Origin of the sequence: uncultured Litoreibacter sp. (assembly GCF_947501785.1) — a bacterium.
In the GTDB taxonomy this organism is placed as follows: Bacteria; Pseudomonadota; Alphaproteobacteria; order Rhodobacterales; family Rhodobacteraceae; genus Litoreibacter.
Genome location: NZ_CANMXB010000001.1, coordinates 3216752 through 3272353, shown reverse-complemented (window position 1 = coordinate 3272353; position 55602 = coordinate 3216752). Strand labels below are relative to the sequence as shown.

General features: G+C 60.8%; 56 protein-coding genes and 1 riboswitch (2 of these 57 only partly in view). Of the genes, 32 read left to right on the top strand and 24 right to left on the bottom strand.

The window, feature by feature from the left end:
• Nucleotides 1-26 carry the beginning of a sirohydrochlorin chelatase gene (locus Q0899_RS16255; protein ID WP_299194165.1) on the bottom strand. 1180 nt of this gene lie to the left of the window's left edge, so only the first 26 of its 1206 coding nucleotides appear in the window; its start codon is at nt 24-26; its stop codon lies off the left edge, out of view.
• On the bottom strand, nt 23-256 hold the full coding sequence (locus Q0899_RS16250) for a DUF6732 family protein (protein WP_299194163.1): 234 nt from the start codon (nt 254-256) through the stop codon (nt 23-25). Before Q0899_RS16250 ends, Q0899_RS16255 begins: the two co-directional genes overlap by 4 nt.
• Before the next feature lie 292 nt (nt 257-548).
• On the opposite strand from Q0899_RS16250, the gene Q0899_RS16245 reads away from it, so the two are divergent.
• Together Q0899_RS16245 and Q0899_RS16240 are read left to right on the top strand one after the other, a co-directional pair.
• Nucleotides 549-1523, top strand: a complete 975-nt coding sequence (locus Q0899_RS16245; protein ID WP_299194161.1) for a glutathione S-transferase family protein — start codon at nt 549-551, stop codon at nt 1521-1523.
• A gap of 107 nt (nt 1524-1630) precedes the next feature.
• Nucleotides 1631-2734: an acetoin utilization protein AcuC gene (locus Q0899_RS16240; RefSeq protein ID WP_299194159.1), complete on the top strand. Its 1104-nt coding sequence runs from the start codon at nt 1631-1633 to the stop codon at nt 2732-2734.
• Nucleotides 2735-2755: 21 nt separating this feature from the next.
• On the opposite strand, the gene Q0899_RS16235 is transcribed toward Q0899_RS16240, so the two are convergent.
• Nucleotides 2756-3112: a response regulator gene (locus tag Q0899_RS16235; protein WP_298295712.1), complete on the bottom strand. Its 357-nt coding sequence runs from the start codon at nt 3110-3112 to the stop codon at nt 2756-2758.
• A 188-nt stretch (nt 3113-3300) separates the two neighbouring features.
• On the opposite strand from Q0899_RS16235, the gene Q0899_RS16230 reads away from it, so the two are divergent.
• The 5 genes from Q0899_RS16230 to Q0899_RS16210 all read left to right on the top strand — a co-directional run bounded on the left by Q0899_RS16230 (nt 3301) and on the right by Q0899_RS16210 (nt 7171).
• A complete protein-coding gene (locus Q0899_RS16230) occupies nt 3301-3687 on the top strand; it encodes a DUF1636 domain-containing protein (protein WP_299194156.1) in 387 nt (128 codons plus the stop codon).
• A complete protein-coding gene (locus Q0899_RS16225; protein WP_299194154.1) occupies nt 3680-4681 on the top strand; it encodes a threonine-phosphate decarboxylase in 1002 nt (333 codons plus the stop codon). The genes Q0899_RS16230 and Q0899_RS16225 overlap by 8 nt, the downstream gene beginning before the upstream one ends.
• Nucleotides 4678-5580 (top strand): adenosylcobinamide-phosphate synthase CbiB, encoded by a 903-nt coding sequence (gene cbiB / locus Q0899_RS16220; protein ID WP_299194152.1) that lies wholly within the window; start codon nt 4678-4680, stop codon nt 5578-5580. The genes Q0899_RS16225 and cbiB overlap by 4 nt, the downstream gene beginning before the upstream one ends.
• Nucleotides 5581-5597: 17 nt before the next feature.
• Nucleotides 5598-6767, top strand: a complete 1170-nt coding sequence (locus tag Q0899_RS16215) for a lytic murein transglycosylase (protein WP_298295704.1) — start codon at nt 5598-5600, stop codon at nt 6765-6767.
• A 65-nt stretch (nt 6768-6832) separates the two neighbouring features.
• Nucleotides 6833-7171, top strand: coding sequence for an H-NS histone family protein (locus Q0899_RS16210; RefSeq protein WP_298295702.1), 339 nt, complete (start codon nt 6833-6835; stop codon nt 7169-7171).
• Nucleotides 7172-7222: 51 nt separating this feature from the next.
• Here the strand turns inward: Q0899_RS16210 and smc are convergent, their stop codons facing one another.
• Nucleotides 7223-10678, bottom strand: coding sequence for a chromosome segregation protein SMC (gene smc, locus Q0899_RS16205; RefSeq protein ID WP_299194149.1), 3456 nt, complete (start codon nt 10676-10678; stop codon nt 7223-7225).
• Nucleotides 10679-10870: 192 nt separating this feature from the next.
• Between smc and Q0899_RS16200 the strand changes: the two genes are divergently transcribed.
• The 7 genes from Q0899_RS16200 (at nt 10871) to Q0899_RS16170 (ending at nt 18318) form a co-directional block, all read left to right on the top strand.
• Complete coding sequence (locus tag Q0899_RS16200) at nt 10871-11416, top strand: methyltransferase domain-containing protein (RefSeq protein WP_298360431.1); 546 nt, start codon at nt 10871-10873, stop codon at nt 11414-11416.
• Nucleotides 11417-11464: 48 nt separating this feature from the next.
• Nucleotides 11465-11686, top strand: a riboswitch (cobalamin riboswitch).
• Nucleotides 11687-11721: 35 nt separating this feature from the next.
• Entirely contained in the window at nt 11722-11910 is a 189-nt protein-coding gene (locus Q0899_RS16195; RefSeq protein ID WP_298295696.1) for a CbtB domain-containing protein, read from the top strand.
• A gap of 4 nt (nt 11911-11914) precedes the next feature.
• Nucleotides 11915-12601, top strand: a complete 687-nt coding sequence (locus tag Q0899_RS16190; RefSeq protein ID WP_298295694.1) for a CbtA family protein — start codon at nt 11915-11917, stop codon at nt 12599-12601.
• On the top strand, nt 12602-13672 hold the full coding sequence (gene cobW / locus Q0899_RS16185; protein ID WP_298295692.1) for a cobalamin biosynthesis protein CobW: 1071 nt from the start codon (nt 12602-12604) through the stop codon (nt 13670-13672).
• Nucleotides 13669-14115: a GNAT family N-acetyltransferase gene (locus tag Q0899_RS16180; RefSeq protein WP_299194145.1), complete on the top strand. Its 447-nt coding sequence runs from the start codon at nt 13669-13671 to the stop codon at nt 14113-14115. Before cobW ends, Q0899_RS16180 begins: the two co-directional genes overlap by 4 nt.
• Nucleotides 14116-14156: 41 nt before the next feature.
• On the top strand, nt 14157-17849 hold the full coding sequence (cobN, locus tag Q0899_RS16175) for a cobaltochelatase subunit CobN (RefSeq protein WP_299194143.1): 3693 nt from the start codon (nt 14157-14159) through the stop codon (nt 17847-17849).
• Entirely contained in the window at nt 17842-18318 is a 477-nt protein-coding gene (locus Q0899_RS16170; protein WP_298360441.1) for a GNAT family N-acetyltransferase, read from the top strand. Before cobN ends, Q0899_RS16170 begins: the two co-directional genes overlap by 8 nt.
• Here the strand turns inward: Q0899_RS16170 and Q0899_RS16165 are convergent.
• On the bottom strand, nt 18308-18598 hold the full coding sequence (locus Q0899_RS16165; protein ID WP_299194140.1) for a hypothetical protein: 291 nt from the start codon (nt 18596-18598) through the stop codon (nt 18308-18310). The two genes, Q0899_RS16170 and Q0899_RS16165, sit on opposite strands and share 11 nt — an antisense overlap.
• Nucleotides 18599-18718: 120 nt before the next feature.
• Between Q0899_RS16165 and cobO the strand changes: the two genes are divergently transcribed.
• Nucleotides 18719-19336 carry a cob(I)yrinic acid a,c-diamide adenosyltransferase gene (gene cobO, locus Q0899_RS16160; RefSeq protein ID WP_298295682.1) on the top strand — a complete coding sequence of 206 codons (618 nt, stop codon included), beginning with the start codon at nt 18719-18721 and terminating at the stop codon, nt 19334-19336.
• A gap of 301 nt (nt 19337-19637) precedes the next feature.
• Here cobO and Q0899_RS16155 read toward each other — a convergent pair whose 3' ends face one another.
• Complete coding sequence (locus tag Q0899_RS16155) at nt 19638-21302, bottom strand: thiamine pyrophosphate-binding protein (RefSeq protein WP_299194130.1); 1665 nt, start codon at nt 21300-21302, stop codon at nt 19638-19640.
• Between the two features lie 117 nt (nt 21303-21419).
• Here Q0899_RS16155 and Q0899_RS16150 point away from each other — a divergent pair, with 117 nt between their 5' ends.
• Entirely contained in the window at nt 21420-21968 is a 549-nt protein-coding gene (locus tag Q0899_RS16150) for an NAD(P)H-dependent oxidoreductase (protein WP_298360445.1), read from the top strand.
• Here the strand turns inward: Q0899_RS16150 and Q0899_RS16145 are convergent.
• Nucleotides 21965-22369, bottom strand: a complete 405-nt coding sequence (locus tag Q0899_RS16145) for a VOC family protein (protein WP_299194115.1) — start codon at nt 22367-22369, stop codon at nt 21965-21967. The two genes, Q0899_RS16150 and Q0899_RS16145, sit on opposite strands and share 4 nt — an antisense overlap.
• Nucleotides 22366-23409 carry an FAD-dependent oxidoreductase gene (locus Q0899_RS16140; RefSeq protein ID WP_299194104.1) on the bottom strand — a complete coding sequence of 348 codons (1044 nt, stop codon included), beginning with the start codon at nt 23407-23409 and terminating at the stop codon, nt 22366-22368. Before Q0899_RS16140 ends, Q0899_RS16145 begins: the two co-directional genes overlap by 4 nt.
• 50 nt (nt 23410-23459) lie before the next feature.
• Here Q0899_RS16140 and mnmD point away from each other — a divergent pair, with 50 nt between their 5' ends.
• Both mnmD and Q0899_RS16130 read left to right on the top strand, forming a co-directional pair.
• The gene (mnmD, locus tag Q0899_RS16135; protein ID WP_299194096.1) at nt 23460-24131 is read left to right on the top strand and encodes a tRNA (5-methylaminomethyl-2-thiouridine)(34)-methyltransferase MnmD; all 672 of its coding nucleotides are present in this window, start codon (nt 23460-23462) and stop codon (nt 24129-24131) included.
• On the top strand, nt 24128-25006 hold the full coding sequence (locus tag Q0899_RS16130) for a DMT family transporter (RefSeq protein ID WP_298295670.1): 879 nt from the start codon (nt 24128-24130) through the stop codon (nt 25004-25006). Before mnmD ends, Q0899_RS16130 begins: the two co-directional genes overlap by 4 nt.
• Here Q0899_RS16130 and Q0899_RS16125 read toward each other — a convergent pair.
• A complete protein-coding gene (locus tag Q0899_RS16125) occupies nt 24978-26906 on the bottom strand; it encodes a lytic transglycosylase domain-containing protein (RefSeq protein WP_299194093.1) in 1929 nt (642 codons plus the stop codon). The genes Q0899_RS16130 and Q0899_RS16125 overlap by 29 nt on opposite strands.
• A 156-nt stretch (nt 26907-27062) precedes the next feature.
• Here Q0899_RS16125 and dapA point away from each other — a divergent pair, with 156 nt between their 5' ends.
• From dapA to Q0899_RS16100, 5 genes are all read left to right on the top strand, one after another.
• Entirely contained in the window at nt 27063-27935 is an 873-nt protein-coding gene (dapA, locus tag Q0899_RS16120; RefSeq protein WP_299194091.1) for a 4-hydroxy-tetrahydrodipicolinate synthase, read from the top strand.
• Nucleotides 27839-28354, top strand: coding sequence for a GNAT family N-acetyltransferase (locus Q0899_RS16115; protein WP_299194089.1), 516 nt, complete (start codon nt 27839-27841; stop codon nt 28352-28354). The genes dapA and Q0899_RS16115 overlap by 97 nt, the downstream gene beginning before the upstream one ends.
• Nucleotides 28354-28827, top strand: a complete 474-nt coding sequence (gene smpB / locus Q0899_RS16110) for an SsrA-binding protein SmpB (protein WP_298295970.1) — start codon at nt 28354-28356, stop codon at nt 28825-28827. The genes Q0899_RS16115 and smpB overlap by 1 nt, the downstream gene beginning before the upstream one ends.
• Before the next feature lie 305 nt (nt 28828-29132).
• On the top strand, nt 29133-29981 hold the full coding sequence (sseA, locus tag Q0899_RS16105) for a 3-mercaptopyruvate sulfurtransferase (RefSeq protein ID WP_299194087.1): 849 nt from the start codon (nt 29133-29135) through the stop codon (nt 29979-29981).
• A gap of 3 nt (nt 29982-29984) precedes the next feature.
• Entirely contained in the window at nt 29985-31169 is a 1185-nt protein-coding gene (locus Q0899_RS16100; protein ID WP_298360461.1) for an amino acid aminotransferase, read from the top strand.
• Nucleotides 31170-31485: 316 nt separating this feature from the next.
• Here Q0899_RS16100 and Q0899_RS16095 read toward each other — a convergent pair whose 3' ends face one another.
• A complete protein-coding gene (locus Q0899_RS16095) occupies nt 31486-31965 on the bottom strand; it encodes a protein tyrosine phosphatase family protein (protein ID WP_299194085.1) in 480 nt (159 codons plus the stop codon).
• Nucleotides 31966-32220: 255 nt separating this feature from the next.
• Here Q0899_RS16095 and Q0899_RS16090 point away from each other — a divergent pair, with 255 nt between their 5' ends.
• Nucleotides 32221-32847, top strand: coding sequence for a queuosine precursor transporter (locus Q0899_RS16090; RefSeq protein ID WP_299194078.1), 627 nt, complete (start codon nt 32221-32223; stop codon nt 32845-32847).
• Between the two features lie 250 nt (nt 32848-33097).
• On the opposite strand, the gene Q0899_RS16085 is transcribed toward Q0899_RS16090, so the two are convergent.
• Nucleotides 33098-35191 (bottom strand): ATP-binding protein, encoded by a 2094-nt coding sequence (locus tag Q0899_RS16085; protein ID WP_299194076.1) that lies wholly within the window; start codon nt 35189-35191, stop codon nt 33098-33100.
• 117 nt (nt 35192-35308) lie between these two features.
• Between Q0899_RS16085 and arfB the strand changes: the two genes are divergently transcribed.
• The 3 genes from arfB to Q0899_RS16070 are packed head-to-tail and all read left to right on the top strand — an operon-like array spanning nt 35309 to nt 37926.
• Complete coding sequence (gene arfB, locus Q0899_RS16080; RefSeq protein ID WP_298295652.1) at nt 35309-35731, top strand: alternative ribosome rescue aminoacyl-tRNA hydrolase ArfB; 423 nt, start codon at nt 35309-35311, stop codon at nt 35729-35731.
• Nucleotides 35721-36992, top strand: a complete 1272-nt coding sequence (locus Q0899_RS16075) for an aminotransferase class III-fold pyridoxal phosphate-dependent enzyme (protein ID WP_299194073.1) — start codon at nt 35721-35723, stop codon at nt 36990-36992. Before arfB ends, Q0899_RS16075 begins: the two co-directional genes overlap by 11 nt.
• Nucleotides 36985-37926, top strand: coding sequence for a phosphotransferase (locus Q0899_RS16070; protein ID WP_299194071.1), 942 nt, complete (start codon nt 36985-36987; stop codon nt 37924-37926). The genes Q0899_RS16075 and Q0899_RS16070 overlap by 8 nt, the downstream gene beginning before the upstream one ends.
• Nucleotides 37927-38001: 75 nt before the next feature.
• Here Q0899_RS16070 and pncB read toward each other — a convergent pair whose 3' ends face one another.
• A complete protein-coding gene (gene pncB, locus Q0899_RS16065; RefSeq protein ID WP_298295645.1) occupies nt 38002-39294 on the bottom strand; it encodes a nicotinate phosphoribosyltransferase in 1293 nt (430 codons plus the stop codon).
• On the bottom strand, nt 39287-39889 hold the full coding sequence (gene pncA, locus Q0899_RS16060; protein WP_299194069.1) for a bifunctional nicotinamidase/pyrazinamidase: 603 nt from the start codon (nt 39887-39889) through the stop codon (nt 39287-39289). Before pncA ends, pncB begins: the two co-directional genes overlap by 8 nt.
• 81 nt (nt 39890-39970) lie before the next feature.
• Between pncA and Q0899_RS16055 the strand changes: the two genes are divergently transcribed.
• Nucleotides 39971-40870, top strand: a complete 900-nt coding sequence (locus Q0899_RS16055; RefSeq protein WP_299194067.1) for a rhodanese-related sulfurtransferase — start codon at nt 39971-39973, stop codon at nt 40868-40870.
• A gap of 13 nt (nt 40871-40883) precedes the next feature.
• A complete protein-coding gene (gene arsH / locus Q0899_RS16050; protein WP_298360622.1) occupies nt 40884-41552 on the top strand; it encodes an arsenical resistance protein ArsH in 669 nt (222 codons plus the stop codon).
• Here the strand turns inward: arsH and Q0899_RS16045 are convergent.
• From Q0899_RS16045 to Q0899_RS16035, 3 genes are all read right to left on the bottom strand, one after another.
• On the bottom strand, nt 41542-42705 hold the full coding sequence (locus Q0899_RS16045) for an NAD(P)/FAD-dependent oxidoreductase (RefSeq protein ID WP_298360474.1): 1164 nt from the start codon (nt 42703-42705) through the stop codon (nt 41542-41544). The two genes, arsH and Q0899_RS16045, sit on opposite strands and share 11 nt — an antisense overlap.
• 168 nt (nt 42706-42873) lie before the next feature.
• On the bottom strand, nt 42874-45288 hold the full coding sequence (gyrB, locus tag Q0899_RS16040; RefSeq protein ID WP_299194065.1) for a DNA topoisomerase (ATP-hydrolyzing) subunit B: 2415 nt from the start codon (nt 45286-45288) through the stop codon (nt 42874-42876).
• A gap of 117 nt (nt 45289-45405) precedes the next feature.
• Nucleotides 45406-45996 (bottom strand): NAD(P)H-dependent oxidoreductase, encoded by a 591-nt coding sequence (locus Q0899_RS16035; protein WP_298295635.1) that lies wholly within the window; start codon nt 45994-45996, stop codon nt 45406-45408.
• 106 nt (nt 45997-46102) lie between these two features.
• On the opposite strand from Q0899_RS16035, the gene Q0899_RS16030 reads away from it, so the two are divergent.
• Nucleotides 46103-46696 (top strand): TetR/AcrR family transcriptional regulator, encoded by a 594-nt coding sequence (locus tag Q0899_RS16030; RefSeq protein WP_299194063.1) that lies wholly within the window; start codon nt 46103-46105, stop codon nt 46694-46696.
• On the opposite strand, the gene Q0899_RS16025 is transcribed toward Q0899_RS16030, so the two are convergent.
• The 8 genes from Q0899_RS16025 to mutM form a co-directional block, all read right to left on the bottom strand.
• Nucleotides 46693-47313: a LysE family translocator gene (locus Q0899_RS16025; RefSeq protein WP_299194061.1), complete on the bottom strand. Its 621-nt coding sequence runs from the start codon at nt 47311-47313 to the stop codon at nt 46693-46695. The genes Q0899_RS16030 and Q0899_RS16025 overlap by 4 nt on opposite strands.
• Before the next feature lie 63 nt (nt 47314-47376).
• A complete protein-coding gene (recF, locus tag Q0899_RS16020; protein ID WP_298295630.1) occupies nt 47377-48471 on the bottom strand; it encodes a DNA replication/repair protein RecF in 1095 nt (364 codons plus the stop codon).
• A gap of 7 nt (nt 48472-48478) precedes the next feature.
• The gene (dnaN, locus tag Q0899_RS16015; RefSeq protein WP_298295628.1) at nt 48479-49597 is read right to left on the bottom strand and encodes a DNA polymerase III subunit beta; all 1119 of its coding nucleotides are present in this window, start codon (nt 49595-49597) and stop codon (nt 48479-48481) included.
• Between the two features lie 100 nt (nt 49598-49697).
• Nucleotides 49698-51053, bottom strand: a complete 1356-nt coding sequence (gene dnaA, locus Q0899_RS16010) for a chromosomal replication initiator protein DnaA (RefSeq protein WP_298295626.1) — start codon at nt 51051-51053, stop codon at nt 49698-49700.
• Between the two features lie 22 nt (nt 51054-51075).
• Complete coding sequence (locus Q0899_RS16005; RefSeq protein ID WP_298360483.1) at nt 51076-51525, bottom strand: rhodanese-like domain-containing protein; 450 nt, start codon at nt 51523-51525, stop codon at nt 51076-51078.
• Nucleotides 51526-51729: 204 nt separating this feature from the next.
• Nucleotides 51730-51996, bottom strand: coding sequence for a 30S ribosomal protein S20 (gene rpsT / locus Q0899_RS16000; RefSeq protein ID WP_298295622.1), 267 nt, complete (start codon nt 51994-51996; stop codon nt 51730-51732).
• A gap of 154 nt (nt 51997-52150) precedes the next feature.
• Nucleotides 52151-52927: an enoyl-CoA hydratase gene (locus Q0899_RS15995; RefSeq protein ID WP_299194057.1), complete on the bottom strand. Its 777-nt coding sequence runs from the start codon at nt 52925-52927 to the stop codon at nt 52151-52153.
• A gap of 65 nt (nt 52928-52992) precedes the next feature.
• On the bottom strand, nt 52993-53844 hold the full coding sequence (mutM, locus tag Q0899_RS15990; protein ID WP_299194055.1) for a bifunctional DNA-formamidopyrimidine glycosylase/DNA-(apurinic or apyrimidinic site) lyase: 852 nt from the start codon (nt 53842-53844) through the stop codon (nt 52993-52995).
• A 92-nt stretch (nt 53845-53936) separates the two neighbouring features.
• Here mutM and ubiE point away from each other — a divergent pair, with 92 nt between their 5' ends.
• On the top strand, nt 53937-54689 hold the full coding sequence (gene ubiE, locus Q0899_RS15985) for a bifunctional demethylmenaquinone methyltransferase/2-methoxy-6-polyprenyl-1,4-benzoquinol methylase UbiE (protein ID WP_298295616.1): 753 nt from the start codon (nt 53937-53939) through the stop codon (nt 54687-54689).
• Nucleotide 54690: 1 nt separating this feature from the next.
• Nucleotides 54691-55602, top strand: the 5' portion of a protein-coding gene (gene ubiB, locus Q0899_RS15980) for a 2-polyprenylphenol 6-hydroxylase (RefSeq protein ID WP_299194053.1). It continues 621 nt past the right edge of the window; 912 of the gene's 1533 nt are visible here — the first part of the coding sequence; it begins with the start codon at nt 54691-54693; its stop codon lies off the right edge, out of view.

Here is a 55602-nt window from a genome sequence, read left to right as displayed (position 1 = left end):
CAGATCATGACACCTGTTTTGCTCATGCCGGTTCCTCTTCGCCGTCTTCCTCGGCCTCTTCCGCCGGTTCCGCCTTCGGGTCCTTCTTGCCCTTCAGCGCGCCCCACAGCCCGATGCCGACCGCCGCGCCGATGGCGATGCCCGCGATCCAGTGGCCATGGCCTGCTGCCTCGCCGATATGGCCGACATGGGCCATTGCGGGGGTGGCGGACAGAGCAGTGGAGGCAAGCAGCAAACGGGTCATCACATTGGCCATCGGGGCACCTTTCTTCAACTTCAATTGGGGAGAGGTGCCGCGAACGGCCCGTGGGACGATGCAACCGGTGGACCCCCTATTTGGGTCGATCCGAAGGCCGCCAACCTCTCTGGGGCCAAGCGGCCCCTCGTCTGAGTCGCAGATGTACAGATGTGCCGCGCGGGCCGCAATGGGGGAAGCGGCGGCGGAGGGCCCAATTGCGGCACGCGCAGTTTCTGTGCGGAAGCATGGAGGTGACTTGGGCGGGGCGGCTTTGCTAGGGGTTGCCCGACGCAGACGAAGGAGAGACGCGATGGGCCTGTTGGTGAACGGCGAGTGGAAAGACCAGTGGTATGACACCAAGTCTTCGGGCGGGGCGTTCAAACGCTCTACCGCCGGGTTTCGCAACTGGATTATCGCAGACGGATCAGCCGGGCCGTCGGGTGACGGCGGGTTTGCCGCTGAGGCGGGACGGTATCATCTCTATGTGTCTTACGCCTGCCCTTGGGCGCATCGCACGCTGATCTTTCGCAAGCTCAAAGGGCTGGAAGGGCTGATTGACGTCTCTGCCGTGCATCCCGACATGCTGGGCGACGGCTGGACGTTTGAGACGGATGATCAGGGGGCCACGGGGGACCAGCTTTATGGCCTGCCCTTTGCGCGCGACATATATACCAAGGCGGACCCTACCGTGTCAGGCCGCGTGACAGTGCCGATCCTGTGGGACAAACAGCGCGAGACGATTGTGAGCAACGAAAGCTCGGAGATCATCCGCATGTTCAACGCGGCCTTTGACGGACTGACGGGGAATGATCTGGATTTCTGGCCGGAGGCCTTGCGCGACGCGATTGCGCCGGTGAATGACCGGATTTACGACACTTTGAACAATGGCGTTTACAAGTCGGGCTTTGCGACCTCGCAGGACGCCTATGACGCCGCTGTGGGACCGCTGTTCGACACGCTGGACTGGCTGGAGGAGCGGTTGAATGAGAACCGCTACCTGATGGGCGACGCGCTGACGGAGGCCGATTGGCGGCTGTTCACCACGTTGGTGCGGTTTGACCCGGTCTATCACCTGCATTTCAAATGCAACCGCAAACGGATCGTGGATTACCCCAACCTGTGGGGCTACACCCGCGAGCTGTTCCAGACGGAGGGGATCGCCGAGACGGTGAATTTCGACCATATCGTGCGGCATTACCACTACAGCCACGAGAGCATTAACCCGCATCGGATCATCCCGACCAATCCGGTGCTGGACTGGAATGCCGCGCACGGGCGGGGATAAGGTCCTGACGCGGAATGCGGGCCACAGGCCGCAACGGTTTCAGTATTGCAAAATACTTGGCTCCAATCCGGTTGCGCCGTGCTATCCAGCCGGCAAAGGACCTCTGAATGACGACAAAACCTTTGCTTTTGGGCAGCGACATTTTTGGCCACACCGGGCGCGCATCCGGCCACCCGCTGGCCTGGCCGAAAACCGCGCCGACCCTGGATGTGATCCGAAGCCTGGACTGGTTTGACCCTGAGCAGTACTTGACCGGCTCGAAAGCCTTTCCCCGCAGGCTACGGGCGTTTCACGACCAGGGCTATATTGACGCGGCCTATGACGCCGAAGCGCGGCAGGAGGTCCCCCCAGACATCCGCCTGAAATACGGGCTTGGCAGCGGGGACAACCCGATCTTCCCCGGGGTCATCGAGCGGGCGGCGACCGCCTGTGGCGTCGCCCTGAAGGCCGCCGACCTGCTGGTGGACGGGGGCGTGGTCCACAGCCCGCTTGGCGGCGCGCATCACGTGCAACCCGCCCGCGCCGCCGGCTTTGGCTATTTCAACGACCTGGTCCTTGGCATATTGGCCCTGCGCGACGCTGGCCTGACCCGCATTGCCTATATTGACCTGGACGCCCATCACGGCGACGGGGTCGAGGCCGCCTTTGCCTTTGACCGGAATGTTTTGACCCTTTCCATCCATGAGGAAAACTGCTGGCCCTTCAGCGGGACTGAGAGCGACCCGTCCTACCGCGTATACAACTATTGCGTCCCGCCCGCCTTCAACGATAGCGAGATGGCCCATCTGGTCCGCCACGCCATCTGCCCCATTGTGGAAGAGTTTGCCCCGGAGGCGATTGTCATTCAGGCCGGCGCGGATTCGCTGGAAGACGACCTGATGATGAAATTGGGGCTGTCAAACCGCGCCTACTTTGACACGATAGACACGCTTCGCCACATGGCGCCCCGCATCTGGGTGACGGGCGGAGGCGGATACAACCCCTGGGCCGTTGCCCGCTGCTGGGCGGGCATCTGGTGCGTGCTGAATGACCGTGACCCGGGCGGCGCGCCTGCCGTCGCGGGTGAGCAAGGCATCATCGACGGCGTTCTGCAATGGCCCACGGTCTGCGTCCCGCCAGAGAACTGGCTTTCGACCCTTGCCGACGACCCGCGCCCCGGGGACATCCGCGACAGCGTCAAGCAGGCGACCAAGACGTTGCTTCATAGCTAGAACAGGCGCGGCCCCGCCCTTTCAGCGGGCATGGTGTTCGACCAAGGCGGCCATGTCTCCGGGGGGGACCGTGCTGGGGATCAGTGCACAAGCGTTAGACATGTAGCGGAAGATCGACCCGTCGGAGAAGAAGCTGGACGACGTCACAAAGATGACCTTGCACAGCGGGTAGCGGTAGTTGGCGTAGTCCGCGACCGCCATTGCGCTGCCATCCGCCAAATCCAAATTCAGCACCAGGATGTCGTAGGCGGTATTCTGCAGCGCCTCGACCCCATCGGTCTGCCCATGGGCAACGCTGACGAGCGCGCCGAGCCGCTGGATATGGTTGCGCCATATCTGACCCAGGGACGGGTCTCTTTCGACAATTAGAACTCTCATTGAACGTCCGACCTTTCTTTGGGGCCGGTACACTTCCCCTAGTAGCTGACCCAACAGTGCGCCCCTATTGTTAATAAACGGTAAATTTCAGCGGTTTGCCTTGCGGCGGCGGCGCGATCTTGCTTCTGTGCCCCGAATCCGATTTGTGGGCACAACCCGGCGCCCATCGCCCTGCGAAAGAGACCCCTATGACCAGCCTGATCACCATCTGCGACACCTGCAAACGCTCGGACTGGGAGGAGCGTGGGGCCGAGGTCACCGACGGCGAGGTGTTCGCCGACTTGATCGAAGCCGCCGCCAGGGGCGTGGAGGGCGTCGAAACCCGCCGCCATTCCTGCCTCATGGGCTGCGCGCGCGGCTGCAACGTGGCCATTCAGGGCGCGGGCAAGCTGAACTACACGCTGGGCGAATTTGAAGCGACCGCCGACGCCGCTGCTGGCATTGTGGGCTACGCCGCGCTGCACGCGCAAAGCGAAACCGGGCAGGTCCCCTACCGCCAATGGCCGCAAGAGGTGAAAGGGCATTTCGTGACCCGCCACCCGCCCATGCCCGCCGACCTGTCCAAAGATGACTGAGACCCGCGACCACGGCGGCGGGCTGGATGGTGCGGTTGCCGCCTTCGGAGGGCAGCGATCCGGCTGGGCCGACCTGTCGACCGGCATCAATCCGGTGCCCTACCCGGTGGGTGACATCGCCATGGACGCATGGACCGCCTTGCCCGACCGCACCGCCCAGGACCGGCTGATTGCAGCGGCGCGACGGTTCTGGAACGTGCCCGATGGGGCATCCGTTGTCGCGGCCCCCGGGGCCTCCGCCCTGATTGCGCGCATGCCGGAGCTGACGGATTACTCCGGGGCCTACATCCCCGGCCCCACCTATAACGAGCACGCCGCCGCCTTCGCCGCCGCGTTGAAGCTGGACGGCACCGAGGACCCGGACGCGCCGACCCACGTCTATGTGCACCCCAACAACCCGACCGGACAGTTTTGGGACGCGACCATTTTTGGCGACCAACCCCTCACGATTGTTGACGAAAGCTTCTGCGACGTGTCCCCTGATGCCAGCCACATCGCACGGGCCACGGACCCGGGCGTGGTGGTGCTGAAAAGCTTCGGCAAGTTCTGGGGGCTGGCAGGCCTTCGGCTGGGCTTTGCCATTGCCGCGCCGGCGACGCTGGCGCCCGTCGATGTGCTGGAACTTGGCGACGGTACGTCGGAGGTGATCCCCCGCGCCAGCATGGAAGACATGCTGGGACCGTGGGCCGTTTCCGGCCCCGCGTTGGAGATCGCGGCACGGGCGCTGGAGGATGATGACTGGGCTGACGCAACGCGGGCGCGCCTGTCTGAAGACGCCGACCGGTTGGACGGGTTGATGGCGCGGGCCGGGGCCACGGTTGTGGGCGGCACGACGCTGTTTCGGCTGTATGACGTTGGCGACGCGGGCGCATGGCAGGACCGGCTTGCCAAGGGCCATGTCTGGTCGCGCATATTCCCCTATTCCGGCAGCTGGCTGCGGCTCGGCCTGCCCGCCCCGGATCAGTGGGAGCAGCTTGAGGCCGCTTTGGCATGACGCTGGCCGCCGCAATGCTGCTGGACGCCCTGTTGGGGGAGCCGAAATGGCTCTGGGATCGCGCCCCACACCCCGCCGTCCTTATCGGCCGCCTGATCGCGTGGCTGGAAGTCCGTATGAACACCGGCGCACGGCGCGCCATGGGCGCGGTGATGGTTGCGGCCTTGGTTTTGGGCGCATGGCTGATCGGCGCGGTGATTGCCGCCCTGCCCTTTGGTTGGCTTTGGTCGCTTTTTCTGACGGCCATCTTACTGGCGCAACGCAGCCTTGCCGACCATGTGCGCGATGTCGGCAACGCGCTGCGCCTGAGCCTTGGGGATGGCCGCGCCGCCGTGGCCAAGATTGTGGGCCGCGACACGCGCGGTATGGACGGGTCGGCTGTGGCGCGATCCGCCATTGAAAGCGGGGCCGAAAACCTCAGCGACGGGGTGATCGCTCCGGCGTTCTGGTTTTTGGTGGCGGGGCTGCCCGGCATATTTATCTACAAGGCCATCAACACCGCCGACAGCATGGTGGGCTACCGCAACCACCGCTACGAGGAATTTGGCTGGGCGTCGGCAAAGCTCGATGACGCGGTCAACTGGATACCCGCGAGGCTGACGGCGGCGTTGATCGTTGCCGCCCATATGCGTTGGGACGTCTGGGCCGTGGTGCGCCGTGACGCAGGGCTTCACCGGTCCCCCAACGCAGGCTGGCCGGAGGCCGCCATGGCCGGCGTGCTGGGCACCGCCCTGTCCGGGCCCCGCAGCTATGACGGCGAGATGCGGGATTTCCCCTTTGTTTACCCCGAGGGACGGCATCAGGTGACCGCCAATGACATAGATGCCTGCGTTTCCGTGCTTTGGCGGGCGTGGGCGCTATGTCTGGGGTTGGTCGTCGTGGCGGCTGTGCTGTTTTGAAGGGAAGGAGACGCAGGATGCGTGGTTTGGTTTTGGGATGCGTATTGGCGGCCTTGCCTGTGGGGGCGGTCGCGCAATCTTGCGGCGGCAGCTTTTCGGGCTTCCTGTCGCAGCTGAAATCCGAGGCCGTAGCCAAAGGCCATCCGACCGCACAGGTCAACGCATTCTTCCAAGGCGTGCGCCAAGACCCCAAAGTGATCAAGGCCGACCGGTCGCAAGGCGTCTTTAAGAAGGGCTTTACCGAGTTCGCCCGCGCGGTGATCAGCAAGGGCCGTGTTAACAAGGGGCGCGCCAATGCGCAGAAATACGCCTCGGTCTTTCGCCGGGCGCAACAGGAATATGGCATCCCGCCGGGGGTGCTGCTGGCGTTTTGGGCGTTGGAGACCGATTACGGGTCCTTCCAGGGCAACTTCAACACGCTGAACGCGCTGGTCACGCTGAGCCATGATTGCCGCCGCCCCGAATTGTTCCGCCCGCAGGTCTTCGCCGCGCTGGAGCTTTTTGAGCGTGGCGGGTTTGACCCGCGCACCACCACCGGTGCCTGGGCGGGGGAGATCGGCATGGTGCAAATGCTGCCCGAAGACATCATCCGGCACGGAGTTGACGCCGATGGCAACGGGCGGGTCGACCTGAAAGGCTCGCCGCCGGATGCGCTGTTGTCGGGGGCCAAGATGCTGCGTTCCTTCGGCTGGCAGCCGGGGCAGCCATGGCTGCAGGAGGTGGTGGTGCCCGCGCAAATGGATTGGTCCAAAACCGGGCTTGGCACCACCTTGCCCGTGGGCCAATGGGCGCAGATGGGTGTGAAGCCGCGCGGCGGGGCATTTCTGGGCGGCGGCCAGGCCTCCATCCTGCTGCCGCAGGGCCGCAAGGGGCCCGCCTTCATCGCCTACCCCAATTTTCGCGTCTATTTCGACTGGAACCAAAGCTTCACCTACGTCACCACCGCTGCCTATTTCGCCACGCGGCTGTCCGGCGCCCCGGTCTTCGACCCAGGCTCGCCGGAACCGGGCCTGAACGACGCCCAGATGCGGCAGCTGCAAAAGAAGCTGGCACAACGGGGGTACGACGTTGGCAAGATCGACGGCATCCTCGGCGCGGGCACCCGGGCGGCGGTGCAGGCGGAACAACAACGGCTGGGTCTGCCGGCGGATGCCTGGCCCACCGCCGGTTTGCTGCAAAGACTGTAACCCCTTGGCGTTGCAAGGCTAAACAGGTATGAACGCACATCTTTTAGTTGGGGAGCTAAATCGAAATGGCCAAAATTGACCTGAAACCGTTGTCGCTGAAAGACCTTCAGGCGCTGCGGAAACGCATCGACACCGCTATTGCGCGGCATGACAAGAAGCAAAAAGCCAAGGCGCTCGCCGCCGTGAAGGCGAAAGCGAAGGAGCTTGGCTTCTCGCTGTCCGAATTGACGGGCGGGGCGAAAGCGGCGGGGTCAAAGCCGAAGAAGGCCGCAAAAGCCAAGCCAAAGGTGACGCACCGCGATCCCGCGAATGCGGCCAACACCTGGGGCGGGCGGGGCCCGCGCCCTGCATGGTTGAAAGAGGCAATTGCCAAGGGCAAATCGCCGGACGATTTCAAGATTTAGCGCAGCCTACGGGATGGCGGGAGGGGCGTCGGCGCAGCCGCGCGTCTGCCGTCATGCCACCAATTGCTCGGCCTTCTTCAGATCGACCGAGACAAGCTGAGACACGCCCAGCTCGGCCATCGTCACCCCGAACAGGCGGTCCATACGTGCCATGGTCACGGCGTGGTGGGTGATAATCAGGAACCGCGTGTTGGTCCGCCGCGTCATTTCGTCCAGCAGGTCGCAGAAGCGGGTGACGTTGGCGTCGTCCAGCGGCGCGTCGACCTCGTCCAGCACACAGATCGGGGCAGGGTTTGCAAGGAACACCGCGAAGATCAGCGCAAGCGCGGTCAGCGTTTGCTCACCGCCCGAAAGCAGCGACAGCGTGCTCAGCTTCTTGCCCGGTGGCTGGCACATGATCTCCAATCCGGCCTCCAGCGGGTCATCGGATTCCACCATCACCAGCTTGGCCTCGCCGCCGCCAAACAGGTGTTTGAACAAGGTGGCAAAGCTGCCATTCACTTCCTCAAACGCAGTCAAGAGCCGCTCCCGCCCTTCCTTGTTCAATGATGCGATACCGGTGCGCAATTTGCCAATCGCGTCATGCAGGTCGATCTTTTCCTTCTCCAACCCGTCATGCTCTTCCTGAACCTCGCGCGCGTCTTCTTCGGCCCGCAGGTTCACCGCCCCCAGCGCGTCGCGCTGCCGTTTCAGGCGGTTCACGTCATTCTCGATCTTTTCGGATGCCGGCATCTTCTCCGGGTCGGCATCAAGCGTTTCAAGAAGCGCCTCCGGCGTGGTCTCCATCTCCTCACGGATGCGCTCAACGGCGTAGCTCACCGTCTCCTTCGCCGCGTCCGCACGCGCCTCAGACCGCGCCCGCGCCTCGCGCGCCTCTGATGCGTTGCGCTCCGCCTCGCGTTCCGTCTGCACCGCCTCGCGCAGAATGGTTTCGGCCTCAGCCAGCTTGTCAGCAGCGGCGCGACGCCGCGTTTCCGCCTCATCAATCGCGCTGCCCAGCTCTTCGCGTTTGGCCGCAATCTCGTCAGGGGTGGAGGACGCCTCTTTCAGCTCCGCCTCGCTGGTCACTTTGCGCTCTTCCAGCTCCGCGATGCGCTTCTCTGCCGTGGCCAGGCGATGCTTCCAGCCGCTGATCTCGGTGGTGATTTCTTGGCTGCGTTTCAGCCGCGCCTCACCCTCCCGGCGCAATTCATCATGCGCGGACCTTTTCGCCAGCATCGTCATCCGCGCGGCTTCCACGGTCATCTTGACGTCTTCGATTTGCGCGCGCGCCGCGTCCAGATCGCCCAGATCGGCGACGCCCTTCTCGGCCTCCTGCAGCCGCTGCCGCGCGGCCATTGCTTCCTCTTCATAGCGGGTCACGGCCAGCCCAAGCGTTTCCTGCTTGCCCTGCGCCATGGACTGCTCACCCTCGGCGCGGCTGAGCGCGCGGGCGGCATCTGCCATGCGCCGGTCCGCATCGCGGCGGGCTTCACGTGCCGCGCGGTCTTGCGCGGTCAAATCCTCAAGCTGCTTGATCAGGTGTTCATGCGCCGCCCGCGCGCCGTCGGCGGCGGCCGAGACCCGCTCCACCCCCTGCTTCAACTCTTCCAACCGGTTGAGCTGCTGCAGACGCAAGGCGGCAGAGCTTGGCGCGTCTTCCGCATCGGTCCTGAACCCGTCCCAGCGCCACAGATCGCCCTCGACCGAGACCAGACGCTGCCCGGGATAGAGCTCTTTTTGCAGCCGCGGCCCTGCCTCCGCGTCAACAAGCCCGACCTGGCTCATGCGGCGGGCCAGAACATCGGGGATCGTTACAAATTCCGTCAGCGCCTTCACGCCCGATGGCAGCCGCTGCGCCTCGTCATAATCGGGCAGCAGCGCCCAGCCGGTGGGTTCGTCCGGTTCGATCTGCGGGGCGCGCAGGTCGTCGGACAACGCCGCGCCCAGGGCCTTCTCAAACCCGGATCTCACCTGCACCGCGTCCAGCAATTGCTTGCCATCCGCCGTGTCGCGTTCCACCAGCTTGGCCAATGCCGTGGCTTCCGCGCGCAAGGCATTCGCTTCGCCCTCAGCCTCAGACCGCTGCGCCCGTGCAGTTTCTTCCCGCGTCTGTGCCTCGCCACGTTCGACGTCAATCTTGGCCAGGGCGGCATCCGCCTGCTCGGCCAATCCGGCCGCTTCGGTCGAGGCCACCTGTGCCGCCGCCAAATCCGCGGCCGCTTTGGTCACCGTCTCGGCCGCCTCATCCACGGCGGAGCGCGCCTTTTCGGCCTCGCCCTCATACCGCTCAAGCGTTTTGGTGGCGTCTTCCATCAGGCGATGGGCCGACTGATGCCGCGCGGCCAACCGTGCGACATCCTCGGTCTGCTCGGACAGGGCGGTTTCCCGATCCGACAAGACATTCGCAGCTTCGCGCGCGTCGGTGCCCGCCTGATCCAGCTTGTCGGTGTGGCCCGCCGACGCTTTGGTCAGCTCTTTCTCTTCCCATTCCAGCCGCTCGATCGTTTCACCGGCATCCTTGTTCAGGGACGCCTCGCGTTCAATATCGTTGCCCAGCTGCGCAATGCGTCCGGTCAGCGTTTCTATTGTGCGCTTGGCCTGCGCTTCCTGATCGGTCAGCGTGTCGCGCTGCACCACAAGGCGTTGCAGGATGGCTGCGGCGACCGCCTCCTCTTCGCGCAGGGGCGGCAGCGCGCCTTCCTGTGTCTCACGCAGCTTGGCGGCCTCGCGGGCCTGACGTTCTGATTGCGCGGCCACCTGTGTGCGTTCGGTCAACTCCGCGCCGGTCGCCGCCCGTGCTTCATCCGCCTCTTTCCAGCGGCGGTACAAAAGCAACCCTTCAGAGCGACGCAATTCATCGCCGATCTCGCGGTAGCGTGCCGCTTGTCGCGCCTGGCGGGCCAGTTGCGCCAATTGCGCCGCCAATTGTTCCAGAACGTCCTCGACGCGCGCCAGATTGGTTTCCGCGCCGTTCAGCTTCAGCTCCGCCTCGTGCCGACGCTGGTACAGCCCCGAAATGCCAGCCGCTTCCTCCAAAATGCGTCGCCGCGCTTTGGGGCGGGCGTTGATCAGCTCGGATATCTGGCCTTGGCGGACCAGCGCGGGCGAATGCGCCCCGGTGGAGGCATCGGCGAACAGCATCTGCACATCGCGCGCCCGCACGTCCTTGCCGTTGGTTTTGTAGGCCGAGCCCGCGTCGCGGGTGATCCGACGGATGATTTCGAGATTGTCGAGGTCGTTGAACCCAGCGGGGGCCAGCCGCTCCGCGTTGTCGATCTGCAGGGACACTTCCGCGAAGTTGCGCGCGGGCCGCGACATGGCACCGGCAAAGATCACATCCTCCATGCCCGAGCCGCGCATGGACTTGGCGCGGTTCTCACCCATCACCCAGCGCAATGCCTCCAGCAGGTTGGACTTGCCGCACCCGTTTGGCCCGACCACGCCGGTCAGCCCGTCAGCAATGATCAGCTCCGTGGGGTCCACGAAGCTTTTGAAGCCGTTCAGTCTGAGTTTCGAAAAGCGCAAATGCCTGCTGCCCCATTGGAATCGGGTTCTGGTTGGCTGATTGTTTTGATCAGGCCCCTGTGAGTCAACGCAAAAACCCCAGATATGGGCGGATACCCCATGTTATCCACAGGATGTTGGGCTTTTCCTTGGGTCACGCATTGCGTATCACGGGTCCAGAACTGCCACATCTCCCACGGAAGGCCACCCGATATGTATGAAAAGCTCCACCTTGGTTGCGGGGTCAAACACCTGCCCGGCTATTTCCACGTCGACGCGCTGGACTACCCGCACGTGGACAAAATCGGCCCCGTGGATGATCTCAGCTTCATCGAGGATGGGCAGGTCGGCCATATCTACGCCTGCCACCTGCTGGAGCATTTCGGGCGCAAGGAACATGTCGACGTGCTGCGCGAATGGCGCCGCGTCCTGCGCCCCGGCGGCGTGCTGCGGTTGGCCGTTCCGGACTACCAAGCCTGCGCCGAGCTGTATGTGGCTGGCAAACTGCCCAACGGGTTGGAGACCATCCGCGGCCTGATGATGGGCGGCCAACGCGACGTCTACGACTACCACAAGGTGATCTTCGACAAGCCGACGCTGACGCAAACCCTGCTGGATGTGGGCTTTTCGTCGGTGCGAGACTGGGACTGGCAAACCACCGACCACGCCCATATGGACGACTATTCCCAGGCCTACCTGCCCCATATGGACAAGGAGAACGGGCGGCTGGTGTCGTTGAACCTTGAAGGCGTCGCGTAAACCGCCCGGTTTGTCGGAATCCGTCTTGACCCTTCGGGCCTGCGCGGCGCATGGTCTTCCTTGCATGGTTCCCCGTGGGCGCAAAGCGTAGCGGGGAAAAATGGGAATACGGTGCGCGTGACCCAAACAGGGACGCAATGCCGGAGCCGCCCCCGCGACTGTAAGCGGAGAGTGCCAGCCAACGACGCCACTGAGGGGAAACCCTTGGGAAGGCAGGCCAAGCACCTCGACCCGCGAGCCAGGAGACCAGCCTTGCGTTTTGAAACCCACGAGCCGTCGGGGTGACGGTGATAGGAGACGACAAAATGAAAAAGAACGCACAAGCAATCGCTGCAACCCAGTCAAATGCCGCCAGCAACGCGGATATGATGGGCATTGCCGGCGCGGTCCTGTTGGGCCTCGTCCTGCTGTTCGCCGCTGGATTCGCCCAAGCTGGCGTCCTGCATGACACTGCACACGACATGCGCCACGCCATGTCGTTCCCCTGCCACTAAGCAGATGCTTCGCCAAATATTGACCAGCGCCGTGTTCGCTGGTGTTGGAGCAGGCGTGCTTGCCGCGCTTCTTCAATTATGGCTCGTGGTCCCGTTGATCATGGAGGCCGAACTTTTTGAATCCGGCCAACGGGTGCATTTCGCAACCGATGGCTCCACGCAATCTGATCGCGGCGCACCTTCCGTCTGGGAAGAGCCGCTGCGCCACATCTACACCATCGGGTTCTCGGCTGTGACCTTCACGGCTTACGCGTTTTTCATGGTTGCGGGCTTCGCACTCGCCACCCGCGCGGGACATGAGATCACCGCCAAGCGGGGAATGGTCTGGGGCCTGTGCGGTGCCATTGCCGTTGTCATCGCGCCCGCCATCGGGATGCCGCCGGAACTGCCCGGCGCCATCGGGGCGGAAGTTGTTCCGCGCCAGGTTTGGTATCTCTCTTGCGTTGTGTTGACCCTGATCGGCCTGACCCAGATCGCGTTTGACGGACGGTCGCGCGTTTGGATCACCGCGCCAATCTTCCTGCTGGTCCCGCATCTGATGGGCGCGCCGCATCTCGACACTTACTTTGGCGTCGCGCCGTCTGAACTTGCATCCGAATTTGTCGCCCGCGTGATGGGCGTCGCCATGATCTCATGGGTTCTGCTGGGGCTGTTCGCCGCCCTGATCTGGACCCGCTCAGAGGAGGCATAAATGCCCGCAAAAATCCCCGCCACCGTCGTCACCGGCTTCCTTGGGGCCGGCAAAACCACCCTGATCCGCCACATGCTGCAAAACGCCAATGGCAAGCGCATCGCGCTGATTATCAACGAGTTTGGTGATTTGGGCGTTGACGGCGACATCCTCAAAGGCTGCGGCGACGAGACTTGCACCGAGGACGACGTGATGGAGCTGTCCAACGGCTGCATCTGCTGCACCGTGGCCGACGACTTTGTGCCCACGATGGAAAAGCTGTTGGCCCGCGAGAACAAGCCCGACCACATCGTGATCGAGACGTCTGGTCTAGCCCTGCCGCAACCGCTGGTGCGCGCCTTCAACTGGCCCGAGATTTCGACCCAAGTCACCGTGGACGGCGTCGTCACCGTGGTCGACGGCAAAGCCGTGACCGAGGGCCGCTTCGCCCATAACGTCGCCGCCGTGGACGCGCAGCGCAAGCTGGACGAAAACCTCGACCACGAAACGCCCCTGTCGGAGCTGTTCGAGGATCAGGTCGCCTGCGCGGATATGATCGTGGTCAACAAATCCGACCTGCTGTCAGAGGACGAAAGCGCCGCCCTGGTGGCCAATCTGAAATCTGAGAGCCGCGACTCTGTGCAGGTGGTCAAAACCTCTATGGGCAAGCTGCCGGTCGATGTGCTGCTGGGCCAAGGCGTGGGCTCGGAAAACGACCTCGACGCCCGCCACGAGGTGCATCACCACCACCATGACCACGACGATGATCACCATGATGACGACCATCATCACCACGAGCACGACCATGACGAGTTCGAAAGCTTTGTGGTCACCCGCCCTGAAATTGCCGACCCCAAGGCCTTTGCCGAGCAGGTCGCAGATGTCATTCGTCAACATGACATCCTGCGCCTCAAAGGCTTCGCCGCCGTGGCGGGCAAACCCATGCGCCTGACCCTGCAGGCCGTGGGCCCGCGCATCGACACATATTTCGACCGGCCATTTGCAGCAGATGAATCCCGCCAAACCCGGCTGGTGGTGATCGGCCAAGCAGGTCTTGACCACGCCGCCATAGACGCCGCGCTCAAAGCATGATCGTCGAGGCCGGAGACCCCAAAGACCCCCAAGCAACCGCGCTGCTGAAACAAAGCCACGCGCTGATGCAGGATCTGTTCGAGCCGGAGGAGAACTACTTCCTCGACATCGACGAGCTCTGCGCGTCCAACATCCGCTTCCTCGTCGCGAGGGACGGCGACACCATCACCGGCACCGCCGCACTGGCCATCAAAACCAGCTACGCCGAGGTCAAATCCATGTTCGTCGACCCAGACCGTCGGGGGCAAGGCATTGCGGACAGGCTTATGGAAGCGCTCGACCAGACCGCCAAGGCCGAGGGCATCAAGACCCTGAAACTCGAAACCGCCCACAAACTCGCCGCCGCCGTCAAGCTCTATGCCCGCCACGGCTACACCGAATGCGCGCTCTTCGGTGACTACGAGCCCAACCAAACCAGCCTCTTCATGGAAAAGCACCTTTAGCTTCGTTTTGGCAAAAATACTCACATCCTGAGGCCTCAAAAATGCACCTCCTCGCCGCCACTCCCGGAAGCATCGACGACGGCACCGAGCCTGTTGATCTGGGCCAGACGCCTGCTGATGTGGTGTTCATCTCCGCCGCCGATACGGAGCTTGCTGCGCTGTCAGAGGCCCGGGGCGAGATGGTCAACCCGCCCACCCTGCGCCTAGCCAACCTGACCCATTTGCAGCACCCGATGTCGGTCGATCTGCATATCGAGGCCTGCGCCACCAAATCCAAACTCGTCATCGCGCGCTGCCTCGGCGGGTCCGGCTACTGGAAATACGGGCTGGAACAATATGCGGCCCACCTGCATGACGCAGGCGTCCCTTTTGCAGCCCTGCCCGGCGACGACAAACCAGACGCCGAGCTGCGCGGCCTGTCCACCGTCAGCGCCGAGGACTACGACGCTCTTTGGGCTCATATGGTCGAGGGTGGCCCGGCGAATGCCGCCAATTTCCTCAGCTACGCAGGCGCAATGCTGGACGGCTCCGACAGGCCCCAAGCCGCGACCCCTCTTTTAAGGGCAGGCGTCTATTGGCCCGGCGCAGGCGTGTCCGACCTCGCCACGGCGCAGGCCGCATGGACCAAAGGCGCGCCCACCGTGCCGCTGATCTTTTACCGCGCGTTGGTGCAAGGCGCAGGCCTTGCCCCGATCAACCGCATGGTGAAATCGCTTCTGCGCGAGGGGCTGAACCCGCTGCCCATTTTCGTGGCCTCCCTTAAGGACCCGGTCAGCCAAGCGACGTTGCAGACGCTCTTTGAGCAAACCGCACCAGAAATCATCCTAAACGCCACCTCTTTCGCCGTAGGCTCCCCCCATGACGGCGACCCCGCAACGATGAACCCGCTGGTCCATGCGTCGGCCAACGCCTCCCCCGTCTTCCAGGTGGTCTTCGCCGCGTCATCCGAGGCCGCGTGGGAAGAGGGGCAGTCCGGCCTTTCCGCCCGCGACATCGCGATGAATGTCGCCCTGCCCGAGGTCGACGGCCGCATCCTGACCCGTGCCGTCAGCTTCAAGGGGGAGGCCTTCTTCGACGAAGCCACCGAGTGCCCCATCGCCACCTACCGCGCGCGCGGCGACCGGATCAGTTTCGTGGCCAAGCTTGCCGCCAACTGGGCCAAGCTGCGCCGCAGCTCGACCGAAAACCGCAAGGTCGCGCTGATCCTCGCCAACTACCCCAACAAGGATGGCAGGCTCGCCAATGGCGTCGGTCTCGACACGCCCGCCTCCACAGTCGGTGTGTTGGCCCTGCTGAAAGAAGCGGGCTACGACACCGCGCCTCCCGCCGATAGCAAAGCCCTGATGGACCAGATCATGGCCGGCCCCACGAACTGGCTGACCGACCGTGCCGAGACCGAAGGCGGCGAAACTCTACCGCTGGACACCTACAAAACCGAGTACGCCAAGCTGCCCTATGCCACCCGCCAACGCATCGAAGACCGCTGGGGCTTACCGGATGCCGACCCGTTCTTTGCAAATGGCGGTTTCAAACTGTCCATCCACCGCTTCGGCAACGCCGTCGTCGGCCTGCAACCCGCCCGCGGCTACAATATCGACCCGACGGAGACCTACCACTCCCCTGACCTCGTCCCCCCGCACAATTATCTGGCCTTCTACTTCTGGCTGCGCTCGGATTGGGGCGCGGATGCCATCGTGCATATGGGCAAGCACGGCAATCTGGAATGGTTGCCCGGCAAGGCGACGGCTTTGTCAGACGAATGCCTGCCTGAGGCGGTGCTCGGCCCGATGCCGCATGTCTACCCGTTCATCGTAAACGATCCCGGCGAGGGCACGCAGGCCAAACGCCGCGCACAGGCGGTGATCATCGACCACCTGACCCCGCCGCTGACGCGGGCCGAGACCTACGGACCGCTGCGGGACCTCGAAGCGTTGGTTGACGAATACTACGAGGCCGCAGGCGTCGACCCGCGTCGCATCACGCACCTGCGCAAAGAAATCTTAACCCTGACCCAAGCCACCGGTCTGGATGCCGATGTCGGCATGAAGGGTGAAGATGAGGACGGCGACCTGGCCAAATTAGACGCATATCTTTGCGAGCTGAAAGAGGCGCAGATCCGTGACGGGTTGCACATTTTCGGCACAGCGCCCGAGGGCGATCTGGCCCGCGACCTGACCATTGCTCTGACCCGGGTGCCACGCGGTGACGGGGCAGGACGCAATGCCTCGCTGATCCGCGCGATTGCCGATGACCTGGCGCTGAACTTTGATCCGCTCGATTGTGACATGGCCGCGCCTTGGGCGGGTCCCCGACCTGACGTGCTTGCACATGTCTCCCAAGATAGGTGGCGCAGCCACGGTGACACGCTGGAGCGCATTGAGTTGCTGGCCATCCAACTGGTGCGGGATGGCGGGTGGGGCGACGGCGTTAGCCGAGCGTCAACCACCATCCTGACGGAGATCGCCAACCATATCCGTCCAACGGTCAACGCGTGCGGGCCCAAAGAGGGGGCGGGCCTCCTCAGCGCCCTCAAGGGGCACTTCGTCGCCCCGGCACCTTCCGGCGCCCCGACACGGGGCCGCCTTGATGTGCTGCCCACCGGGCGCAATTTTTTCTCCGTCGACAGCCGGGCGGTCCCTACCCCCACCGCGTGGGCCTTGGGTTGGAAATCGGCCAACCTGCTGATCGAGAAACACCTGCAAGACCATGGCGACTGGCCCCGCGCGATGCTGTTGACCGCATGGGGCACCGCCAACATGCGCACCGGCGGCGACGACATCGCGCAATGTCTGGCGCTGATGGGGTGCAAGCCGAAATGGGACAGCGCCAACCGGCGCGTCACCGGCTTCGAGATCCTGCCTCAGGGCGTGTTGGGCCGCCCCCGCGTTGACGTCACTTTGCGGGTCTCCGGCTTCTTCCGCGACGCCTTCCCGCAGCAAATAGCGCTGGTGGACAGTGCCGCCCGCGCCGTCCAAGCCTTAGATGAACCGGACGATCTGAACCCCGCCGCCGCCCGCGCGAGGCAGGGCGAAAACCCGTCACGCGTCTTCGGCTCCAAGCCCGGCGCCTACGGCGCGGGCCTGCAAGCGATGATTGATGAACGGCTGTGGGCAGATAAATCCGATCTGGCGGAGGCCTACTTAGAATGGGGCAGCTACGCCTATGGAAAAGACGGCGAGGGCATACAGGACAAGCCCGCCCTGACGGCGCGGCTTTCCCAGGTCGACGCCGTGGTGCAAAATCAGGACAACCGGGAACATGACCTGCTGGATTCGGACGACTACTACCAGTTCGAGGGCGGCGCTGCGGCGGCGGTCAGCACGTTGCAAGGCACAGATCGGCCCATCTATCACAACGACCATTCCCGGCCCGAACGCCCGGTCATCCGCACGCTTGAAGACGAGATTGGCCGCGTGGTCCGCTCCCGCGTGGTGAACCCAAAATGGATCGAAGGCGTCAAACGCCACGGCTACAAGGGCGCGTTCGAGATGGCCGCAACGCTGGACTATCTCTTCGCCTTCGCGGCCACCACCGGCGCGGTGCGCGGTCACCACTTCGATCTGGTGCACCAGGCCTTCTTGGAAGACGACGACACCCGCGACTTCATTGCAGAGCATAACGCGCCCGCCCTGCGCGAGATGGCGGAGCGGTTGAACGAGGCGATTGAGCGGGGGCTTTGGGTCCCAAAATCCAACTCGGCCCGAGCGCTGCTGAGTGAGCTCGCTAATGGATGACGTCACATGGGTCTTTGCCAACTACGACTGGGACGCAGTGCTCAAACTGCTGCAAGACAGTTTCGCCTATATGGACGGGCGCATTGACCCGCCCTCTTCGGTGCGCAGGCTGACAGCGCAACAGATAGCCGATTTCGCATGTGACGAGCAGTTGCTCGTGATTGAAAACGGCAACAAGACCCCCGTGGCCTGTGCATTTTTGTCGGAAAAACCCGATTGCATCTATATCGGCAAGCTTGCCGTGGCCAAGCGCTATCGGGGACGGGGGTATGCCAAACAGCTGATTGCCTATGCTGAAAAGATGGCGCGCAACCAAGGGTTCTCCTATTTGGAGCTTCAAACCCGCATCGAGCTGACAGAAAACCATGTAGCCTTCGCGCGGTATGGCTTTCGCAAAACCGCTGAAGGCCGGCATCCCGGTTTTGAGCGGACCACAGAAATCACCATGCGCAAATTGGTTAGCAAATGAGGTCCGCCTTGATGAGCGCCACGTCGCCACTAAGCGATCCACGCACCGCTTTGCAGCCACTGGCCAGCTCCATCGCGAGTGCGGCGCTGGCAAACACCTCCGCGCGTGGCGGCCTTAGCGCGAAATTCGTCCGGTATGCCTCTGCCCGGGTGCGGGTGTGGTTCACGGTGAAACTATATGCGCCAACCGATTGTCGGGAATTCGTGCCGCCCCAAACCTCAACCCCCGGGGTGCTGCAAGCAGCGATACATGCGGTCAATGCCAAGAGGAAAAATCTCATTGGGGGTCCTGCCAGTCTGGGACGACGCTTAAGGACTAGGTCACATCTCTTAAGAAAGGGTTACCGCTTGCATCCCGCATTGACGTCACCCACAGTTTTCGCAACCTCAGGAGCCAGCAGATGACAGACAAGCCAGAAGACCTCGACCGCCACGCGATGAAAATGGCCAAGAAGAAAGCGGCCCGCGACAAGATTATGGCTACCAAGACCGACAAAAAGGGGTTGGTCATCGTGCATACCGGCAAGGGAAAAGGCAAAAGTTCCTCTGCCTTCGGCATGATCTTCCGCTGCATCGCGCATGACATGCAATGCGCCGTGGTCCAGTTTATCAAGGGCGGCATGTCGACTGGCGAGCGTGACCTGATCCTCGACAAATTCTCCGACAAATGCGCCTTTCACACGATGGGCGAAGGCTTTACCTGGGAAACCCAAGACAAATCCCGCGACATCGAAATGGCGTCTGCCGCCTGGGAAAAGGCCAAGGAGCTGATCCGCGACCCTGCCAACAAAATGGTGTTGCTGGACGAGATCAACATCGCGCTGCGCTATGACTATATCGACGTGAATGACGTGGTCGCCTTCCTGCGCGATGAAAAACCTGAGATGACGCATGTCGTACTGACGGGTCGCAACGCCAAGGAGGACTTGATCGAGCTGGCCGATCTGGTCACGGAAATGGAGTTGATCAAACACCCGTTCCGCTCCGGCATCAAAGCCCAGATCGGCGTCGAATTCTAACCTCTCATTAAGGTTAACGCGCCCCGACCGAGAGAGGATTTCCGGCTTCATCTTGGCAAAAATATGCATTTGGATCATCCCAAGCAGGACGGTCCGCATGTTTTCTTGCCTCCGGCGGGCATATTTTTACCAAGATGAAACCAGAATCGATGTGTCTGAGCTGGCGGTACAGGGTGGCAACCCGATGGCCGTCCAAGGTGAAGCAACGGCATATCGCTGGCTTCTTTTGCTTGGGGAGCGGCGATGTCTGCTCCCCAAGGACCTCTTTACGGCGGCGCGTTAACCTTAATGGGGAATTGAATTAACCGGAACCTAGCCCAAGAGCACGTGTCTCGCTGACGCTGAGCCCGGTGGACAAAACCTCGTCATCCAATTGCAACTCGATCACGGCGAGCGTTTTTGCGGCTTTCGCCTCGTTGAAGGCGCTTTCGAAATCTTCGGTGCGGGTCACCGTCGCGCCCCATCCGCCGTAGCTGCGGGCCAGTGCGGCGAAATCTGGGTTGGCGATCTGCGTGCCGGACACCCGCGCGGGATAGATTTTTTCCTGGTGCATCCGAATGGTGCCGTATTTGCCGTTGTTGACCACCAGCACAATCACCGCCGCGCCGTGTTGGATGGCGGTGGACATCTCGTTGCAGGTCATCTGAAAGCACCCGTCGCCTGCAAAGCAGATCACGTCCCGGTCGGGGTGTTGCAGCTTGGCGGCAATCGCGGCGGGGAAGCCATAGCCCATGGACCCGGATGTCGGCGCGAGCTGCGTGTGCATCTGTTTGAACCTGAAATACCGGTGCAAGAAGGCCGCGTAGTTGCCGGCACCATTCGTCAGGATCGCATCATCTGGAAGGGTGTCGGACAGCCATGTGGTTACCAGCTCCATTTTCACGGGGCCCGGTGTTTCCAGCGGCATCTGCCAATCCAAATAGGACCGGCGCGCCGCGTCGCGCCAGCCGCTCCATATTGGCGCGGTTGGTGGGGTCAAAGACCCAAGCTGCGCCACCATGCTGGCGCTGTCGGCTGCAATGGCGAGATCGGGCGCGTAGATATGGCCCGGCTCATCCGGGTCGCTATGCACGTGCAGGATGCGGGTGCCATGAGCCTCGGGGTTCAAGGTGGTGTAGCCGTTGGTCATGATGTCGCCGAGGCGCGAGCCAAGCACCACCAGGCAATCTGTCTCTGCCAAAAGGGCGGCAAGTTCCGGGTTCATTCCAACGCTGAGATCGCCCACGTAACATGCATGTCGGTTGTCGATGTGATCCTGCCTGCGGAACGGGACCGCCACCGGCAGGTGCCAGGCGGCGGCGAAGGCTTGCAGGTCCATTTGCGCCTGCGCCGACCAGACCGACCCGCCGGCAATGACCAGCGGTTTTTCGGCCTTCGACAGCGCCTTGGCAATCAGATGCGCGTCGCGGTTGGTGGCGGTTTGGCTGGCGATGCGTGCTTTGGGGCGGTCGGGGACGGTGGCCTGCGCCGACAGCATGTTTTCCGGCAGGGCCAGCACCACCGGCCCCGGGCGGCCGGAGCGGGCCAATTGGAACGCGCGGGCGATGTATTCGGGCAGCCGTTCGGTTGTGTCGACCTCCGCCACCCATTTCACCAGCGGCGAGAACAGGCGCTTGTAGTCGACTTCCTGAAACGCCTCGCGGTCGCGATGCGCGATATCGATCTGGCCCACAAAAACCACCATGGGCGTTGAATCCTGCATCGCAACATGGATGCCCGACGACGCGTTGGTGGCCCCCGGGCCGCGCGTGACAAACAGAACGCCTGGTTGGCCGGTCAATTTGCCATGCGCCTCTGCCATCATCGCGGCACCGCCTTCCTGGCGGCAAACCACGTTCTGAATGCCGCTGTCATAGAGCCCGTCCAGCGCCGCCAAAAAGCTTTCGCCAGGGACGGAGAACACCCGCTCGACGCCCTGAATAGCCAGCTGATCCGCTAGAATTTTGCCGCCATGCCTCGGTTCCATATGCCGCTCCGTAAGAAACTTCGCGCCATTCTTTTGCCCATCGCGTGGATAATGCAATGACAAAGCGGCGTGGCGCGCTACCGTTGCCAAAACACAAACTCCAAAAGGACCAACACCATGGCGACATTCGACCTGCTGGGCATCTCCGGCTCCCTGCGCAAGGGCTCGTTCAATCGCAAGCTGATCCGCGAAGCCGGCCGCATTGGCGGGGCCACCAGCTTCATCGAAGCCGATCTGTATTTGCCGCTGTATGACGGCGATCTTGAGGAGGCCAAGGGCATCCCCGCCAGCGTGCAAACCCTGTCTGACCAAATCGCCAATGCCGACGCCGTGGTGATATCGACGCCGGAATATAACAAAGGCGTTTCGGGGGTTTTGAAAAACGCGCTAGATTGGGTCAGCCGGACGGAGGGCACCCCTTGGGCGGACAAACCCGTCGCCCTGATGTCTGCCACGGCGGGCCGCGCAGGCGGCGAGCGGGCGCAGTTCGATTTGCGGCTCGACATGGTGCCGTTCCGCGCGCGCCTGATCCAGGGGCCGGAGGTGCTGGTGGGACAGTGTTCTGCACAGTTTGAAGAAAACGGCCAGTTGAAAGAGGGCAGCTACACCGACTTCATGGGCAAGCTGATGGACGCGCTGAAGGCCGAGGTGGCATTGGCCCGTTAGGCGCGGTTGCTGATCTCGATCAAATTGCCGTCCGGGTCCCTGATGTAAAGCGACACGATGGGGCCGGTGGCACCGGTACGGGCGATCGGGCCCATCTCAATTGCGGTGCCGGACTTGCCGAAATGCTCCTGCCATTGCGGCAGGGGCGTCTCGCTCAGAAAACACAGGTCGGCGCTGCCGGGCGTCGCGTGCTTGGCCTTCGGTTCAAACTCAGCGCCCACCTGATGCAGGTTGATTTTCTGCGACCCGAATTTCAGCGCCACCCGGCGGGAGCCGTCCGCCGGACGAAATTCCTCCGCCGTCATGCCCAGCACGTCCTCATAGAACCGGATGGTGGCGGACAGATCGGACACGGTCAGCACCAGATGGTCGAGCGCTCGCAGCTTGGGTGTGGACGTCATGTCAGCGATGCCTCCGGCTTGAAGCTGTCGGGAATTGTATCGCGGCCCTCAAGGATCAGGTCGGCCATCACCTCCCCCACTTTAGGAGCCATGCCGAAGCCGATTTTGAAACCACCATTTGCGATGAAGGCATCGGGGTCCAGCGGGTGCCCGCCGATCATCGGCGCGCGGCTTTTGGCGCGCGGGCGGATGCCGGCCCAACGCGCCAACACCGGCGCGCCAGCGAGCACCGGAAACGCAAGACGCGCGCGGCGCAAAATGTCGTCAAGCCGTCCGTCCGTGGAGGTGGGGTCATCAAACTCCCGCTCGCTGGTGGACCCGATTGCAACGGTTCCGTCGAGATGGGGCACGATATGCAGCGCGTCGGCGAAAAGCTGCGGCTGGCCAATCGCGTCATGGTTCAGCAACACCGCCTGCCCTTTGACGCCGTTGCCGACTGGTTGGTCCATCTCTTTGGCGATTTCCAAGAGGCCTTCATAGCCGGTTGCGTGAACCACCTGACCGCGTGCTTCGCCGTCGCCCAAAATTATCTCACCGCCACGTGTGGTGATGGCTGCAGCAAGTGCGGAAAGAGCTTGGCGCGGGTGGATATGGGCGCTGAGCGTGTCGCGGATCAGCCAGCCCGTGGGGCTTGGCGGCTCCCAGGTGGTGCCAGCGCTTTGGTCGACAGACCAATGCGCCAAATTTTTCCAAAAAATTTGCGCCCCTTTGGATCGCGCCCGCGCCAAGTCCAGCCCCTTGTCGTCCATGACCGGCTGCACCCGCCCCGTGCGCATGTAGCCCGATGGCAGACCCGACACAGTCTCGACTTCCGGCCACCAGTCACGCGCCATGATCAGGCTGTCGAACTGAAATTGCTTCTTGTCGTTCCAGTTTTCTGGCGTATGCGGCGCCAGCGCTCCCACAATGCCGCCTGACGCCCCTGCCCCGATGGCGCGGCGTTCAATGACCCGCACCTTCGCGCCGCGTTTCAGGCAAGCCCATGCCACCGACAGGCCGAATACACCGCCGCCGCGCACTGTAATTTCTGGCGTGGACAAGGTGCGGCTCCTTCATCATTGTCGGCGTGTTTAACCTAGGGCAATCGCAGATGAACGACCAGCGGGCAGAGCTAAAATGGCGCGACGGCGGTGTGCCGGTCTCGACCCGGTTTGACGACCCGTATTTCAGCATTGACGACGGGTTAGCCGAGACGCGGCATGTGTTTCTGGCGGGCAACGACCTGCCCGCACGGTTTACGGACGGATTTCACATCGCAGAACTTGGGTTCGGGACCGGGTTGAACCTGCTGACCGCGTGGCAGGCTTTCCTGGACAGCCGCACCTCCGGCAAGCTGCATTTCACCAGTTTCGAGGCCTTCCCCATGACACAGGCCGACGCCAAGACCGCTTTGCGGGCCTTTCCGACCCTGGCGGATTTGGCGGAGCCACTGCTGGAGGCATGGAGCGAGACGTCATTCATCCTCGACACGGACACTCTGCGCGCCGAAATCGTCATTGGCGACGCGCGCGACACCGTGCGCGCGATGCGTCACGACGCCGATGCGTGGTTTCTGGACGGCTTCTCACCGGCCAAAAATCCTGAACTGTGGGGCGACGAGCTGATGCAGGAGGTTGGCTGGAAGACAGGCCCGGGCGGCAGTTTCGCCACCTACACCGCCGCAGGCCACGTGCGCCGCGCGTTGGAAGGCGCGGGCTTCACCGTCGAGCGCGTGCCGGGCTTTGGCCGCAAGCGGCACATGAGCGTGGGACGGCTGGCATGAGTGACACCAAACGCGGCATCTGGCTGATGGTGCTGACCATGCTGATTTTTGCGATGCAGGACGGCATCTCCCGCTATCTGGCGGGGGAGTACAACGTCATAATGGTAGTGATGGTGCGCTACTGGTTCTTCGCGGCCTTCGTGCTGACGGTCAGCGCCAAGCGGGCGGGGTCCATCGCCAATGCGGCGCGCACGAAACAACCCATCCTGCAATCTTTCCGGGGCCTGCTGCTGGCCGCCGAGGTCTGCGTCATGGTGTTGGCCTTCACGCTTTTGGGCCTGATCGAAAGCCTCGCCATCTTCGCCAGCTACCCGCTGATGGTGGCCGCCTTGTCCGGCCCGATCCTGGGAGAGCAGGTCGGCCCTCGCCGCTGGATCGCCATTACCATCGGCGCGATAGGGGTGCTGATCATGCTGAAGCCGGGGCTTGGGGTGTTCAGCCCTTATGCGCTGGTTGCGATCCTGTCGTCGCTGATGTTTGCGCTCTATTCGCTGCTAACGCGCTATGCGGCGCGGCTGGACAAGGCGGAGACGTCCTTTTTCTGGACCGGCACGATGGGCTGCATCGGCATGACCATCGTCGGCATCTGGTATTGGGAGAACATGACCGCGCCGGATTGGGGCTGGATGCTGATCCTGTGCATCACCGGCGCCACCGGGCATTACCTGCTGATCCGCGTCTACGAGCTGGCGGAGGCGTCAGCCGTGCAGCCTTTCGCCTACCTGCAACTGGTCTTTGCCTCGGTCATCGGGGTCACGGTGTTCCACGAAACCATCGAATGGAACATCGCCACCGGGGCCGCTTTGGTCATTGCGGCGGGGCTGTTCACCTTGTGGCGGGCGCAGGTCAGCGCCGCAGATCCTCCGTCAAAGTGACCGCAGGCACCTCGCCCGTCAGCCGTGCGCGGTAGGGCAGGAAGCTTTCCGTGACGCGCATTACGTAATTGCGGGTCTCGTTGAAGGGCAGGTTTTCGATCCAATCGACAATGTCGATATTCGGATCGCGCGGGTCGCCGTAGGCGTCCGACCACCGCGCGGCCCGCGACGGCCCGGCGTTATACCCAATCGACATCAGCACCGGGTTGTCCTGATACCGCCCGCCGAGCCCCGCCAGATAGGCGGACCCCAGCCGCGCGTTGTATTCAGGGTCGGTGTGCAGGCGGCCCAACGCGTATTCCTCGCCCAGCTGCCCCGCCACTTCCTTGGCGGTGCCGGGCATCAACTGCATCAAACCGCGCGCACCAACGGGGCTGATCACCACCGGGTCAAACTCGCTTTCGCGCCGCGCGATGGACAGGGCGAATTCCTCTGCCACTGGCAGGTCCATGCCCGCAGGGGTGGCGACGGGGAAGTAGGTCTTGAACATCTCCAACCCCTCGCGGGCCGCCTGTTTGGCCAGCATCAGCGCGATATGTGGCTCGCCCAGCTCTAACGCCAGATCACCCAACTGCCCTTTTTCGACGCGCGAGCGCTGTTCGGACAGGTGTACGAAGAATCGTTCTGACAGGTCGCGCAGCCCCGCCTTTTGCAACATCATTGCGGCCTTGAAGACCGAAGAGGCCGTGAAAGATGCGCCGCGCCAATCCGGGAATTCTTCTTTGCCGGTCATCTCATCTGGTGCATTCAGCCCCGCACGTTCGGCGGCCAGCTGCCCGTAGAAAGAAGACTGGTAATTTGCGCCGAATGCGTAAGCCGTGCGCGCGGCGTCAGCCTCGCCTGCGTCCTCGTAAGCCCGACCCATCCAGTAGCCCGCGCGGCCCAGCGAGATCGGCGTTTCCACCGCACCCTCGAACCGCTTGAAATGATCCAATGCCTGTTGCGGCGCGTCCAGACGGCGCAGGGCGATGAAGCCAGACAACCATTCCAGATCGGCGAAGTCCGACCCATCCGTCAGGTAGTGCGAAGACGCCACGGCGTAAGCCTGCGCGTCTTTGCCGTCGCGCAACAGGTCTCGCGCCAACGTTCGACGGCGCTTGGCCCAGACCTCGGGCTGGCCCAATTCTTCTAATGAGATCGAGCGTTCCAGAATGATATCAACGGCATCTTCCCGCCCCTTGCGGGCGCGCCACAGGAACCGTTCAAATGCCAACCCAGGGTCGTCTTGCAACGTCTCGGGCACCGCCTTGATCAGGTCGTCCACGCCGGGAACGCGGCTGCGCAACCCAATGCGCGCCTCCGCCAGCTTGCGCCAGTCATCGCTGACCAAAGGCAGCATACGCGCAATCGCCAGATCGCTGTCGCGCCACAACAGCATGTCCATCCGCGCCTCGTGCAAATCTTCGATGGTCTTGCCGTTGCGTTCTACAAAGGCCGCGTGTTCGGGGCCGGACAGGTTGAAGGTCAGCCAAGCACGTTTCAGTTCCGCCGCCGCCTCGACCCCTCGGCCCTTGGCGATCAGCGCCTCTGCGAAGCGCAGGCTGCCGGTGCCGGTTTGCGGCAATTGGTTGGAAAAGTAGCTGATCACCTGCGTCGGGTTGGACCCGCGCGGGATGTCGTATTCGCAGCGCAAGCGCAGCAGCTTCAGGCCGGGCCAGTCGTCGTTGCGCTCCAGGAAATCAATACATTCGCCAAAGCTGCCCTGCCGTCCTCGCAGCCTGACCCAATCTACCAGATCACGGGCCACACGGTCGGTGACGCGAGGCCGCAGCGCGTCAACGCGCGCCCAATCGCCCTGCCCACCGGCAGACAGCGCGTCGACCAGCGTGCCGGCGTCCTGCGCGCGCAGCGGCAATGCGGCCACAAGGGCAACGATCAAAATCTGAACAAATCGGAGCACATGCCCCTCCCACCAACGGATAAAACGCCTTGAGCCATGTAACTTAGCGTCCAAACGCGGCCCAGCAAACACACAAACTTGGCAACAAACTTGCTTGCGGCTAGGTTCCGCCGAGTCTATCCGGCCTTTGTCACTAGAAACCAAGGAGTACGTGTCATGTTTAAGGGATCTATGCCCGCGCTGATCACGCCGTTCGCAAACGGCGCAGTGGATTTTGACGCGCTCAAACACTTGGTAGACTGGCATGTTGAACAAGGCTCGCACGGGCTGGTGCCAATGGGCACAACCGGCGAAAGCCCTACGCTGACGCATGATGAGCATGACGCGGTGGTTGAAACCGTGGTCAAAGCCTCCGCCGGACGTTTCCCGGTAATCGCAGGTGCCGGGTCCAACAACACGGCGGAAACCGTGCGGCTGGTGGAACATGCCAAAGCCGTCGGCGCGGATGCCGCGTTGGTGGTCACGCCATATTACAACAAACCCACGCAGCGCGGGTTGATCGCGCATTACCTGGCCGCCGCCGAGATCGGCCTGCCGATTTTCATCTATAACATCCCCGGACGTTCCGTCATCGACATGACGCCCGAGACAATGGGTGAGTTGGCGAAACACCCGATGATCATCGGCGTCAAAGACAGCACCGCCGACATGGCGCGGGTGTCACAGCAACGCGCTCTGTGTGGCGAAGACTTCTGCCAGATGTCGGCAGAAGACGCCTCTGCGCTGGGGTTCTTTGCGCATGGCGGGGTCGGCTGCATTTCGGTGACCGCGAACGTGGCCCCGAAGCTCTGCGCCGAATTTCAGAACGCTTTGGCCGCTGGCGACTACGCCAAGGCGCTGACCTACCAAGACAAGTTGATGCCGCTGCACGAAGCCATCTTCACCGAGCCCGGCCTCATCGGCGCAAAATACGGTGCGTCGGTCCTTGGCAAATGTTCCGACGAGGTGCGGCTGCCGCATGTGGGCCTGGAAGACAGCACCAAAGCCAAGATCAAGGCGGCGATGCGCCATGCGGGCCTGATCAACTGATCCTGCGTCCCTACAGCGACGACGATCTAAGCGGCCTCCTGACCTGTTGGGAGGCCGCAATTCGTTCCGCCTCCCCCAAGCTGCCGGAACGCTTTATCCTCGCGGAGCTAACCAACATCCGACAAAGCTACCTGCCCAAGGTGCAAACCACCGTGGCCGAGAACGGCCAAATACAGGGCTTCATCTCGATGCTCGGCACCGAGGTCGCCGCGTTGTTCGTGCACCCGTTTGAGCAACGTATGGGGCTGGGCGCGGCCTTGCTGGGCAGCCAAGACGCGCAATCGCTGGAGGTGTTCGAGGCCAACACCCCAGCCCGCGCTTTCTATGCCAAACACGCCTTCCGCCAGACCGGCACCCGCATGCACGAAGAAGCTGGCCTCATGTTGTGCTGCATGACCCGAGCGCCTATATCCAGCTGATGGCCAAGAAAGACCAAAATCCAAACTACAAGGTGATCGCGGAGAACCGTCGCGCGCGCTACGACTATGCCATCGAGGATGACATAGAATGCGGCATGCTGCTTGAAGGGTCCGAGGTCAAATCCCTGCGCACCGGCAAGGCGCAGATCACCGAATGCTACGCCGCCGTCGAAGACAACGAGCTGTGGCTGGTCAACAGCTACATCCCCCCCTACGCGCAGGCCAAGACCTTCCAGCATGAAGAACGCCGCCGCCGCAAATTGCTGGTCTCCAAGAAGGAGCTGGTCAAGCTGTGGTCGGCCACCCAACGCGAGGGCATGACGCTGGTGCCGCTGGTCTTGTATTTCAACCACAAGGGGCTTGCCAAAATGAAGATCGGCATCGCCAAAGGTAAGAAGAACCACGACAAGCGCGAGACGTCAGCCAAGCGCGACTGGAGCCGCCAGAAGGCGCGGCTGATGAAGGAGCATTAGCGCGTGTTGCCATTCGTTGTTCTTGCCTGCACAGCCGTCATTCTATGCAATCTGACTGCAGTGGTCCTTAAGCCCCTCCATTTGGGATTCATTGCCAACACTTTTCTAGGAGCCGTCCTCAGCGCAGGGAGCGCAGTCTTTCTTGCGAAGGTCATAGAGCCTGATTTGATTGTAGTGGGTTTAAGCCTCATTATCCCGCTGTCCGCTATGATCTGCATAAGCTTCTTTCTGAACCGCAGCGCCTGCTAGACTCCCTGCCGCCCTCAATATACCACTCGACCCTGACCCAACATGGCAGGTGAGACATGTCCGACGACCCGCAAACCCTCGTAAGCACCGACTGGCTGGCCAAGCATATCAAGGACCCCGATCTGCGCGTCATCGACGCGTCATGGTACCTGCCCGACATGAACCGCGACCCGAAGGCCGAATACGATCGCGGCCACATCACCGGCGCACGGTTTTTCGATATTGACGAGATTTCGGACACGCGGTCGTCGCTGCCACACATGGCCCCGCCGGTCGAAAAATTCATGTCCCGCCTGCGTGCCATGGGCGTCGGCGACGGGCATCAGGTGGTTGTCTATGACGGGGCAGGCATGTTCTCTGCCGCACGCGTGTGGTGGCTGTTCCGGTTGATGGGCAAGACCGACATTGCGGTGCTGGACGGCGGGTATCCCAAATGGGTCGCAGAGGGGCGCGAGACGGAAGACCTGCCACCGATGCTGAAAGAACGCCACATGACCGTGCAACGCCAGGCCCATCTGGTGCGTGACGTGACCCAGGTGGCCGCCGCCGCCAAGCTGGGCGATCACGCTATTCTTGATGCGCGCGGCCCGGCGCGGTTTGCGGGTTCTGAGCCTGAACCACGTGCGGGTCTGCGCGCCGGCCATATCCCCGGATCGACCAATGTGCATTACGCCACGCTTTTGAATGATGATGGCACCATGAAAGCTATCCCGCAGCTGAAAACCATGTTCGAAGCCTCCGGCGCGGACCTGACCAAGCCCGTCATCACCACCTGCGGGTCGGGGGTGACGGCGGCAATCCTCTCACTCGCGCTGGAACGCATTGGCCACCGCAACCACTCCCTTTATGACGGGTCATGGGCCGAATGGGGCCAGTTTGACCAACTTCCAATCGAAACCGGATAAGACATGCTCGAAAACCTTCAGCCGCAACCCGCAGATAAAATTCTGGCGCTCATGGCCGCCTACAAGGCCGACCCGCGCGAGGCCAAGGTCGATCTTGGCGTCGGCGTCTATAAAGACGCCACCGGGCTGACCCCGATCATGCGCGCCGTCAAAGAGGCGGAAAAGCGGCTGTGGGAAGTCGAAGACACCAAATCCTACACCGGCCTCGTTGGAGACGTGAATTTTCACCACGCCATGCGGGACCTGATCCTTGGCGAAACCGTGGCGGTCGAAAACTTCGCTGCCGCTGCAACGCCCGGTGGCACTGGTGCGATCCGTCAGGGGTTGGAATTGATCGGGATGGCTTCCCCCGATGCGACTGTCTGGATTTCCGCGCCCACATGGCCGAACCACCCGTCGATTATCAAATATCTCGGCATGAACATGGCCGAATACCGCTATTTCGACGAGGCGGCCCGCGCAGTCGATTTCAACGGCATGCTGACAGATCTGTCGAACGCAAAACCCGGTGACGTGGTGCTGCTGCATGGTTGCTGCCACAACCCGACCGGCGCCAACCTGAATGCGCAGCAATGGCAGGAGATCGCGGATCTGCTGCTGGCCAAAGGGCTGATCCCCTTCGTCGACATCGCCTATCAGGGCTTTGGAGACGGGCTGGAGGCCGACGCTTATGGCGTGCGCCACCTTGCCAAAACCCAGCCGGAATTGCTGATCGGTGCAAGCTGCTCAAAGAATTTTGGCGTCTACCGCGAACGGGTCGGCATCCTGATGGCCATCGCGCAAGACACGGCTAAAACCGATCTCAACCAAAAGACGCTGGCCTTCCTGAACCGTCAGAACTTCTCCTTCCCGCCCGATCACGGCGCGCGGCTGGTGACGATGATCCTGACAGACCCCGCGTTGCGCGCCGATTGGGCAGCGGAACTGGAGGACGTGCGCACCGGAATGCTGAAACTACGCCAGATGCTGGCGACCACGTTGCAAAAACGTACTGGGTCTGACCGCTTCGGTTTCATCGCCGATCACCGCGGCATGTTCTCCCGCATCGGGGCGACGCCGGAACAGGTCGAGGCTATGCGCGTCAGCCACGGCATCTACATGGTCGGCGACAGCCGCATGAATATCGCGGGCCTGAACGAGGCGACGATCCCCACTTTGGCCGACGCTATCGTCGAAGCCGGGGTCTAGGCCCCGCTTCTATAGAAACCTTTCGCCGCCGCAGGTGGGGCATCGGCCGGTCTTGCGGCCCATGCATCCTGTGCACATGCCAAATTTTGGGCCGCCATTCTGGTCATACCCTTTGATGACCTTCCCCGAGCCTGAACAAATGCGGCACGGCGATAGCCCTGTGCCGCTGCATCGGTGGCATTGACGCCTGATCGGTGCTTCCTTCTTCTTTCCTCTGCTCGTCGGGGTCCGCATGGCTCTGGTCTCTCTCGTCAATCGCAACATCGCGCAAGATTAGCACAAAACCGGCCATGGCACGCAGCCCCAATTTGGCGGCTCAGTAATCTTCGCCCGCGTAACGGTTGGGAAGAGGGGCATCGTCGGCCTTGCCGATGAACCGTGCCCAGACCCCGCCGGGCCGCCAGATACTGTCCGTTCGGGCAAAGGCCTGATCCACTTCGCCGCCAAGCCCTTCTTTCGCATAGCGGTAGAAAAACGCTGAAACGCGGGCGTTGTATATGCAATGCACGTGCACCGGCGCATCGCGCAGCCGGTCCATTGCGGCGCAAAACGCGTCAAAATCCTGCGATGTCGGGGCCTCGAAATCGACAGGGATGTAGGTGTAGCGCATGCCAAGCTCGGCTAGCGTCCCCGCCTCGTCATCCAATGCGCCTTTGTTGCTATGAGGCCCAAGGTTTATCACGTCTGCCACGCCCAGCGCTTTGATTTGCGCCAGCTGCGCCTCGGTGGGCTGGCCGGAGCTGGTCAACCTGGCGTCATGGCGCCGCCAGTTGATCACATCTTCAGGGTCACTCATCGGGGTCTCCTTATTCGTGGCATACAACCTAGCCCGCCGGTCCCGAACAAAAAGAGGTAAGATGCTCATTTTCCCATGTTCAAAAATATCCCGGGGGAGGCGCAGCCGGGGGCAGCGCCCCTAGATCCCGACGGAGCCGGCCAGCTGCACGCAATTTTCGGGGCCCTAAACAATCCTTGCGCACCGCCCGCGCATCCCCTAGACCGCGCCGGTAATCCAAGTTCTCCGCCACCTTGTCAAAACGGAAACCCTGATATGACACGTCTTCTCCCCGGCATTCTTGCCATGGCCGCCGTTGTGGTTGCCTCAAACGTCCTTGTGCAATTCCTGTTCGGCAACTGGCTGACATGGGGGGCGTTCACCTACCCGATCGCGTTTCTGATCACCGATGTGATGAACCGCATCTACGGCGTCTCCGCCGCACGGCGTGTTGTATTTGTTGGGTTTGTCGTCGGCATCCTCTGCTCGCTGATCGGGTCGCAAATCATGCTGGAATTTGGGCCTGCCGTGCCGCTGCGCATCGCCGTGGCCTCCGCCATTGCCTTCCTGACTGCGCAGATGTTGGACGTTTCAATCTTTGACAAGCTGCGCGCCGGCGCGTGGTGGAAAGCGCCGTTGGCCTCCACTCTGATCGGCTCCACCGTCGACACCGCAATTTTCTTCACCCTTGCTTTTTCCGCCTCTGTCACGTTTTTCGGCGCCGGCGCGGATGCCGCTATCAGCTGGTCATGGGAGGCCGTTCCCTTGCTTGGACAAGGCCCTGTTTTGCCTCTTTGGGTGTCCCTGGCGATTGCGGACTGGGGCGTCAAACTCGGCGTCGCGCTTGTGGCTTTGGTCCCGTTCCGCATGTTCGTTACAAAATTTTCACAAGGGCACGCGTAAAAATCTCTTGAGTTATGCACAAGATGTGGCACCATCCTTGGTAACAGCAACCAGAGAAAGGAGGTGTCCATGTCTAGAGTGATATTGGAGCAAGGTGTCAAACAAGGTGCGGAGGTGCGCTTTTAGGGGCAGTCCCCTGAACCACACCGAGGTACCAGGTCTTTCCATTTGACCCCACCTCCATCAGATCTCGGAAGGGTCGCTGCGCTGTCAGCGGCCCTTTCTTTTGGGCCCGCCGCGCAACCCTCGGTTAGGCGTTTGCGGCCAGAGCCAGGCCAACCGTTGAGGGTCGCCCGACCCAATGCGCCAGCCGGTCGGCCAACTCGGTTTTGGTGGCGGGTTTCGCCAATACGTCATCCATGCCTGCCTCCCGGCATTTCTGCTGGTCCTCCTTGCCGCAATTTGCGGTGAACCCGATGATCGGGGTTGTCCGTTCCGCCCGGTACCGTTCGAGCTGGCGGATAAGTTTGGTGGTCTCGAACCCGTTCCGGTTCGGCATGGACACATCCATCAAAACCGCATCATACACGCCGCTACGGTACAGCTGAAGCGCCTCAATACCATCATTGGCAATATCAAGTCGGTCCACGGTTCCCCGCAGAAAGGCCGATACAATGCGTTGATTGGTCAGGTTGTCTTCAGCGAGAAGCACCTTGGCGGCTTTCAAATCGGCGGCAGACCGTGCGGCAGGTTCGTCCGTTCGGGTGTGCGACGGTAGCGGATTGGCCGGGATGTCCCATGGCAGCCGCAGCGTAAATTCTGACCCCTCTCCGACCTTTGAGTTCACCTCAATCTCGCCATCCATCGCGCGCACCAACCTGTCGACGATCGACAGGCCCAATCCGGTGCCTTCGTATGGGCGCGACGTGTCGCCATCTGCTTGCTCAAACTCTTCAAATATCGCTTTAATTTTTTCGGGCGCTATGCCGATGCCGGTGTCTTTCACCTTCAAGACAAGCCCGTCTTCGTAGGACAGGCCAACGGTGATGACCCCGGCATTTGTAAATTTGATCGCATTGCGGATCAGGTTGACCGCCACTTGCCGCAAATAGGCGCGGTCGAACATCCCTTCGGCGGGTAGATTGTTGTCCGGGCAAAAGCGGATAAGCAGCCCCTTCTTCTCCGCATTCGCGGTCAGCATGTCGGCGGCTTCGGCAATCAGCGCCCTGACATCGGTGGGCTCCGGCGTCAGGTCAATCTCGCCTGATTCGAACTTTGAGAAATCCAGCATGTCCGAAATCATCACCATCAAGGCGCGCCCCGACTGTTCGATCGCGTCAACATAGCCGCGCTGGGTCTTCTCCATCTTTGTGTTGCTTAACAACTCTGCCATCCCCAAAACCCCATTCATCGGGGTGCGGATCTCATGGCTCATGGTGCTGAGAAACTGGGACTTTGCAGCGCTGGAACGCTTGGCCTCGACCTCCGCCTTGCGGCGTTGACTCACCTCCAGATGCATCCTTCTGTTTGTGCGCGTCAGGTCTTCGTTGGCCTGCGCCGCGCGACGCCCCTGCACCATGGACCCGCGCAGCGCGAAGACCGCAATGGTAGAGCTGAGGGCCAACACGCCTACCAATGCAGAGACGATATAGGTAAGGCTATTGCTGGATTTGGCACGGAATGCCTCTGTTGCCTTCACCTGCACTGACAGCTTGCTGTTGCCAAACGGGATGGCGGGGGCAGTCGCGCTGCGCGCCTCTGACGCCTGAAAGTCTGGGGTCAGATAAATCGGTTCTCCGTCCAACATCACCGCAAAGCTGATGTCGCGCATCATGTCGCTGCCCGCGCCGAAATACAGATTTTCGATCCATTCTGACGCTTTGAACACAACCCACAGGGTCCCAATCCAGTCATCACCACGCCAGACAGACTTCGCGCCGACGAACCCCATCGTCTGGTCCCCGTTCAAGATCACCGGCGGGCTAAGTTCAATCATGGTGCTGGCCGCGGCGCGTTGCGCCAGTTCCAGCCGTCCCTTGCCGATATCGGCCAGCGACACACCGACAAGCCGTTCTGCACGTGCCGGTGCGCCGTGCCGCAGAACATAATCCGTGTCCACCCAGCCCAACGCCCAGAAGCCCGGCATATCTCGCAGGTAGCTGTCTGCTTCCAGATCGAATTGCTCCCCGGTCAACCCGTCGCTGCCTGCGATGCGGCGCCCCATCCTTTCAATGGCCGAGACGCGCACTTTTAGGTCATGAACAATCAGGTCACGGGCGTTGAGGGCTTCCGCGCGCAATAGGTCTTCTTCTTGCGCCGCATCGTTGCGCAGCATGAACGCAGCGGTCAATGTCGTGATGCCGGATGCAAGCAATAGTCCCAGCAATGTCCGCAGGTTAAACATCAACATCCTCAGAAAATGGTTGTCCGCCCTGTCCTGAGCCCAAATCGTGAGGAAATTGCTAACGGTTACACGATGATAGCGTTTTGACTTGCACAAAAACCGGCTACGCTTGGCGCCATGATCCAGATTAACGACCAAATCACCATCGAGGACTGGGAGCTAACCGAGCAATTCGTGCGCGCATCCGGCCCCGGGGGACAAAACGTCAACAAGGTCTCCACCGCCGTCGAGTTACGATTCGAAGCGGAACGCTCCCCCAACCTGCCGCCTTTCGCCAAGGCCAGGCTAAGGCGTATCGCTGGACGCAAGTGGACCAATGACGGGGCGCTGGTCATCCAGGTGCAGGACACCCGCAGCCAGGCGCGCAATCGCGAACTGGCCGAGACGCGGCTGCGCGACATGATCCTTGCTGCTTTGCAAAGACCAAAACGGCGTATCGCCACCCGGCCAACCTTGGGTTCCAAGAAACGCCGCATCGCCGCCAAGAAGCAGCGCGGCGAGGTGAAAAACCTGCGCGGAAAAGTAAGTTATGACGACTGACCTGCTGGCCCGCCGGGCCAACCGGCTCGGCCCGAACCTGCCCACATTCTACGAGAACCCGGTGCATCTGGTGCGCGGCGAAGGGGTCTGGTTGTGGGATGCGGATGGGCGCAAATATCTCGATTGCTACAACAATGTCCCCCATGTCGGGCATTGCCATCCGCATGTGGTCGAGGCGATCGCACGCCAAGCCAGCACGCTGAACACCCACACCCGCTATCTGCATGAGGGCATTTTGGACTACGGCGACCGGCTGACGGCAACGCTGAATCACGATCTGAGCCAACTCATCATGGTCTGCACGGGGTCGGAGGCAAATGACATTGCGCTGCGCATGGCCCATTCGGTCACAGGCAAGACAGGCATCATTGCCACAGACAACACCTATCATGGCAACACCGCGGCGACCTCGCAGCTGTCGACCCGGAGGCCGCCCATTGGGGGCTACCCGGGCAATATTCGGCTGGTCCCCGCGCCAAACTCGCTCGCCCCGGTCAGCGGAACCCTGGACGCACAGCCGCAGGCCTTTGCTGAAAACGTGGCCCGCGCTATCGACGAGCTGGAACGGGCCGGTCACGGCTTTGCCGGCATTATGCTCTGCCCCAGCTTCGCCAATGAGGGCATACCTACGGTCGCGCCCGGGTTTCTGGATCCCACGACCGACGCTGTCCGGCGTGCTGGCGGTCTCATCCTGTGCGACGAGGTGCAGCCCGGTTTCGGCAGGCTCGGCTCGCATTTCTGGGGCCACGAATGGCTGGGCTTCGCACCCGACGTGGTCACCATCGGCAAGCCAATGGCCAACGGGCACCCATGTGCCGCTACCATCGCCCGCCCCGACATCATGACCGCGTTTCGCGAGGCGTTTGGCTATTTCAACACGTTTGGCGGCAATCCGGTCAGCTGCGCCGCAGCCATGGCGACGCTCGATGTGATCGAGCAGGACAATTTGCAGCAAAACGCCGCGATAGTTGGTCAGCACGCACTGACGCGGTTGCACGCCATCGACCACCCCCTGAAGGCGGAGGCGCGTGGTGCCGGGCTGTTCTTCGGCGTCGAGTTTGCGCATCGGGACGGCAGCCCCGCGACCGGTTTTGCGGCGCAGGTGGTCGAAGGCATGCTGGCAAACGGCGTGTTGATGAACCGCATAGGGCGTGAGATGAACACATTGAAAATGCGCCCGCCTATGCCATTTGGCATCGACCATGCCAATCTGGCCATCGACACGCTGGAGCAAGTGCTTGATGACACGCCCTATGACTGACGCCCTGGCCTTGGCGCATGAGGCGGCGGCACATTGGGGCGCGCTGACGGCCCCGCCAAAACTGGTGCGCGACCGGGAAAATGCGGTTTTCGATCTGACCTTGGAAACCGGCGGCCGCGCCGCGCTCAGGCTGCATCGTCAGGGCTATCAATCCGTGGATTTCATCTCGTCCGAGCTGCGCTGGACCGAAGAGCTTGCGCGCTTTCATGCGTTCCCCTGTCCCGAGCCGCTGCGTACGGAGACAGGCGCGCTTACCGTTACGCTCAGCACTGGGCGCACCGCCTCCATGGTCCGCTGGATCAACGCAACGCCGATTGGCGCAAATGGAAAGCCGTTTGAAGGCACGTTCGAAAAGCAATTGGCGTTGTATCAGCATCTCGGCCATCTCATCGCGAAGATGCACCGGGCCACTGACCTGATCGACACCACCGGCATTGCGCGGCCCGCGTGGAATGTAGATGCGCTGCTCGGCGCAGATCCGCATTGGGGCCGGTTCTGGACCAACCCCGCTCTGACCAAAGCGGAGCGGGATTTGCTGCAAATGGCCCGCAAGAATGCTGCGCAGCAATTGTTTGAAATCAAAGGCTTGGACGAAGGTCTCATCCATGCCGATCTGTTACAGGAAAACGTCCTGCAAAATGCGTCGGGTCTGCATATCATCGACTTTGATGACAGTGCGGTTGGCTATAGGCTCTACGATCTTGGCACCGCCCTGATCCAGCATGCCGAACATGCCAAACTCTCTGACATCACGCATGCGCTGTGCAAGGGTTACGGCTGCAGCACCGAACTCATGCCGCTCTTCATCATGCTCCGCGCCATGGCGTCATGCGGCTGGATCATCTCCCGTGCCGAGGCCTCCGACCCCCGCCAACGCTTCTACGCAGAGCGCGCCCTCACCTGCGCGAGACGCTACCTGACTTCCCATGTTTGAAAATATCCGCGCGCGCGGCGCAAAACTCTTCCTCGAAGAGTTTTTCTGAAGACTTTTTTCAAAAGTCTTGCCCGTTCAAACCACCACGTCCATCTCCGCCTGCGCGCCGACATTGAACACCCGTTTGTAGCGCTCAATCTCCAATGCCGGTCCCATGGCCTTGTTCGGATTGTCCGACAGCTTCACCGTCGGCTTGCCGTCGGCCTCTACGGCTTTACATACCAATGAAAAGGCTTTCAGGCGGTCATCGGGTACCAGTCCGCGGAAATCATTGGTCAGCATCGTGCCCCAACCAAAGGACACCCGCACGCGGCCTTTGAACTGCGCCTGCAATTCGATGATTTTCCCCACGTCCAGCCCGTCAGAGAAGATCACCAGTTTCTCGCGCGGGTCTTCACCGCGCGATTGCCACCAGTTGATCGCCATCTCTGCGCCCGCCGCCGGGTCCCCTGAATCAATCCGTATCCCTGTCCAGCCCGCAAGCCAGTCCGGCGCATCCCGCAAAAACCCTTCCGACCCGTAGGTATCGGGCAAAATGATCCGCAGATTGCCCTCATGTTCCTCATGCCAGTCCGCCAGCACGTCGTAAGGGGCCTGTTTCAACGCGTCGTCATCCCCGGCCAATGCGGAATAGACCATCGGCAATTCATGCGCGTTGGTGCCAATCGCTTCCACCTCGCGCCGCATGGCGATCAGGCAGTTGGAGGTGCCAACGAACTTGTCACCCAGCCCCTCCTGCATCGCTTGCACGCACCAATCCTGCCACATGAAACTGTGCCGGCGCCGCGTGCCAAAATCCGCCAGCCGCAGCCCGTCAACCGGTTGCAATGCCTCAACCTTTTCCCAAACCTTGGTCATCGCGCGGGCATAAAGCACTTGCAGCTCAAACCGGCCCATCCCCTTCAGCACCGCCCGGGACCGCAATTCCATCAAGATCGCCAGCGCCGGAATTTCCCACAGCATCACCTCCGGCCATTTGCCCTCAAAGGTCAGCTCATACTGCCCATCGCGCTTCTCCAGATGGTAGGCGGGCATGCGGAAGCCTTCGAACCACTCCATGAAATCGGGTCGGAACATCTGCCGCTTGCCGTAAAATGTATTGCCCCGCAGAAAGGTGCTCTCCCCCCGCGACAGCGACAGGGATCGCACATGGTCCAGCTGCTCGCGCAGCTCCCCCTCATCCACAATTTCGGCCAGCCGAATGTCTTTTGAGCGATTGATCAACGAGAAGGTCACGTGGGTGTCCCGTTTGTTGCGAAACACCGACTGGCACATCAGCAGCTTGTAGAAATCCGTGTCGATCAGAGATCGCACAATCGGGTCGATCTTCCACTTGTGGTTGTAAACTCGTGTCGCGATATCAACCATTTACCGACACTCCAGCCGCCGCCATGCCGTTCATGGCCTCGGCCAGACTGTCATCTGCAATGGCCCGGCACAAGGCGGTCTCCACCACCACGTCAAACCCCAGTTTTGCCGCGTCTACCGCGGAAAAGTTGACGCAATAATCCGTGGCCAACCCCACCATGGTCAGCCGCTTCACACCCCGCTCGGACAAATAGCCGCCCAGCCCCGTGGGTGTCACATGGTCATTCTCGAAAAACGCCGAATAGCTGTCCACCTCTGCCCTAAATCCCTTGCGCACGATCATCTGCGCCCGGTCAACGCGCAGCGAAGGATGAAACGCGGACCCCTCGGACCCCTGCACACAATGATCCGGCCACAAGACCTGCGGCCCATACTGCATCTGCGTCACAGAAAACGGCTCTGCCCGATGCGACGAGGCAAAGGACGAATGCCCTGCCGGGTGCCAATCCTGCGTCAGCACCACCACGCCAAACTCATCCATAAACGCGTTGATCCCGCCCACAATCTCGTCGCCGCCTGTTACGGCCAGCCGCCCGCCCGGGCAGAAATCGTTCTGCACGTCGATCACAATCAACGCCTCATCCGCGTCACGCATGCGCCATCTCCCATAAGTCCCCCAAATTGCTACGCGCAGCCCCCCTTGAATGCAACGCGCAAGGCTCGTATCTCGACCCCCATGTACATTGTCGTCGCCCTCTACCACTTCACGCGTTTCGATGATCCCGACGCGCTGCGCCCCGCAATCGCCAAAATCTGCGACGACCACAACACCAAGGGCACGCTGCTGGTCGCGCGTGAGGGCATCAATGGCACCGTCGCAGGCACCCGCGCGGGCATTGACGCGCTGCTGCGGCATCTCCGCCAACTCCCCGGCTGCGAAACCCTGGAACACAAAGAATCCCACGCCTCCGAGGCCCCCTTCAACCGCATGAAGGTCCGTCTGAAACGCGAGATCGTCACTATGGGCCAGCCCGATGTCGACCCGTTGGCCGGAACCGGCCACTACGTCGAACCCGAAGACTGGAACGACCTGATCGCGCAAGACGACGTCGCCGTCATCGACACACGCAATGATTACGAGGTCGCCATCGGCACCTTCAAAAACGCCATCGACCCCGAAACCAAGTCCTTCGGCGAATTCCCCGCATGGTGGGAAGCCAACAAAGACCGCTTCCACAACAAACGCGTCGCCATGTTCTGCACCGGCGGCATCCGCTGCGAAAAATCCACCAACTACCTGCTGGGCCAAGGCGTGGAAGAGGTCTTCCACCTCAAGGGCGGTATCCTGAAATACCTCGAACGCATCCCCGAAGGTCAATCCACTTGGGACGGCGAATGCTTCGTCTTCGACGGCCGCGTCTCCGTCGGGCACGGGCTGAAAGAAGGCTCGCACAAACTCTGCTACGCCTGCCGGCGCCCCCTGCAACCCGAGGACATCAAACGCCCCGAATACGAGGCCGGCGTCACCTGCCACCTCTGCATTGACGAGACGTCAGACAAGGACAAAGCCCGCTTCCGCGACCGCCAAAAGCAGATCGTGCTGGCCCATCAGCGCGGGGAAAAGCACCTTGGATAACAGCACGCCCAACATCCACGAGGCGCAGTTCCACGCGGTCCCTTTCGAAGGCCCGGCCCCGAAAATCCTGATGCTGTACGGCTCGCTGCGCGAATATTCCTATTCCCGCATGGCGTCCGAGGAATGCGCCCGTATTTTGCAAATGCTCGGCGCGGAAACCGACACGTTCAATCCCTCCGGCCTGCCCCTGCCCGATGACAGCACGGACGAGAAACACCCGAAAGTGGCAGAACTCCGCGAAAAGGTCACAAACTGCGACGGCATGGTCTGGGTCAGCCCCGAACGCCACGGGGCGATGACTGGCATCATGAAGGCGCAGATCGACTGGATCCCGCTCTCTATGGGTGGCGTTCGCCCAACCCAAGGTAAGACGCTGGCCATCGGCCAGGTCAATGGCGGCAGCCAATCCTTCAACACGGTTAACCAGCTGCGTATCCTGGGCCGGTGGATGCGCCTACTCACCATCCCAAACCAGTTCTCCACCCCAAAGGCATGGGACGAATTCCCCAAAGGCCGCATGCGCCCCTCGCCCTATTACAACCGCATGGTCGATGTGATGGAGGAGCTGATGCGCTTCACCTTGCTCACCCGCGACATCAAGGAAGACCTCGTCGACCGCTATTCGGAACGCGTCGAATCCGCTGAAAAACTCTCAAAACGGGTCAACCAACCTAAGCTCTGAACACCCGGTCCTTCAACTTCCGCCAGACCAGCAGCGCCACGCGGCGCACAATCATGCTGGTGGTGAAATCATTCTTGAAATACTCGACCAACTCGGCCGGCGGCAGCTTCTCCATGCGCCGCAAGGATCGTTCCCACTGGGCGGGCGTATATTGCGTCGCGGCCTGATTGACCCAGAAGCCAACCCGGTATTTCAGCGCCAGCTTGCCGTTGGCCTGCCGCTCCCACGCTTTCAGCGCCCTAGGTGTCTGCTTGGACAACGCGTCCCCCAACAGTCGCCCTTGTTCGATGCAGATGCGCAACCCCTCGCCCAGGGTCGGGGTCGCCATATTTGCGCTGTCACCCACCCGCACCACGTCGCCGTACACAAGCGTCTTTTCATAAGCGACCGACGGGATCGTGCCGGCGTTCACATGCTCGCCTTCAGGAGCCGGAATACCCATGCGCTTTAGCAGGTCCGATGCCAAAAGCGCGTTCATCATCTCCCGCAAGCTCTGCTCCGAGGCCGCGCTGACCACCCCAACCCCAAGCCGGACCGTTCCGTAATTGGTGGGGAAGGCCCAGCCGTAACCCGCCAGCGCGAAGGAGCCAAAAAACAGGATCGCGCGGTTCATGTCCAAATCGTCGACAGGATATTCATATTCGATGCCCACCCCTTCGCGGGCGGGCCGTGTGTTTAGCCCAAGGCTTTCCAGCACAGTACAGTGCCAACCCGATGCGTCGACAATCTGGCGCGACTTGATCTGCCACTCTCCCTTGCCCGCCGTGCGCACGGTGGACAGGTAGCCATTCGCGACCTTCTCGGTGCGCAAAAACTTGGTGGCACAATGGATCTCTGACGTCGCTTGAGAGGCAAGCCATTGATACAAATTGGTAATATCGAACACCACGCCAGGCGCGTCCGTGATATCCAACGCGATCTTGCGCGTGTCCGAATACACATCCAGCCGGTCAACGCGCTGGTACAGGTCTTCGGGGATACCTAACCTCTGCGCATCTGCCAGCCAGGACCCGCCTGAGGTGCGCACCGGCTTGCCGATCTCGCGGTCCTGATGCACCACGACTGAGGTCAGGCCTGACAGATGCGCCGACACGGACAGCCCTGCCGGGCCACCACCCACAATCAGAATGTCGGTCTCAATCACAGTGCTCACCCCAGTTTCATCTTGGCCCAAATATGCCCGCCGGAGGCATCCACCGCCAGCGCCAATCACTAACACGGATATTACGGGGTAGGCCCGCCAATGGGCTCTCTCCCCCGAAACCGGGGGAGGTCAGGAGGGGGTCTGAGGCATCAAACGCGCGGATACGCGCACAATTCTCTAGAAGTCCAGGTTTTCCACAGAAAGCGCATTGGTCTGAATGAATTCGCGCCGTGGCTCCACCACGTCGCCCATCAGCTTGGTGAAGATATCATCAGCCTCCGCCATGTCCTCCACCTTCACCTGCAACAGCACTCGTGCATCGGGGTCCAGCGTCGTCTCCCACAGCTGGTCCGGGTTCATCTCGCCCAGCCCCTTATAGCGCTGCAAAGACAGCCCCTTTTCGCCCTCTTCCAAAATCGACTGCAGCAAATCAATCGGCCCGAACACCGGTTGCATCCGGTCCTTGCGCACCAATTGCGCGGGCTGCGAATAGGTTTCCTGCAGTGAAGGCGTCATCTGCCCCAGCCGACGCGCCTCGCCCGACCGCAGCACGCCGCCATCCAAGATACGTACCTCATCCACACCGCGCAGCACGCGCCACAGGCGGATCCCCTTGTCCTGCGTCGGCCGGCCCTGCCAGCCCTTCTCATATTCCAGCGCGATTAGGTCCAGCCGCTTGGCCACCGTATCCGCCACGCCCTGCAGGTCCGCCTCCAGCTTGCGCCCGTCAAACGCCCCCGCAATCGCCGATTGCTCCAAAATGTGCTGCGGGTAATGCGTCGGGAAGGCCGCCAGAATGCGCTTCACCATCCGCGCCTCTTCGACCACGCGCCGCAAATCCTGCCCCACAATTTCTTCGCCCGATTGCAGCTTCAATACGGCACCTTCGATACCCTGCTCGATCAGGTACTCCTCCATCGAGGCCTGATCCTTCAGATACACCTCAGATTTCCCGCGCGAGACCTTGTACAAAGGCGGCTGCGCGATAAACAAATGCCCGTTCTCAATAAGTTCCGGCATCTGGCGGTAGAAGAAGGTCAGCAGCAGCGTGCGAATATGCGCCCCGTCCACATCCGCGTCCGTCATGATGACGATCTTGTGGTAGCGCAGCTTGGAAATGTCGAACTCGTCGCGCCCGATCCCGGTGCCCAGCGCCATCACCAGATTGCCGATCTCCTGAGACCCCAGCATCCGGTCAAACCGCGCGCGTTCCACGTTCAAAATCTTGCCCTTCAGTGGCAGGATCGCCTGCGTCTGCCGGTCCCGTCCCGTCTGCGCCGACCCACCAGCGGAATCCCCCTCCACCAGGAAGACTTCAGTCTTTGAGGGGTCCTTCTCGGAACAATCCTTCAACTTGCCCGCCAGGAAATTCACGTCCAACGCAGTCTTGCGTCGCGTCAGTTCGCGGGCCTTGCGTGCGGCTTCGCGCGCATGTGCGGCCTCGATGATCTTGGTCACGATCACCTTCGCCTCGTTCGGGTTCTCTTCAAACCACTCCGTCAGCTTTTCGTTCATCAGGCTCTCGACCGCAGGCCGCACCTCGGATGACACCAGCTTGTCCTTGGTCTGAGAGCTGAATTTCGGGTCCGGCACCTTCACCGACAAAACGCAGGTCAAACCTTCCCGCGCGTCGTCGCCGGTGAACGACACCTTCTCCTTCTTCGCGATCCCTGACGACTGCGCATAGGCGTTAATCGTCCGTGTCAGCGCGCCCCGGAACCCCGCCATATGGGTGCCCCCGTCGCGTTGCGGGATGTTGTTGGTGAACGGCAGCACGTTCTCGTGGTAGCTGTCGTTCCACCACATCGCGACCTCAACGCCGATCTCGTCCTTCTCGCCGACCACGTAAATCGGCTCCGGCATCATCGCCTGCTTGGAGCGGTCGATGTATTTCACAAATTCCTTCACGCCGCCTTCGTAATAGAGCTCGGTGCGCAGATGCTCGACAGGCCGTTCGTCGGTCAGAATGATCCGCACGCCGGAATTCAGGAACGCCAGTTCGCGCAGCCGCTTTTCCAGCGTCTCAAACACGTAGTCGCGGTTGGAAAACGTCTCCAACGAGGCCAGAAACCGCACCTCGGTCCCCGTCTGGTCGGTGTCGCCGACCACCTCCAGATGCTTGACCGTGTCGCCATGTTCAAACCGCGCGATATGCTCCTTGCCCTCGCGCCAAATTCGCAACTCCAGATAGTCGCTCAACGCGTTCACAACCGATACACCAACCCCGTGCAGACCGCCCGACACCTTGTAAGAGTTGCTGTCGAATTTGCCCCCCGCATGCAGCTGGGTCATGATCACTTCGGCGGCGGAAACGCCCTCTTCCTCGTGGATACCCACTGGAATACCCCGCCCGTTATCAGACACAGAAACTGACCCGTCATCATGGATTTTCACATTCACCGCATCCGCGTGACCGGCCAGCGCTTCGTCAATTCCGTTATCGACGACCTCATAGACCATATGGTGCAAACCAGAGCCGTCATCCGTATCCCCGATATACATCCCGGGCCGCTTGCGCACCGCCTCCAAGCCCTTGAGAACCTTGATAGAATCGGCGCCGTAGTCTTCTTGATTGTTATTGTCGTCGGCCATGAGGTCTTTCCCGCTAAATTTGCCCGAAATATAGGCTTTTTCAGCGGGTTTGTCACGCAATAGGCGCAATATATTGTGGCTGACGGGCTTGGTGCGGGCCCGCCAGCCCAAACCGCCTCAAGCGGCCGATCCGCCAAGCGCTTCCAGCTGCTTGGACCAACACGAAACCTGAGGCGCGTCGGCATTGGTCGCCCCTGAAAAGTAGGTGTAGCGCGTCGGCTTCAAACCGCAAAATTTCATGACTTGGTTGGTGGTCTGATGCATCAGGGCGCGACGATATAGCCAGCGCATCGCCCACATCGGGGTGTCCGATGTCAGGATCACGCGCGCGGTTTTGCCGGTCAGCATCGGGGTCGGCATACCCATCTTGGTGACCCGCGTGTCAAAGGCCCGCCCCGGCAGCAAAGTGCGATCAAACAAGCCCTTCAGTTTCGCGGGCAGGCCGCCCCACCACATGGGCGTCGAAACGACGAAATGCTCGGCCCATTCAAGGCTGGTCAGGAAGTCTTCCAGCACTGGCTCTAAGGGTTTGTGGTTCTTGTAACCCCCGTCGCCAAAATCCATGTCAAATTGCATGTCTGATAGACGCATATGGCGCACATCATGGCCTGCTGCCACAGCGGCGTCCGCGTAGGTTTTCGTGAAAAGCCCCGACAATGAGCGTCCGCCCGGGTGCCCGTCCAACACCAATATACGTTTCCGGTTCATGTTGATTCTCCTTTAAAATGACCATGGTCACTTCTTTAGGATAATAAATTGACCGCGGTCAATTACTTTATTTGACCACGGTCATATTAACTGCGATATTGCAGGCATGACGACACGAGCCCCCCAGAAGCGCCGGATTGAAACCCGTAACAAACTGATCGCTGCAGCCACCAAAATCATTGCGCGCGATGGGTATGGCGGCCTGCGCGTTGAGGATGTGGTGTCGCAGGCCAAGGTCGCCAAAGGCACGTTCTTCTCGCACTTTGAGGACAAAGATCGCTTGATGGCTCTGCTCGCTGGCCAAGAAATGGAGCACATTCTCTCGGCCATTGCCGAAGGCCCGCCGCCGCAAACGATCACCGGCATCGCCCGGGCGCTATCGCCTTTGATGGAATTCATGGCGCAAGACCGCGCTGTATTTGATCTGATCCTGCGCTATTCAGGCGCGTTGCAGATTGAGACGACCGAACTCATCTCGGTCAATTTCGGCCACCAGGTTGAGCTTCTGATCCGCTGGATCACGCCATTGCAGGGCACAGTGATCCGCGCCGACACATCTGCCGAGCTTTTGGCAGAGGGGGTGCAGGCGTTCATGATCCAAGCCATGGCCCTGAAATTCTGCGTCTTGCACAATGCCAACAGCATCGAAGACCGGCTTGAGCCTTATCTGCATCCCTGGCTGGCAGGTCCAACCCGCTAGCTTACGCCGATAACGACGCCAACACCGATCAACAACCACCCGGCAATCACGTTCATACGTCGCAACGCACCGGGGGACTTCAGCAGCCCCCTCACCCTGTCCACCGACAAGGCCAGCACCAGATTGCCCACAAGCGGCACCAACATGCTCAGGAACATGATCGCCGCTATGTCCAGCCACGTGACCTGTGTCAGGTCAAAGAAGCCCGGCAGCACGCCCATGTAGAACAGCACCGCCTTCGGATTGGCCAGGATCACTGCCACGCCCGCCATGAAACCCGCCCACATCCCCGGACGGGTCAGCCTTGAGTTTTCCGACAACTGCTTGTCCGCATTGCGGATCAACAGCACACCCATACCAACGAACATGACCACCGCAACCCAGCGCAGCACATCCATGAACCAGCTGACTTGATCGACCAGCCACGTGACGCCCAAGATCGCCACCAACGGCCAGATCACGTCCCCCACGACGACCCCCAAGGCTAATGGCCATGCCGCATGGAACCCGCCCGACATCGCGCGCGCCAAAAGTGCCACCCATACAGGTCCGGGCGTTAAGAAAAGGACAAAAAGTCCGCCGGCGTAGAATAAAAGTTCGTAGGCGCTAACGGTCATGGGCGTGGCAATACAGTGTCTATACGCTGTCTAAATGCAAGGAAGACGCTTTCTACACACCCCTCAAACATGGTTAACAACCGATCCATCTTCTGCATCAGAAACCTCAAAATGCTGCGCCCTGCCGCCCAGTTCCTCGAACAGCTCCGCCCCCGTTCCTGTCATCCAAGCCTGTGCTTTTAAAGCACAAATTTCATCATAAAGCGCGGCGCGGCGGTCCGCATCTAGATGCGCTGCGACTTCGTCCAGCAACATGATCGGCGGTGCGCCAAAGTCCTCCGACAACGCGCGCGCATTGGCAAGGATCAGCGACAGCAATAACGCCTTCTGTTCCCCCGTAGAACATTGTTTTGCTTCGATATTCTTGGCCTTGTAAATCGCCAGCATGTCCACCCTGTGCGGCCCCACCAGCGTGCGCCCTGCCCTCAAATCCTGCGGACGTGACGTCTCTAACGCATTGAGAAGACTTGCTTTTCCATCAATCAAATCACCATCAATCGACAACTCCGCCGTCGGAAAGGCTGTCTGCGCGCTGTCCATAGCCTGCTGCAACCGCGCTAACGCATTGGAACGATTAGATATAATCGCCGCCCCTGCCTCCGCCATCTGGTCCTCCAGTGCTTTGTACCACATGGCGTCCCGCACCATGTCCTTCAGCAACCTGTTCCTCTCCCGCATCGCTTTCTCGTAAGCCACTGAAACTTCAGCATGTTTAGGCTCAAAGCTCAACGTAATTCGATCCAGAAAACGCCGTCGCCCTTCCGCGCCTTCCAGCCACAGCCGGTCCATCGCCGGGATCAGCCAAACGACCCTCGCAACGCGCCCAAGCGCCACTTGCGGGGCCGTCTTTTCGCCAATGAAAACAGCACGGTTGGCACCATGTTCCGCCCGCGTTTCAACCTCGTGGATTTGCCCCAACGAGTGCAAGACGCCCGAAACCTTCCAGCCAACATGTTCCGGCGCCCGGGCAATTTCATCAGCCTTCGCCCGCCGCAAGCCGCGCCCCGGCGAGAGCATTGATATCGCTTCCAAAATATTGGTTTTGCCCGCGCCGTTTGATCCAAATATCGCGATTGGTCTGCCGTCACAGGAAATGTTAACGGATTTATGCGATCTGAAATGCGAGAGTTTCAGTTCAGAGAGGAAAAGCGCGCTCATTCACGCGTCAAACGCGCATCGGCATCACAACGTAAATTGCAGAGCTGTCATTGCCTTCCTGCATCAAAGCCGGATCACCTGCGGAATTAAACATGAAAACCGCGTTTTCGCGGTCCACTTGACCAGCGATTTCGAGCAGGTATTTGGCATTAAACCCAATTTCCAGCAATTCGCCGCTGTACGCGACGCCAAGTTCTTCCTCAGCCGCACCTGAATCGGGAGCATTGACCGACAGGACCAGCTTATCTTCCGACAGCTGCAATTTCACCGCACGCGAGCGTTCAGAAGACACCGTCGCCACACGATCCACCGCCGTGGCGAAATCCTTTGCCTCTACTGTCATCTGGCGCGTGTTACCTTGCGGAATAACGCGGGTGTAGTCGGGGAAGGTTCCGTCGATGACTTTCGACGTCAGCGTGATATCGGGCGTTGCAAACCGCACTTTGGTTTCCGACACGGAAACCGCGATCTGCATCTCGTCATCATCAAGCAATTTGCGGAGCTCCGCGACAGTCTTACGGGGGACAATGACGCCCGGCATACCTGCTGCATCAGACGGCAGATCCGCATCAATTCGCGCCAAACGGTGACCATCGGTGGCCACACACCGCAGAACTTTTCCACCATCTGCATCCGACACATGCATATACACGCCGTTGAGATAATATCTTGTTTCTTCAGTAGAAATTGCGAATTTGGACTTGTCAAAAAGCCTGCGCAGCACCGGTGCCGAGGCCGAAAAATTCGACTCGTACTCCGACGATGCCATCACCGGAAAGTCTTCCTTCGGCAACGTTGCTAGCGAGAAATTGGACCGCCCCGCCTCAACCGTAAGCCTCCCGGAGGTGCCATCGTCTGAAAGCGAGACCAAGGCCCCGTCAGGAAGCTTGCGCACGATCTCATGAAGCGTGGTCGCGGAGACCGTGGTGGCCCCTGCACGTTCGACTTGCGCGGCGGCTTTGTCGACGACTTCGATATCAAGGTCCGTCGCGCGGAAGCTGACGGTGTTGCCCTCGGCTTCGATCAGTACGTTGGCCAAAATCGGAATTGTGTTCCGGCGCTCAACGACGGATTGGGCTTGGCCTACGGCCTTCAATAGCACGCTGCGTTCGACACTGATTTTCATCGGGCAAAGTCCCTTTTTAGACAGTCGGGGCGGAGAAGGTACCCTCTCCGCCCGTCAATGCAATTGTTAATTTAGAATGTCCGCCGTTACCGCGCTGGGGTCAAGCCTCAAGCATACGTCGCAGAAGCTCCGCGTCTTCAGCAACCTGACTGTCTTGCGCCTTCAGCTCCTCGATCTTGCGAACCGCGTGGATAACGGTCGTGTGGTCACGACCCCCGAAGCGTTTGCCGATCTCAGGATAGGACCGCTGCGTCAGATGCTTGGCCAGCCACATCGCCATCTGGCGAGGCCGCGCGATGTTACGAGACCGCTTGGGCGACATCATGTCGGACATCCGCACGTTGTAGTAGTCACAGGTCTTGCGCATGATCTCGTCCATTGTGACCTTGCGGTCGGATTGGCGCAGAATGTCAGCGAGACTTTCCTGCGCCATATCCAACGTAATCTCACGGCCAACCAGTGATGCGAACGCGAAGAGGCGGGTCAGTGCGCCCTCCAGGACGCGCACATTGTTTGAGATGCGGTGCGCCAGAAATTCCAAAACACCGTCGGAGATTTGCAACTCTTGGTACTGGGATTTGTAGTTCTCGACCTTCTGTTGAAGGATGCCCAAGCGCAGTTCGTAGTCCGTTGGGTGAAGGTCAACGACGAGCCCCCATTGCAAGCGCGACTTGATGCGGTCTTCTAGACCGTCAATCTCGCCCGGCGCACGGTCGGCGGAGATGATGACCTGCTTGCCCTGATCGACCAAAGCGTTGAATGTGTGGAAGAATTCGTCCTGCGTGCTGTCTTTGCCGGCGATGAATTGCACGTCATCCACCATCAACACGTCAACGGAGCGGAACAATTCTTTGAAGTCCATCATCTGCTTGTCGCGCAGCGCCTGGATGAAACGGTACATGAACTGTTCAGCCGACAGATACACGACGCGCAGCTTTGGCGAGCGTTCCTGAAGCTCCCAGGCGATCGCGTGCATCAGGTGCGTTTTGCCGAGGCCGACACCGCCATAAAGGAACAGCGGGTTGAATGTAACGGCTCCGCCTTCAGCGACACGACGGGACGCGGCATGTGCCAGCTCGTTCGGCTTGCCGACCACGAAACGATCAAATGTGAACCGTTTGTCCAAGGGCGCACCCGGCAGATCGACGTCCGCCTTTGCAGACACGGTCCTGAGAGGTTCTGCCACCTTTTCGGGCTTTGCCACGGCAGTTTTTGCGCCGCCGACTTTGAAGACAATCCGGTCAACCTGGACCCCTTGCTTCAGACTTTCGCGCTTGATCTCATCGCCGAAATTGCGCGAAACCCAGTCCCCCATGAAGGTGGTTTTCACCTGAAACTCAATGACGCCATCGTCAAAGCCCAAGAAGCTAAGAGGTTCTATCCATGTCAGGTGGTTGTTTTTGCCCACCGTTTGTTCAAGTGCCGCACGTATCTGTCCCCATTCAGCTTCAGTCATTACAAACCCGTCATCCAATAATTCAAGACTGCAACCATGGCAGTCCCCGGGCCTTCCAGCCGTTCAGGCCCCCCCGTTGCTTGTGCGAGTTCAAGTCACCTTCAAAGCCCTCGGCAACGCTGATGCATTTGACTGTGACGCCTTGCTTCTCGAAGGCTGCTGTCATCGCACGCGCTGCGCCGATGGAACGGACGCCGGACCGACAAAGAAACAGCATCGCTGACGGAGTGGTACCGCCCAGCGCATCCAATACCTCATCGGCAAACCCAGCATTCGCAGACATTCCCGGAAAACTGGCCCATTCGACAAAGACTGTCTCATGCCCCAGCGTCGACACATCAGGTATCCCAACAAAACCCCATTCCGGTTTTGACCTAACGTCGACGAGCACAGCGTCTGAATTCTGCTTCAGAAGGTCCCACGTTTCGGCCGGTGAAAGCTCTAAAACGCGCGAACCATCGTCCGTGCTCATTTCCTATGTCCCCCAAAGACGAAGTGAATCGCTTGATGAAACTAGCGACACGTGAGGGGCTGTCGCAACTTATCTTCGCGCTTGACTCAGAGTTAGTTCGAAACCGAATCTGAGGATCACCTCAATCGCGCGGCTTAACCCTTTGACTCATAAAAAAACGCGCCGGTTTCCGGCGCGTTTTGGTTTTTTTCGATTTGCGAAAGCTTAGGCCTTCAGCGCCTTCACCCGCGAGGACAAGCGTGACATTTTTCTCGCGGCTGTGTTTTTGTGCAGCACACCTTTTGTCACACCGCGCATCAATTCTGGCTGTGCTTCCTTCAGAGCTGCGGCGGCTGCCGCTTGATCACCGGAGGCGATTGCTTCTTCGACGCGACGCAGGTGCGTACGGATACGCGAACGACGTGCTTTGTTTACGGCAAAACGACGCTCGTTCTGGCGAGCGCGTTTCTTGGCTTGTGGCGAATTGGCCATGTGAGTTCCCTTTCATCGGGTCAAATTTCTACAACTGCACAATCGGCCCGACCCAGGTTTACTACTAGGTGATTCTGGTCGAAGCGGACCTCACGCGCATGGATGGGGCGTCTATAGGCAGTTTGACCGCGTATAGGAAGACCTATTTTGCACCCTACTTGTCGCGGAACTGTGGTTCGCGTTTCTCAAGGAATGCGGCCATCCCTTCGGACTGGTCTTCGGTGGCAAACAGGCTGTGAAACAAACGGCGCTCGAAGATAAGTCCTTCCTCCAGCGTCGTTTCGTAGCTTCGGTCGACCGCTTCCTTCACCGCCATTGTCGCGATTGCGGATTTCTCGGCGATCTTGGCCGCGGCGGCCAAAGTTTCAGCCATCAGATTCTTGACCGGCACGACCCGGCTCACAAGACCTGAGCGCTCCGCTTCCTCCGCGTCCATGAAACGACCGGTGAGGTGCATATCCATCGATTTCGATTTGCCGATGAATTTTGTCAGACGTTGGGACCCGCCCATGCCTGCCATAACCCCGAGGTTAATCTCTGGCTGTCCGAATTTGGCCGTGTCAGACGCGATGATGAAATCACACATCATTGCCAACTCGCAGCCGCCGCCTAACGCGTAGCCGGAAACGGCGGCGATGATTGGCTTTCGGGCAGATGTCACCGCCCCTGCCTCAGCCACAAACAGGTTGCCGCTGAAGACATCAGTGAAGGACATGTCCTTCATTTCTGTAATGTCTGCGCCGGCCGCGAATGCCTTTTCGGACCCGGTCAAGACAATGCAGCGTACTTTCTCGTTTGCGTCGACCTCTTTGATAACGTTGCTCAGCTCACTCAGAAGTTGGCTGTTCAACGCGTTCAGCGCTTCCGGTCGGTTCAGCGTGATGACCGCTATGTGGTCTTCAACTTCAACATTTATTGTCTTGTAAGCCATTGCTCTTACCCCTTCGCGCGCGAAATTTGATCCTCTGACCTGCCAGCCCGGCGCATTGCGTCAATTCATCTTTGGCAGGTCGGGCAATAAAAGGACGATCGTCCGGATTGCACAATGCGACAGATACGACCATCGCATCCCTCCTTGCAGCAATCTTCGCCTTCCCTGTCATAGACGGCGAATCTGTGCTGGAAATACCCCAGCTCGCCATTTGTTTGCCGATGATCACGCAGGGACGACCCGCCTGCGTCGATCGCTTCGGACAAAACAGCCCGGATTGCGGGAACCATCGACGCGACGCGGGGTCCGCTGATCTTTGCCGCCTCGCGTTTTGGCGAAATGCCTGTGCGGTGCAAAACCTCACACACGTATATGTTCCCCAATCCCGACACGACCCGCTGATCCAAAAGCGCCGTCTTGATCGGTGAGTTTCTCCCCGACAATTTTTTCTTCAAGTAGGGCTCATCAAACGCGTTACCCAAGGGTTCCGGCCCAAGTTTTTCCAACAACCAATGGGCATCCAACCTGTCTGTTGGGATCAGATCCATCGCACCAAAGCGGCGGGCATCGTTGAAAGTGATCGTTGCGCCGTCTTGCATGTGGAAAACAACATGATCGTGCTTACCAGGAAGTGCGGAATTCGCATTGAAATTCGCGGTCGGCGCGTCATCAATCAACATTCGGCCGGACATGCCCAGGTGAACGAGGAGCGTCTCGTTGGAACTGAGGTCCGCCAATATGTATTTGGAGCGCCGACGCAGCGACAAAATCCGCTGTCCCGTCAAGCGTTCAGCCATGTTTTCGGGGAATGGCCATCTCAGATCCGGTCGTCGCACCTCGGCCCGGCCGATGCGTTTGCCCTCCATTACGGGCTGCAATCCGCGCCTTACTGTTTCGACCTCTGGCAGTTCAGGCAATTTTGTCACCTTCCAAGTGTGTGTTTGGTCGCATTGTCCTTCGCCAATGCCAACCTATAAGGAAGGTCAGGCCATAAAGGTTGCAAGGTAAGATGACGAACGATTCTGCAAAAACAACCCATTTCGGGTATCGCGACGTGCCCGAGGCCGACAAGGCCGGCATGGTCCATGGCGTCTTCAGCAATGTCGCCTCCAAATATGACGTCATGAATGACGTCATGTCGGTGGGCATCCACCGTGTTTGGAAAGACGCGATGATGGATTGGCTCGCGCCACGTGCGGGTCAGCGCCTTCTTGATGTTGCTGGAGGCACCGGCGACATTGCATTCCGCTTTCTCAACCGTGCTGGCGCGGCCGATGCTGTCGTACTCGATATGACCGAAAACATGCTAATCGAAGGACGAAAACGCGCCGAAGCAGAAGCGATGAGTGCCCAACTGGATTGGGTCGTGGGTGATGCAATGGCGTTGCCCTTCGAAGACAACAGCTTTGACGTCTACACAATTAGCTTCGGCATACGAAATGTGACCCGGATCGCGGACGCACTGGCGGAGGCCTATCGCGTGTTGCGGCCGGGCGGTCGACTGATGGTGCTTGAATTTTCGCAGCTGCCAAATCCCGCGATGCAAAAGGCATACGACCTATATTCGTTCAACGTGATCCCCAAAATGGGGCAATTGATCGCCAATGACAGCGACAGTTACCAATATTTGGTCGAATCCATCCGCAAATTTCCCGATCAAGACCGTTTCGCCAGCATGATCCGCGATGCCGGATTTGAAAACGTCAGCTACCGCAACATGACATTCGGGGTAGCGGCCCTGCATTCCGGCTGGAAAATCTAGCATGAGAGGGCCACACAACATTTGGCGCCTGATCCGAACCGGCGCAACTTTGGAACGGACCGGCGCAATGAAAATTGTGCTCGACGCGTATAAAGCGCCGACCGCATTGCGGGTCGCCGCCCGCGTTCTTGGGTGGCCTTTCAAATGGCTGGGCCACAAGGGGGACCCTTCAATGCCAGCCGCGACCCGCGCACTGACGGCGCTTGGTCCGGCCTACATCAAGTTTGGTCAGGTTCTTTCGACCCGGCCTGACGTTGTCGGCGATGAGCTCGCGCTACAACTGAGGGTTCTGCAAGACAAGCTGCCGCCCTTTTCAAGAGATGTCGCCATGGAGATGGTTGCGGCTTCTCTAGGAGCCCCGGTTGACGAGATGTTTTCGGAGTTTTCTGAACCCGTCGCTGCCGCATCAATCGCACAAGTTCACCATGCGCGTCTGACCACAACGGGGGAAGAGGTCGCCATCAAAGTTCTGAGGCCCCGTGTCGAAAAGGCGTTCCGCAAAGATATTGATGCCTTCTACTTTGCTGCCTCGCTCATCGAATTTCTGTCTCCGGCGTCACGGCGGCTAAGGCCAACCGAAGTAATCGCGCATTTTGACGGTGTGGTTCGCGGGGAATTGGATCTGCGGCTAGAGGCGGCGGCTGCCGGCGAATACGCGGCAAACACCAAAAACGACCAAGGGTTCGTCGTACCTGGCGCAAATTTTGGCCTATCGGCTCGCCAGGTAATGGTGATGGATTGGGCCGAAGGCATTCCATTTGGCGACGTTTCCGCGGTTGAGGCCGCAGGCCATGACCGCCGCGCCCTTGGCGAGCGTGTCTTGCAGCTGTTCCTGCGTCACGCGTTGAATGACGGCTATTTCCACGCCGACATGCATCAGGGCAACCTCAAGGTCAGCGCCGCAGGAGACATC

Bases quoted from the DNA above. Each gene is read 5' to 3' on its own strand.
- dapA (WP_299194091.1), top strand. From the start codon at position 27,063: ATGTTTAAGGGATCTATGCCCGCGCTGATCACGCCGTTCGCAAACGGC.
- cbiB (WP_299194152.1), top strand. From the start codon at position 4,678: ATGACGCTGGCCGCCGCAATGCTGCTGGACGCCCTGTTGGGGGAGCCG.
- Q0899_RS16100 (WP_298360461.1), top strand. From the start codon at position 29,985: ATGCTCGAAAACCTTCAGCCGCAACCCGCAGATAAAATTCTGGCGCTC.
- Q0899_RS16215 (WP_298295704.1), top strand. From the start codon at position 5,598: ATGCGTGGTTTGGTTTTGGGATGCGTATTGGCGGCCTTGCCTGTGGGG.
- Q0899_RS16250 (WP_299194163.1), bottom strand. From the start codon at position 256: ATGGCCAATGTGATGACCCGTTTGCTGCTTGCCTCCACTGCTCTGTCC.
- Q0899_RS16030 (WP_299194063.1), top strand. From the start codon at position 46,103: ATGACGACACGAGCCCCCCAGAAGCGCCGGATTGAAACCCGTAACAAA.
- Q0899_RS16245 (WP_299194161.1), top strand. From the start codon at position 549: ATGGGCCTGTTGGTGAACGGCGAGTGGAAAGACCAGTGGTATGACACC.
- Q0899_RS16090 (WP_299194078.1), top strand. From the start codon at position 32,221: ATGACACGTCTTCTCCCCGGCATTCTTGCCATGGCCGCCGTTGTGGTT.
- Q0899_RS16170 (WP_298360441.1), top strand. From the start codon at position 17,842: ATGGATGACGTCACATGGGTCTTTGCCAACTACGACTGGGACGCAGTG.
- Q0899_RS16165 (WP_299194140.1), bottom strand. From the start codon at position 18,598: ATGAGATTTTTCCTCTTGGCATTGACCGCATGTATCGCTGCTTGCAGC.
- Q0899_RS16180 (WP_299194145.1), top strand. From the start codon at position 13,669: ATGATCGTCGAGGCCGGAGACCCCAAAGACCCCCAAGCAACCGCGCTG.
- Q0899_RS16235 (WP_298295712.1), bottom strand. From the start codon at position 3,112: ATGAGAGTTCTAATTGTCGAAAGAGACCCGTCCCTGGGTCAGATATGG.
- Q0899_RS16025 (WP_299194061.1), bottom strand. From the start codon at position 47,313: ATGACCGTTAGCGCCTACGAACTTTTATTCTACGCCGGCGGACTTTTT.
- Q0899_RS15995 (WP_299194057.1), bottom strand. From the start codon at position 52,927: ATGGCTTACAAGACAATAAATGTTGAAGTTGAAGACCACATAGCGGTC.
- Q0899_RS16155 (WP_299194130.1), bottom strand. From the start codon at position 21,302: ATGGAACCGAGGCATGGCGGCAAAATTCTAGCGGATCAGCTGGCTATT.
- Q0899_RS16195 (WP_298295696.1), top strand. From the start codon at position 11,722: ATGAAAAAGAACGCACAAGCAATCGCTGCAACCCAGTCAAATGCCGCC.
- cobW (WP_298295692.1), top strand. From the start codon at position 12,602: ATGCCCGCAAAAATCCCCGCCACCGTCGTCACCGGCTTCCTTGGGGCC.
- cobN (WP_299194143.1), top strand. From the start codon at position 14,157: ATGCACCTCCTCGCCGCCACTCCCGGAAGCATCGACGACGGCACCGAG.
- mnmD (WP_299194096.1), top strand. From the start codon at position 23,460: ATGAACGACCAGCGGGCAGAGCTAAAATGGCGCGACGGCGGTGTGCCG.
- arfB (WP_298295652.1), top strand. From the start codon at position 35,309: ATGATCCAGATTAACGACCAAATCACCATCGAGGACTGGGAGCTAACC.
- Q0899_RS16190 (WP_298295694.1), top strand. From the start codon at position 11,915: ATGCTTCGCCAAATATTGACCAGCGCCGTGTTCGCTGGTGTTGGAGCA.
- Q0899_RS16075 (WP_299194073.1), top strand. From the start codon at position 35,721: ATGACGACTGACCTGCTGGCCCGCCGGGCCAACCGGCTCGGCCCGAAC.
- Q0899_RS16200 (WP_298360431.1), top strand. From the start codon at position 10,871: ATGTATGAAAAGCTCCACCTTGGTTGCGGGGTCAAACACCTGCCCGGC.
- Q0899_RS16130 (WP_298295670.1), top strand. From the start codon at position 24,128: ATGAGTGACACCAAACGCGGCATCTGGCTGATGGTGCTGACCATGCTG.
- ubiE (WP_298295616.1), top strand. From the start codon at position 53,937: ATGACGAACGATTCTGCAAAAACAACCCATTTCGGGTATCGCGACGTG.
- Q0899_RS16230 (WP_299194156.1), top strand. From the start codon at position 3,301: ATGACCAGCCTGATCACCATCTGCGACACCTGCAAACGCTCGGACTGG.
- gyrB (WP_299194065.1), bottom strand. From the start codon at position 45,288: ATGGCCGACGACAATAACAATCAAGAAGACTACGGCGCCGATTCTATC.
- Q0899_RS16115 (WP_299194089.1), top strand. From the start codon at position 27,839: ATGTTCCGACGAGGTGCGGCTGCCGCATGTGGGCCTGGAAGACAGCAC.
- Q0899_RS16225 (WP_299194154.1), top strand. From the start codon at position 3,680: ATGACTGAGACCCGCGACCACGGCGGCGGGCTGGATGGTGCGGTTGCC.
- smpB (WP_298295970.1), top strand. From the start codon at position 28,354: ATGGCCAAGAAAGACCAAAATCCAAACTACAAGGTGATCGCGGAGAAC.
- dnaA (WP_298295626.1), bottom strand. From the start codon at position 51,053: ATGACTGAAGCTGAATGGGGACAGATACGTGCGGCACTTGAACAAACG.
- Q0899_RS16070 (WP_299194071.1), top strand. From the start codon at position 36,985: ATGACTGACGCCCTGGCCTTGGCGCATGAGGCGGCGGCACATTGGGGC.
- Q0899_RS16145 (WP_299194115.1), bottom strand. From the start codon at position 22,369: ATGACGTCCACACCCAAGCTGCGAGCGCTCGACCATCTGGTGCTGACC.
- pncB (WP_298295645.1), bottom strand. From the start codon at position 39,294: ATGGTTGATATCGCGACACGAGTTTACAACCACAAGTGGAAGATCGAC.
- Q0899_RS16240 (WP_299194159.1), top strand. From the start codon at position 1,631: ATGACGACAAAACCTTTGCTTTTGGGCAGCGACATTTTTGGCCACACC.
- sseA (WP_299194087.1), top strand. From the start codon at position 29,133: ATGTCCGACGACCCGCAAACCCTCGTAAGCACCGACTGGCTGGCCAAG.
- pncA (WP_299194069.1), bottom strand. From the start codon at position 39,889: ATGCGTGACGCGGATGAGGCGTTGATTGTGATCGACGTGCAGAACGAT.
- recF (WP_298295630.1), bottom strand. From the start codon at position 48,471: ATGAGCGCGCTTTTCCTCTCTGAACTGAAACTCTCGCATTTCAGATCG.
- Q0899_RS16035 (WP_298295635.1), bottom strand. From the start codon at position 45,996: ATGAACCGGAAACGTATATTGGTGTTGGACGGGCACCCGGGCGGACGC.
- Q0899_RS16210 (WP_298295702.1), top strand. From the start codon at position 6,833: ATGGCCAAAATTGACCTGAAACCGTTGTCGCTGAAAGACCTTCAGGCG.
- dnaN (WP_298295628.1), bottom strand. From the start codon at position 49,597: ATGAAAATCAGTGTCGAACGCAGCGTGCTATTGAAGGCCGTAGGCCAA.
- rpsT (WP_298295622.1), bottom strand. From the start codon at position 51,996: ATGGCCAATTCGCCACAAGCCAAGAAACGCGCTCGCCAGAACGAGCGT.
- Q0899_RS16085 (WP_299194076.1), bottom strand. From the start codon at position 35,191: ATGTTTAACCTGCGGACATTGCTGGGACTATTGCTTGCATCCGGCATC.
- Q0899_RS16005 (WP_298360483.1), bottom strand. From the start codon at position 51,525: ATGAGCACGGACGATGGTTCGCGCGTTTTAGAGCTTTCACCGGCCGAA.
- Q0899_RS16150 (WP_298360445.1), top strand. From the start codon at position 21,420: ATGGCGACATTCGACCTGCTGGGCATCTCCGGCTCCCTGCGCAAGGGC.
- Q0899_RS16055 (WP_299194067.1), top strand. From the start codon at position 39,971: ATGTACATTGTCGTCGCCCTCTACCACTTCACGCGTTTCGATGATCCC.
- Q0899_RS16095 (WP_299194085.1), bottom strand. From the start codon at position 31,965: ATGAGTGACCCTGAAGATGTGATCAACTGGCGGCGCCATGACGCCAGG.
- cobO (WP_298295682.1), top strand. From the start codon at position 18,719: ATGACAGACAAGCCAGAAGACCTCGACCGCCACGCGATGAAAATGGCC.